At 65.0% G+C, this 53,029-nt stretch carries 50 protein-coding genes, 3 tRNA genes and 1 pseudogene; 32 read left to right on the forward strand and 22 right to left on the reverse strand.

The genetic code is table 11. The features are described 5' to 3' along the window. Nucleotides 1-197: pseudogene (locus AC6LJW_RS21145) on the reverse strand (acid phosphatase); the annotation flags it as partial. Nucleotides 198-414: 217 nt separating this feature from the next. Between AC6LJW_RS21145 and AC6LJW_RS21150 the strand changes: the two are divergent. Beyond that, a tRNA-Arg gene (locus tag AC6LJW_RS21150) sits at nucleotides 415-491 on the forward strand. 177 nt (nucleotides 492-668) lie between these two features. Beyond that, nucleotides 669-745: transfer RNA gene (locus AC6LJW_RS21155), tRNA-Arg, on the forward strand. A gap of 181 nt (nucleotides 746-926) precedes the next feature. On the opposite strand, the gene AC6LJW_RS21160 is transcribed toward AC6LJW_RS21155, so the two are convergent. Beyond that, a complete protein-coding gene (locus tag AC6LJW_RS21160) occupies nucleotides 927-1,148 on the reverse strand; it encodes a DUF3079 domain-containing protein (RefSeq protein ID WP_056563500.1) in 222 nt (73 codons plus the stop codon). Between the two features lie 164 nt (nucleotides 1,149-1,312). Here AC6LJW_RS21160 and AC6LJW_RS21165 point away from each other — a divergent pair. Next, nucleotides 1,313-1,389: transfer RNA gene (locus AC6LJW_RS21165), tRNA-Arg, on the forward strand. Between the two features lie 169 nt (nucleotides 1,390-1,558). Here AC6LJW_RS21165 and AC6LJW_RS21170 read toward each other — a convergent pair. Next, nucleotides 1,559-2,155 carry a short chain dehydrogenase gene (locus tag AC6LJW_RS21170; RefSeq protein WP_427986917.1) on the reverse strand — a complete coding sequence of 199 codons (597 nt, stop codon included), beginning with the start codon at nucleotides 2,153-2,155 and terminating at the stop codon, nucleotides 1,559-1,561. Between the two features lie 130 nt (nucleotides 2,156-2,285). Here AC6LJW_RS21170 and AC6LJW_RS21175 point away from each other — a divergent pair, with 130 nt between their 5' ends. Further along, nucleotides 2,286-3,170: a LysR family transcriptional regulator gene (locus AC6LJW_RS21175; protein WP_498088197.1), complete on the forward strand. Its 885-nt coding sequence runs from the start codon at nucleotides 2,286-2,288 to the stop codon at nucleotides 3,168-3,170. A 23-nt stretch (nucleotides 3,171-3,193) separates the two neighbouring features. Here the strand turns inward: AC6LJW_RS21175 and AC6LJW_RS21180 are convergent, their stop codons facing one another. From AC6LJW_RS21180 to AC6LJW_RS21190, 3 genes are all read right to left on the reverse strand, one after another. After that, a complete protein-coding gene (locus AC6LJW_RS21180; RefSeq protein WP_175124227.1) occupies nucleotides 3,194-3,442 on the reverse strand; it encodes a hypothetical protein in 249 nt (82 codons plus the stop codon). Between the two features lie 95 nt (nucleotides 3,443-3,537). Further along, nucleotides 3,538-4,140 (reverse strand): helix-turn-helix domain-containing protein, encoded by a 603-nt coding sequence (locus AC6LJW_RS21185; protein WP_056563487.1) that lies wholly within the window; start codon nucleotides 4,138-4,140, stop codon nucleotides 3,538-3,540. A 98-nt stretch (nucleotides 4,141-4,238) separates the two neighbouring features. Next, complete coding sequence (locus AC6LJW_RS21190) at nucleotides 4,239-5,027, reverse strand: SIR2 family NAD-dependent protein deacylase (RefSeq protein ID WP_498088198.1); 789 nt, start codon at nucleotides 5,025-5,027, stop codon at nucleotides 4,239-4,241. Nucleotides 5,028-5,194: 167 nt separating this feature from the next. Here AC6LJW_RS21190 and AC6LJW_RS21195 point away from each other — a divergent pair, with 167 nt between their 5' ends. Continuing rightward, nucleotides 5,195-5,809, forward strand: a complete 615-nt coding sequence (locus AC6LJW_RS21195; RefSeq protein WP_427988233.1) for a cysteine dioxygenase family protein — start codon at nucleotides 5,195-5,197, stop codon at nucleotides 5,807-5,809. A gap of 81 nt (nucleotides 5,810-5,890) precedes the next feature. Beyond that, nucleotides 5,891-6,655 (forward strand): IclR family transcriptional regulator, encoded by a 765-nt coding sequence (locus AC6LJW_RS21200; protein WP_082578861.1) that lies wholly within the window; start codon nucleotides 5,891-5,893, stop codon nucleotides 6,653-6,655. Here the strand turns inward: AC6LJW_RS21200 and AC6LJW_RS21205 are convergent. Beyond that, nucleotides 6,564-8,213 (reverse strand): FAD/NAD(P)-binding protein, encoded by a 1,650-nt coding sequence (locus AC6LJW_RS21205; protein WP_498088199.1) that lies wholly within the window; start codon nucleotides 8,211-8,213, stop codon nucleotides 6,564-6,566. The genes AC6LJW_RS21200 and AC6LJW_RS21205 overlap by 92 nt on opposite strands. Beyond that, the gene (locus AC6LJW_RS21210) at nucleotides 8,210-9,178 is read right to left on the reverse strand and encodes a Bug family tripartite tricarboxylate transporter substrate binding protein (protein WP_498088200.1); all 969 of its coding nucleotides are present in this window, start codon (nucleotides 9,176-9,178) and stop codon (nucleotides 8,210-8,212) included. Before AC6LJW_RS21210 ends, AC6LJW_RS21205 begins: the two co-directional genes overlap by 4 nt. A 311-nt stretch (nucleotides 9,179-9,489) precedes the next feature. Between AC6LJW_RS21210 and AC6LJW_RS21215 the strand changes: the two genes are divergently transcribed. From AC6LJW_RS21215 to AC6LJW_RS21235, 5 genes are read left to right on the forward strand one after another with little or no spacing between them, the layout of a single operon-like run. Continuing rightward, a complete protein-coding gene (locus AC6LJW_RS21215) occupies nucleotides 9,490-10,659 on the forward strand; it encodes a CaiB/BaiF CoA transferase family protein (RefSeq protein WP_056563471.1) in 1,170 nt (389 codons plus the stop codon). Then, nucleotides 10,656-11,375 carry an enoyl-CoA hydratase/isomerase family protein gene (locus AC6LJW_RS21220; protein ID WP_056563468.1) on the forward strand — a complete coding sequence of 240 codons (720 nt, stop codon included), beginning with the start codon at nucleotides 10,656-10,658 and terminating at the stop codon, nucleotides 11,373-11,375. The genes AC6LJW_RS21215 and AC6LJW_RS21220 overlap by 4 nt, the downstream gene beginning before the upstream one ends. Nucleotides 11,376-11,404: 29 nt before the next feature. Further along, nucleotides 11,405-12,238, forward strand: coding sequence for a CoA transferase subunit A (locus tag AC6LJW_RS21225; RefSeq protein ID WP_056563465.1), 834 nt, complete (start codon nucleotides 11,405-11,407; stop codon nucleotides 12,236-12,238). Continuing rightward, nucleotides 12,231-12,965, forward strand: a complete 735-nt coding sequence (locus tag AC6LJW_RS21230; RefSeq protein ID WP_498088201.1) for a CoA-transferase subunit beta — start codon at nucleotides 12,231-12,233, stop codon at nucleotides 12,963-12,965. The genes AC6LJW_RS21225 and AC6LJW_RS21230 overlap by 8 nt, the downstream gene beginning before the upstream one ends. Before the next feature lie 43 nt (nucleotides 12,966-13,008). After that, the gene (locus tag AC6LJW_RS21235) at nucleotides 13,009-14,508 is read left to right on the forward strand and encodes a class I adenylate-forming enzyme family protein (RefSeq protein ID WP_498088202.1); all 1,500 of its coding nucleotides are present in this window, start codon (nucleotides 13,009-13,011) and stop codon (nucleotides 14,506-14,508) included. Here AC6LJW_RS21235 and AC6LJW_RS21240 read toward each other — a convergent pair. Next, nucleotides 14,483-15,466, reverse strand: coding sequence for a Bug family tripartite tricarboxylate transporter substrate binding protein (locus AC6LJW_RS21240; protein WP_056563456.1), 984 nt, complete (start codon nucleotides 15,464-15,466; stop codon nucleotides 14,483-14,485). The genes AC6LJW_RS21235 and AC6LJW_RS21240 overlap by 26 nt on opposite strands. 70 nt (nucleotides 15,467-15,536) lie before the next feature. After that, entirely contained in the window at nucleotides 15,537-16,406 is an 870-nt protein-coding gene (locus tag AC6LJW_RS21245) for a fumarylacetoacetate hydrolase family protein (RefSeq protein WP_056563454.1), read from the reverse strand. 196 nt (nucleotides 16,407-16,602) lie between these two features. Between AC6LJW_RS21245 and AC6LJW_RS21250 the strand changes: the two genes are divergently transcribed. Then, on the forward strand, nucleotides 16,603-17,271 hold the full coding sequence (locus AC6LJW_RS21250; protein WP_056563451.1) for a FadR/GntR family transcriptional regulator: 669 nt from the start codon (nucleotides 16,603-16,605) through the stop codon (nucleotides 17,269-17,271). Nucleotides 17,272-17,855: 584 nt separating this feature from the next. Here AC6LJW_RS21250 and AC6LJW_RS21255 read toward each other — a convergent pair. Beyond that, entirely contained in the window at nucleotides 17,856-18,743 is an 888-nt protein-coding gene (locus tag AC6LJW_RS21255; protein WP_082578860.1) for a LysR family transcriptional regulator, read from the reverse strand. Nucleotides 18,744-18,945: 202 nt separating this feature from the next. Here AC6LJW_RS21255 and AC6LJW_RS21260 point away from each other — a divergent pair, with 202 nt between their 5' ends. From AC6LJW_RS21260 to AC6LJW_RS21270, 3 genes are read left to right on the forward strand one after another with little or no spacing between them, the layout of a single operon-like run. Continuing rightward, nucleotides 18,946-19,425 carry a carboxymuconolactone decarboxylase family protein gene (locus tag AC6LJW_RS21260; protein WP_056563450.1) on the forward strand — a complete coding sequence of 160 codons (480 nt, stop codon included), beginning with the start codon at nucleotides 18,946-18,948 and terminating at the stop codon, nucleotides 19,423-19,425. Between the two features lie 9 nt (nucleotides 19,426-19,434). Further along, nucleotides 19,435-20,190 (forward strand): SDR family oxidoreductase, encoded by a 756-nt coding sequence (locus AC6LJW_RS21265; protein WP_056563447.1) that lies wholly within the window; start codon nucleotides 19,435-19,437, stop codon nucleotides 20,188-20,190. Nucleotides 20,191-20,210: 20 nt separating this feature from the next. Beyond that, nucleotides 20,211-20,705 carry an Ohr family peroxiredoxin gene (locus AC6LJW_RS21270; protein ID WP_498088203.1) on the forward strand — a complete coding sequence of 165 codons (495 nt, stop codon included), beginning with the start codon at nucleotides 20,211-20,213 and terminating at the stop codon, nucleotides 20,703-20,705. A gap of 32 nt (nucleotides 20,706-20,737) precedes the next feature. Here the strand turns inward: AC6LJW_RS21270 and AC6LJW_RS21275 are convergent, their stop codons facing one another. The 3 genes from AC6LJW_RS21275 to AC6LJW_RS21285 form a co-directional block, all read right to left on the reverse strand. After that, nucleotides 20,738-21,739 carry a LysR family transcriptional regulator gene (locus tag AC6LJW_RS21275; RefSeq protein WP_498088204.1) on the reverse strand — a complete coding sequence of 334 codons (1,002 nt, stop codon included), beginning with the start codon at nucleotides 21,737-21,739 and terminating at the stop codon, nucleotides 20,738-20,740. A 141-nt stretch (nucleotides 21,740-21,880) separates the two neighbouring features. Then, the gene (locus AC6LJW_RS21280; RefSeq protein WP_056563439.1) at nucleotides 21,881-22,315 is read right to left on the reverse strand and encodes a cupin domain-containing protein; all 435 of its coding nucleotides are present in this window, start codon (nucleotides 22,313-22,315) and stop codon (nucleotides 21,881-21,883) included. 1,129 nt (nucleotides 22,316-23,444) lie between these two features. After that, on the reverse strand, nucleotides 23,445-25,217 hold the full coding sequence (locus AC6LJW_RS21285; protein ID WP_498088205.1) for a M61 family metallopeptidase: 1,773 nt from the start codon (nucleotides 25,215-25,217) through the stop codon (nucleotides 23,445-23,447). A 28-nt stretch (nucleotides 25,218-25,245) separates the two neighbouring features. Here AC6LJW_RS21285 and AC6LJW_RS21290 point away from each other — a divergent pair, with 28 nt between their 5' ends. The 17 genes from AC6LJW_RS21290 to AC6LJW_RS21370 all read left to right on the forward strand — a co-directional run bounded on the left by AC6LJW_RS21290 (nucleotide 25,246) and on the right by AC6LJW_RS21370 (nucleotide 44,420). Further along, complete coding sequence (locus AC6LJW_RS21290; RefSeq protein WP_498088206.1) at nucleotides 25,246-26,022, forward strand: enoyl-CoA hydratase; 777 nt, start codon at nucleotides 25,246-25,248, stop codon at nucleotides 26,020-26,022. A 251-nt stretch (nucleotides 26,023-26,273) separates the two neighbouring features. After that, complete coding sequence (locus AC6LJW_RS21295; protein ID WP_498088207.1) at nucleotides 26,274-27,827, forward strand: DUF1254 domain-containing protein; 1,554 nt, start codon at nucleotides 26,274-26,276, stop codon at nucleotides 27,825-27,827. 423 nt (nucleotides 27,828-28,250) lie between these two features. Then, nucleotides 28,251-28,664 (forward strand): ATP synthase subunit I, encoded by a 414-nt coding sequence (locus AC6LJW_RS21300; RefSeq protein ID WP_056566917.1) that lies wholly within the window; start codon nucleotides 28,251-28,253, stop codon nucleotides 28,662-28,664. Between the two features lie 82 nt (nucleotides 28,665-28,746). Further along, nucleotides 28,747-29,628, forward strand: coding sequence for a F0F1 ATP synthase subunit A (atpB, locus tag AC6LJW_RS21305; protein ID WP_056564907.1), 882 nt, complete (start codon nucleotides 28,747-28,749; stop codon nucleotides 29,626-29,628). 118 nt (nucleotides 29,629-29,746) lie between these two features. Next, entirely contained in the window at nucleotides 29,747-29,989 is a 243-nt protein-coding gene (gene atpE, locus AC6LJW_RS21310; protein ID WP_003815363.1) for a F0F1 ATP synthase subunit C, read from the forward strand. Between the two features lie 144 nt (nucleotides 29,990-30,133). Next, nucleotides 30,134-30,604: a F0F1 ATP synthase subunit B gene (locus AC6LJW_RS21315; RefSeq protein WP_008167494.1), complete on the forward strand. Its 471-nt coding sequence runs from the start codon at nucleotides 30,134-30,136 to the stop codon at nucleotides 30,602-30,604. 12 nt (nucleotides 30,605-30,616) lie between these two features. Beyond that, nucleotides 30,617-31,156: a F0F1 ATP synthase subunit delta gene (locus AC6LJW_RS21320; RefSeq protein WP_056564904.1), complete on the forward strand. Its 540-nt coding sequence runs from the start codon at nucleotides 30,617-30,619 to the stop codon at nucleotides 31,154-31,156. Nucleotides 31,157-31,184: 28 nt separating this feature from the next. After that, nucleotides 31,185-32,726 carry a F0F1 ATP synthase subunit alpha gene (gene atpA / locus AC6LJW_RS21325; RefSeq protein ID WP_056564901.1) on the forward strand — a complete coding sequence of 514 codons (1,542 nt, stop codon included), beginning with the start codon at nucleotides 31,185-31,187 and terminating at the stop codon, nucleotides 32,724-32,726. Between the two features lie 98 nt (nucleotides 32,727-32,824). Next, on the forward strand, nucleotides 32,825-33,730 hold the full coding sequence (atpG, locus tag AC6LJW_RS21330; RefSeq protein WP_056564898.1) for a F0F1 ATP synthase subunit gamma: 906 nt from the start codon (nucleotides 32,825-32,827) through the stop codon (nucleotides 33,728-33,730). Nucleotides 33,731-33,773: 43 nt separating this feature from the next. Further along, nucleotides 33,774-35,174 carry a F0F1 ATP synthase subunit beta gene (gene atpD, locus AC6LJW_RS21335; protein WP_056564896.1) on the forward strand — a complete coding sequence of 467 codons (1,401 nt, stop codon included), beginning with the start codon at nucleotides 33,774-33,776 and terminating at the stop codon, nucleotides 35,172-35,174. A gap of 9 nt (nucleotides 35,175-35,183) precedes the next feature. Next, entirely contained in the window at nucleotides 35,184-35,609 is a 426-nt protein-coding gene (locus AC6LJW_RS21340; RefSeq protein ID WP_056327609.1) for a F0F1 ATP synthase subunit epsilon, read from the forward strand. Nucleotides 35,610-35,924: 315 nt separating this feature from the next. Further along, nucleotides 35,925-36,782, forward strand: a complete 858-nt coding sequence (locus tag AC6LJW_RS21345) for a helix-turn-helix domain-containing protein (protein WP_498088208.1) — start codon at nucleotides 35,925-35,927, stop codon at nucleotides 36,780-36,782. Nucleotides 36,783-36,907: 125 nt separating this feature from the next. After that, nucleotides 36,908-37,981 carry a uroporphyrinogen decarboxylase gene (hemE, locus tag AC6LJW_RS21350; RefSeq protein ID WP_056564891.1) on the forward strand — a complete coding sequence of 358 codons (1,074 nt, stop codon included), beginning with the start codon at nucleotides 36,908-36,910 and terminating at the stop codon, nucleotides 37,979-37,981. 351 nt (nucleotides 37,982-38,332) lie between these two features. Then, on the forward strand, nucleotides 38,333-40,423 hold the full coding sequence (locus tag AC6LJW_RS21355) for a primosomal protein N' (RefSeq protein ID WP_056564889.1): 2,091 nt from the start codon (nucleotides 38,333-38,335) through the stop codon (nucleotides 40,421-40,423). 242 nt (nucleotides 40,424-40,665) lie between these two features. Beyond that, a complete protein-coding gene (locus AC6LJW_RS21360) occupies nucleotides 40,666-42,729 on the forward strand; it encodes a UvrD-helicase domain-containing protein (RefSeq protein ID WP_056564886.1) in 2,064 nt (687 codons plus the stop codon). A gap of 93 nt (nucleotides 42,730-42,822) precedes the next feature. After that, nucleotides 42,823-43,677, forward strand: coding sequence for a class II glutamine amidotransferase (locus AC6LJW_RS21365; protein ID WP_056564883.1), 855 nt, complete (start codon nucleotides 42,823-42,825; stop codon nucleotides 43,675-43,677). A gap of 125 nt (nucleotides 43,678-43,802) precedes the next feature. Then, nucleotides 43,803-44,420: a hypothetical protein gene (locus AC6LJW_RS21370; RefSeq protein WP_056564881.1), complete on the forward strand. Its 618-nt coding sequence runs from the start codon at nucleotides 43,803-43,805 to the stop codon at nucleotides 44,418-44,420. A 75-nt stretch (nucleotides 44,421-44,495) separates the two neighbouring features. On the opposite strand, the gene dapD is transcribed toward AC6LJW_RS21370, so the two are convergent. The 8 genes from dapD to AC6LJW_RS21410 form a co-directional block, all read right to left on the reverse strand. Next, on the reverse strand, nucleotides 44,496-45,509 hold the full coding sequence (dapD, locus tag AC6LJW_RS21375; protein ID WP_498088209.1) for a 2,3,4,5-tetrahydropyridine-2,6-dicarboxylate N-succinyltransferase: 1,014 nt from the start codon (nucleotides 45,507-45,509) through the stop codon (nucleotides 44,496-44,498). A 476-nt stretch (nucleotides 45,510-45,985) separates the two neighbouring features. Then, nucleotides 45,986-47,116: a M20 family metallopeptidase gene (locus tag AC6LJW_RS21380; RefSeq protein ID WP_056566913.1), complete on the reverse strand. Its 1,131-nt coding sequence runs from the start codon at nucleotides 47,114-47,116 to the stop codon at nucleotides 45,986-45,988. 33 nt (nucleotides 47,117-47,149) lie between these two features. Further along, a complete protein-coding gene (locus AC6LJW_RS21385) occupies nucleotides 47,150-48,055 on the reverse strand; it encodes an alpha/beta hydrolase (protein ID WP_498088210.1) in 906 nt (301 codons plus the stop codon). Beyond that, nucleotides 48,055-49,065 (reverse strand): ABC transporter ATP-binding protein, encoded by a 1,011-nt coding sequence (locus AC6LJW_RS21390; protein WP_056564873.1) that lies wholly within the window; start codon nucleotides 49,063-49,065, stop codon nucleotides 48,055-48,057. Before AC6LJW_RS21390 ends, AC6LJW_RS21385 begins: the two co-directional genes overlap by 1 nt. Before the next feature lie 3 nt (nucleotides 49,066-49,068). Further along, entirely contained in the window at nucleotides 49,069-50,046 is a 978-nt protein-coding gene (locus tag AC6LJW_RS21395; RefSeq protein ID WP_056564870.1) for an ABC transporter ATP-binding protein, read from the reverse strand. Then, nucleotides 50,043-50,963, reverse strand: coding sequence for an ABC transporter permease (locus tag AC6LJW_RS21400; protein ID WP_056564867.1), 921 nt, complete (start codon nucleotides 50,961-50,963; stop codon nucleotides 50,043-50,045). Before AC6LJW_RS21400 ends, AC6LJW_RS21395 begins: the two co-directional genes overlap by 4 nt. 6 nt (nucleotides 50,964-50,969) lie before the next feature. Continuing rightward, nucleotides 50,970-51,947, reverse strand: a complete 978-nt coding sequence (locus AC6LJW_RS21405) for an ABC transporter permease (RefSeq protein ID WP_056564864.1) — start codon at nucleotides 51,945-51,947, stop codon at nucleotides 50,970-50,972. A 61-nt stretch (nucleotides 51,948-52,008) separates the two neighbouring features. Continuing rightward, nucleotides 52,009-53,029 (reverse strand): M14 family metallopeptidase (locus tag AC6LJW_RS21410; RefSeq protein ID WP_498088211.1); only part of this gene is annotated, 1,021 nt, incomplete at its 5' end.

Raw genomic sequence — 53,029 nt, forward strand, 5'->3', positions numbered from 1 at the left:
GGCGCGGGGGCGGGCGCGGGCGCTGCGGGGCTGTCATCGTCGTCGTCATTGGAGCAGCCGGACAGCGCGCCCATGGCGGCCGCGCTGGCGCCCAATGCGGCGATGCCGGTCAGAAAGCCCCGGCGGGTGGCGCGTACGGGCGTTGCGCTGGAGTCGTCCTGCGAAGGTTCTCCAGTGCTTTTGTCTTTGTCGGACATGAAAGGTCTCTTAAGCTTGCGGATGACGTGGCGCACTGTCATTGCGTCACGAAAATCGCCGGATGACAGCCGGCATCGTTAACGGCCGCTAGGCTAAAGAGACAAGGTTCTATCGGTGTGACCATCCGCTGTCGGGAAGCTGTACGCAGCCATCTGCGCGCCGCCCAACTTGCGCATCTTGCGAAACAACGCTATTATTCAAGGCTTGCTTTTTCAAGCGCCCGTAGCTCAGCTGGATAGAGTACCTGGCTACGAACCAGGGGGTCGTAGGTTCGAATCCTGCCGGGCGCACCAAGTTTTTTGTTGTAGTTCGCGCAATGCGCGGATCGGCAGAAAAGAAGACGAAAAAAGCAGCCGTAGTGAAGTGAAAGTTGCAATAAGAACAGTGCGGTAAGACGTTCTCTGCAAAAAGTTCTGCTCCACTACAAACATGGCACGATTATTCTGATATAATTTTGCCTCTTTGCCGGAGCGCCCGTAGCTCAGCTGGATAGAGTACCTGGCTACGAACCAGGGGGTCGTAGGTTCGAATCCTGCCGGGCGCACCAAACATCACGGTCTAAACACCGCGATGCAAAAAGCGGCAAAGAAAATGGAAAGGCCTTTGATCTTGAATCAAAGGCCTTTTTGTTTTGTGCGGCACTTGTTTTGTGCATCGCTGGTTTTGTGCATCACCTGCTTTGTGCATCACCTGTTTTGCGCGTCACTGGTTTTGCACTGCACTGCACATTAATGTGCGGCCTCTTCTTTCTCTTTCGATTCTGGCTTGTCGTCCGCGTCATCGAAGCCCCAATCTCCGAATAGATACCAATCGTCGCCGAGCGATTCCGCCGGGTGCATGGTGCGGCCCGAGCCGTTGCCACAGGCCATGGAATCGGTGGAGCAGTATCGGTCGCAGCCCCAGCAAATGCGTTCGGGGTGTTTGGGATGCAGGGGAAACTTCTTGGCCATGCTGTCTGCCTGATGTGTTCTTGTGGAACTGAGCGTACTGCGCACGGGCCATGCGTTTCATTGACATCTCGCAAACCCACGGGCGCCACTTGCCGAGACCCGATTTAAACGGGGTCGATTTGCATGGCACGATTCTTTCGTGTTATAAACACGCCTCTTTCGGGGCGCCCGTAGCTCAGCTGGATAGAGTACCTGGCTACGAACCAGGGGGTCGTAGGTTCGAATCCTGCCGGGCGCACCAACTTATTCGAGATCATGCTGCACAGCATGATTTCTGCCAGAAAAACGCAGCAATGCGTACGCAAAAGCGGCTTGATGAATTCATCAAGCCGCTTTTTTTTTGTCCGCTTGTCTTGTCAGCGTTTTTCAGTGCCCGCCGCCGGTTGGCGGGTGCTCATTGCGGCACGGCATCACCACACCCGATACACCCGCCCGGTCTGCGCGCCTTCGACGCTGCGGCTGTAGGCCAGCGCGACACGGCTGGCGGGGGCGGCTTCGAAGCCCTGGAAGTACGGACCATAGTTGTTCAGCGACTCTTGCAAAACGGTGGGGCTGACCGCGTTGATGCGGATGCCTTGCAGTTCCACGGCCGCGCCGCGCACGAAACCGTCGATGGCGCTGTTGACGGCGGCCGCGTTCGCGCCAAAGCGGATGGGCTCATCGCTCAGGATGCCGCTGGTCAGCGTGATCGAGCCACCCGCGTTGACGTAGTGCTGGCCGATGAGGGCCAAGTCGACCTGGCCCAGCAGCTTGTCATGCAACCCAACCTTGAACTGGTCAGCCGTCATGTCGGCGATCGGGCCAAAGTGCAGGCTGCCGGTGGCGGAGACGATGGCATCGACCTTGCCCACGCGTTCGAACAGGCTGCGGATGCTGTCGCTACGGGTGACGTCGACCTGGTATTGGCCGCGAGTCTTGCCCACCGCGATGATGTCGTGCCGCTGGCCGAGTTCGCGGGCGATCGCGCTTCCGAGGGTGCCGCTTGCGCCGATGAGGATGATCTTCATGGGTTCTCCGTGGATTGTTGAAATGGGCGCGCCGGCAAGGGCGCCAACGCATGGACGCATTCTGCGCCCCGCATTCCGTCCGAAAAATCCTAGAATTGTTGGATCAGTCAACACTCGGAGTGCGTAATCCATGGATCGCCTGCTCAGCATGGAAGTTTTTGTGGCCGTGGTCGAGCTGGGCAGCCTGTCTGCCGCCGCGGTGCAACGGGATATGTCGCCGGCCATGGCCGCCAAGCACGTCAAGGGCCTGGAGGAGCGGCTGGGATTGCGGCTGATGAACCGCACGACGCGGCGCCAGAGCCTGACCGAGGCGGGGCAGGCGTACTTCGCGCGCTGCAAGACGATCCTGGCCGACATCCGCGACGCCGAGCAGGGTGCCGAGGCGCTGCGTTCGGCGCCGCGCGGCCATCTGCGCATCACCTCGTCGGTGTCGTTCGGTTCATTCGCGCTGGCGCCGGCTATCGCGGACTACCTGTCGATCTATCCGGACGTCAGTGTGGAGCTGTCGTTGAGCGACTTGGTCGAAGACGTGGTGGCGTCGCGTTTCGATGTGGCGCTGCGTATCGGCGAACCCGCAGACTCCGGCCTGGTGGCGCGCCGCATCGGGCTCTATCAGATGATCGTCTGCGCGGCACCGGCATATCTGGAGCGCTACGGCACGCCGGCCGTGCCAGGTGATCTGGCGCGGCATCAGTGCCTGGACTTCTCGCATTGGAGCCGGCGCACCGGCTGGAGGCTGGGCACGGACGAAGGCGGAGAGATGGGGTATCCGGCGGGGCGGTTCGTGTCGAACAACGGGCAGGCGCTCAGGCAGGCCGCACTGGCGGGCTTTGGCATCGTGCTGCAGCCCGAACTGCTGCTGGCCGACGATGTGCGCGCCGGCCGCCTGGTGCCCATCCTGCAGCCTTACTGGCCGGTGGCCCGGCCCATCACGCTCTTGTATGCGAAGGACCGCCAGGCCCCGCCCAAACTCACGACATTCGTGGATTTTGTGGTGACGCGCTTTGGGCGGTAGCGGGGGGGCGGCAACGGCGGCTGTCAGGCGCGTCGTCGGTCCACCGCGGTCAAGGACGTGCCGCTCTTGAGAAGTTGATAGGTCTGGCCGCCCAGCCACGCGACTTTTTCACCGGAACTGGTGCGGCAGACGCAGTGTGTCTTCGGGTCGAAGCGCGGCGTGCCCAGCGCGGAATACGCGCCGGGATCGGAAACGAAACGTTCGATGCGATACAACGTGCCATCCGGCGATGTGGCGAGCACGTCGGTCAATCGTCTTGCGGTGCCGAGCATATTCAATACCTCCATGCGCGGGCCGTCAGGTGTCGGCGCCAAAGTCGTTTGAACAATTCATGGCGCGGGCGCGGGGCAATGCCTCGCGCGCAGCGCTAATGAAACTGTCCGCCTAACAATGAATCATCGAGTTGTTCCGGCGAAACGCCCAGGGCCTCGGACACGCGGTCAAGAATCACCTGCCGGGGCCGCGGGCGCGGCCGTTCCAATTCAATATAGATGGAGTGGTCTACGCCAAGGCGGGCAGCCATGTCAGCAGTGCTGATATTCAGATGCTCGCGCCAGGCGCGGATCAGGCTCCAATCGTTGCCGGTTTTTAGATTGACTACAGCGGGCGGCAGGCGAGCTTGGGCCCCTGCAAACTTTTTGCGTGAGGGGCTCGGCGCGGATGCCGGCTTTTCATCGCTCGGGGCGGAGACGCTGTGACGCGACTCGCCTCGAGGTGTCGTGTGTGCCGTGACGGCGAAAAAGACGGCGCCGCCATTCAACTGGCGGTATTCGTCGTTGCCCACCCAGCACAGCGTTTCGCCGTTGTCGAGCTTGCATTCGCAATCCAGATGGGTGTTGCTGGGCATGCCTTCGAGCAGGGCGATGGTTTCCGTGGTCGTGGCGTGCCGCACCACACGGTGCAAGACACCGTCTGGCGAACGTACGAAGACGTCAGGAAGTCTCCAGGAAAACGGAATGATCATCTCCAAAAGCGAAGCCCATTACACCACTGTCTACCGCGGTTGTAATGGTGAATTTGGGGGTTTCCCCGCAAGTGTCGCGCGCGTGTCATAGCTGTGTGTTTCGGTTACCACGGATCCTCACCAAACCTCGCGGCGGCTAGCAATTCGGGCATCACTTCGGCTGCGGCGCCGCGCAGATTGTGATGGGCCAGCGCATCCAGCGGCGTGGCGGCCGGGTTGACCTGCACGACCGTGGCGCCGCCTGCGATGGCCAACTGTGGCAGTTCGGCGGCGGGGTACACCAGCGACGAGGTGCCGATGCTGAACAGCAGGTCGCATTGCCGCACGGCGTCCGTCGCGTCGCGCCAGGCTTGCGCCGGCAGGCTTTCGCCAAACCACACGACGCCCGGCCGCACCGGAGCGCCGCATGCCGTGCACGGAGGCGGCGTGATGCGCCGGCCGGCATCCGGTTCTTGTGGCGTTTCGGCGGCAAAGGCATGCGGCGCGCCGCAGCGCGAGCAGCGCGGCGCATGCAGGCTGCCGTGCAGATGCGTGACGGCGCGGCTGCCTGCGCGCTCGTGCAGATCGTCCACGTTCTGCGTGATGACGGTCAGCGCCGGGACATGGAGCGCGAGTGTGGCGATGGCGTGGTGCGCGGCATTGGGTGCGGCGCGCAGGACTTGCGCGCGCCGCCATTCGTACCACCCCCAGACGACGTCGGGATGCTCCCGGAAGGCTTCGGGCGTGGCCAGCGCCTGCGCGTCAAAGCGCGACCAGAGCCCGGTCAAGGCATCGCGGAACGTGGCGATGCCGCTTTCGGCGGACACCCCTGCGCCCGTGAAGACAACCACGCGGCGCGCGTCGCGCAGCGCCTGCGCCAGCGCGGGCGGAATATCGTGATGCGTGTTTTTCATTTCCAACCTTGCAGACAGTCCGATACGCTGCACGCGCCGGCAAGGACCTGTCAAGCGCGGTTGCGCGGGGTTGGTCCGTGCGGGAATCGGCAGGCGCGTGCGTTGCCGTCCTGAATCGTGGATACTCTTTTTTCATTCTGGGATTTGATCCCGCCTGGAGACCTGCAATGCCTGAATCGAACAACAGCGTGGAACGGCTGCGCCGTTTTATCGCCACCGCGACGCGGCTGGCCACGCCGCAGGCGCTGGACCAGACGCCCGAACTTGAGGCGGCGTTCGCGGACCTGGTGCGCCACGACGATTGGCTGCCCGAAGCCTGTACCGCGCCGCATCCGCAGTTCTATCAACAGTTCCTGCTGCATTGCGACCCGCTGGAGCGGTTCTCGCTGGTGAGCTTTGTGTGGGGACCCGGCCAGTCCACGCCCGTGCACGATCACGAGGTCTGGGGCTATGTGGGCATGCTGCGCGGCTCGGAGATCAATCAGCGGTTCGTGCGCGGCGCTGACGGGCGCTTGGCGTCCGCAGGCGAGGCCACGACCCTTCGGCCTGGCGATGTGGAACGCCTGTCGCCGGCCGAGGGCGATATCCATCAGGTGTCCAACGCCTATCCCGACCGGGTCTCGATCAGCGTGCATCTGTATGGCGGCAATATCGGCGCGGTGTCGCGCCATGTTTACGACCCGGACACCGGCATGGCCAAGCCGTTCGTGTCGGGCTATTCGTCGGCCAGCCTGCCCAATCTGTGGGATCGGTCGGCCGCCGTCCGCGCCACGCTGGGCTAGCAAGGGCGCTGCGGCAAATCCGCTGTTCCGGCGCCGCGTCTCGTGCTATGTTCCCGTCCTAAATATTAGGAAAAACTACGAATGGACAAGACGCTGCTCAAAGGGCTGATGGTGCTGGAAGCGGTGACCGATGTGGACAATCCGCCTCGCACCATCGATGCGCTGGCGGCGCGCGTGGGCCTGACCCGCAGCAATACGCATCGCACCTTGCAGACGCTGATCCACGCCGGCTATGTCATCAAGGACGACGACGGCGGCGGTTACCGTGGCGCCGTGCGCCTGTTCGAATTGGCGGCGCGGCAGTTGGCGCAACTGGACGTGCGCAAGCTGGCCGCGCCCTACATGCGCACGCTCGCAGATCAGACCGGCGAGACCGTGCACCTGTCGGTGCTGGACGGCTTTGATGTCGTCTACGTGGACAAGATCGACAGCCCGCAGCCCATTCGCGCGTATTCCATGGTGGGCGGCCGCGCGCCTGCCTACGCAGTGGCAACCGGCAAGGCGCTCCTGGCCTACCAGGCCGAAGGCTACGTCGAACGTTACGCCGAGCAGATGGTGCGGCACACGCCGTCCACCATTGTGTCCATGCCACTCTTGAAAGACGAACTGCGCAAGATCGCGCGGGCCGGCTACGCGGTCAACCGCGGCGAATGGCGGGAAGGGGTGGGCGGGCTGGCCGTGACCGTGTTCAACAGCCTGGACCAGCCCGTCGCGGCGGTGGGTATCTCGGGACCGCTGGACCGCCTGAGCGCCGCTAGGATGAAGCAGCTTGCGCCGGATGTGGCGGCCTGTGCGCAGTCCATCTCTCAGGGGATGGGATATCGCCGGGGATTTCTGGATCAATAGCGGTTGGGGCGCGCAGCGTGGCCGCGATCCGCTCGGCCTGATCGCGCGCGAGCCGGGCGTTAACGTCCATGGAGGTGGTCCAGAAGTACGTGCCGCCCGCCAGACTGCCCAGCACCGAGACGCCCGCCTCGATCTGGCTGCCGGCGTTTTTCAAGCAGCCGGTGTCGTAGTCCAGCGCCAGTCCGCCATGCGGATCGGCCTGCGCGTGACCGTCGCGCAGCAGCTGGGACACGAGCGGATCGTCCGTGCGCTGCGCATCTACCGAGAAGCTCGTGGCATTGATCAGATGCTGACTCAGATGTTCGGCTTGGCCGCCCGCCGTGCGCAACCGCGTGCGGAACAGACCCGTGGCCGAATCGTGACCGCAGCCGGCAAAGCCGGCGGCAACGCGAAGCTGGTTCGCGCCGAACAAGGCCTGCAGTTTCAGGGCGTTGCGCATCGGGAAGGTTGCACGGCGCGCCATCCAGATTGATCGCCATTGCGACTGGAAGCGGCGCCGTTCGGTGTCCGGCAGCAGATGCCAGATCTGGTCCACCGCCGCGTTGGTGGCGGCGGCCACCGCCTGCCATGGACGCGGCGCCGCGGACGACCGGCGGATTTCATCGTCCAGTGCGGCTCTCGCGTCGCCTTCCATGCCAAGCACGTCGTTGTCGTCCAGCGAACCTTGCTGCGCCCGCACCTCGTCCTGCAGCGCCTGCCAGATGGTGTCCAGCGTCAGCGCGCCGCCGTGCCGGGCCGCCAGCCGAAGGGCGCCGTCGCGGCTCAGGTGATGCAGCGTGCTGGGCGCGCGGTTGTGCGGGCTGCGCACCGACGGCAGCCGTCCGTTACGCGAGACGCACAGGATGGGCCCGCGGTGCCCGGCCTGCTGCAGCGCGGCCACGGCGTCCACGGCGCTCAAGCTGGTGCCGACGATGCACACGGAGGCATCGGGCGCGATGGCGTGCGTCAGCGACGACACCGGATACGGGCTATTGAAGTAACCCGCCACGCCCTCCAGCGCGGGGAACGCCTGCGAAGGCAGGTTGCCGTTGCACAGCACGACGTGGCGCGCGGCGAGCGGAGCGCCGTGAGCGGGTTGGACGCGCACGCGGCCGTCGGGCTGCGGGGTCACGCGGTGTACGCGGCTAGGCACGTGTGCAAGCGTCACGCCCAGCGATTCGGCAAGCAGGCGGCAGCGCGCGTAGACCGCGCGCAGGTAGGCGCCGAACAGCGGGCGCGGCAGGAAGTCGGCGGGGTCGATCGTGGTGACGCCGTAGCCTTGGAGCCAGTTGGCATCCTGTTCGCGCAGCCAGTCGACAAAGTCCAGCCGATGGTCGGCGCGTGCGGACATGTTGCCCGCCGGAATGTTGAGGAGGTTGCTGCGCAGGTCGTCCTGGTAGGCGTCGCCAGGACCGGGGGCGGCCTGCGGTTCGAAGAGATGGATCGTTGGTGGGCGCAAGCCCGGCCCAGCCTGCAGCGCCAGCAGGAACTGATAGAGGAAGCTGACGCCGACCGAGCCGCCGCCCGCGATGACCAGGTCGGTTGCGGCCGGCGGGGCCGATGCGGGGCCGCGCGTCATTTCGCCGCCGACAGGCGCACCACGTCGGCCCAGCGCGCAACTTCCTGCTTGAGCATCCGACTGGTGTCGGCAGGCGAGGTGGCAATGGCGTCGGCGCCGAGTTTCAGGGCGGCCTGCTGCACGGATTCCATTGCCGCCGCCTTTTGCATGCCGTCCGACAGCTTGTCCAAGACCGTGGGCGGTGTGCCCGCCGGCGCGAGCAGCGCATACGTGGTGGCGACCGAATAATCCTTCACCCCCTGTTCCGCCAGCGTCGGCAGGTCGGGCAGCGCGGTGGCGCGCTTGGCCGTCGTGACGCCCAGCAGGCGGATCTTGCCGCTGGCGACCTGCGGCAGCAGCGCGGGCAGCGTTTCGATGACCATGTCGATCTGACCGCCCAGAAGATCCGTGATGGCCGGCCCGCTGCCGCGATACGGCACGTGCATGAGCCGCGTGCCGGTGACTGCCTGGAAGAGTTCGCCCGCCATGTGCTGCGAGGTGCCGGGGCCGGCCGATCCGAAGGTGATGGATCCCGGTTTGCTCTTGGCCAGCGCGATCAGCTCCTGCACGTTCCTGGCCGGGATCTTGCTGCTGTTCACCGCGACCGACATCGGCATGCTGGTGGCCATGGACACGCCGACGAACGCCGTGCCGAAGTCGTAGCCCGGCTTGTCGGGCATGGCGGCATGGATGGCATGGCTGCCCACCGCGCCCATCAGCAGGGTGTAGCCGTCGCCCGGGGATTTGGCGACGAATTCGGCGCCGATCTCGCCGCCCGCGCCAGCCTTGTTTTCAACCACCACGCTCTGGCCCAGGAAATCTCCCAGATGCTGAGCATAGATGCGGGCGGCGGCATCGGTTGCGCCGCCCGGCGGAAACGGCACCACCATGCGTACGGGTTTGGTCGGCCAGTTGTCGGCCGATGCGGGGTTGGCCGACAGCGCCAGCACCGTGCTGGCCAGGGCAATACGCCACGACAGTCTCATGCAAGTCTCCTCGGTGGATGGGCCAGCATGCGACGGGGCGGTTCGCGATTGCGGGGCGCCGGGGCCGCTGCAGTCCTCTTTGTTGAATCCTAAATATTAGGATTGATGTTTCAATAAATGGTTTACGTAGAATTCCACACGGTGCTATGCTGGTCAACAATTAACCGCAGCACCTAGGGATTGCACTAAGACTGGCCCTGAGGGTAAGCGGTTTTCGCTGAGGCGGGTCTGGATGATGCCATCGTTGATGGCCGCGTCTTATACTGTTTTTCGCATCCCAAATATTGAATTTTCATAACGAGAGGTCAGACATGACACCCAGTTCGTCGCTTGCCGGCATTACGGTGCTGGAGATTTGCAACGTTGCGGCGGGACCCTTTTGCGGCATGTTGTTGGCGGACATGGGCGCGGACGTGATCAAGGTGGAGAACCCGGAGGGCGGCGATACGCTGCGCAGCTGGCCGCCCATCTCGGACGGCTACAGCGAGAACTTCGCCTCGCTCAACCGCAACAAGCGGTCGGTGACGTTGAACCTGAAGGATCCTGGCGATCTGGTCCTGGCGCGGGAACTCGCGCTACGCGCCGACGTGCTCATCGAAAACAACCGGCCGGGCGTCATGGAGCGGCTGGGCCTGGGCTACACGCAGTTGCGCGAGGCCAATCCCCGGCTGGTTTATTGCTCGATTTCCGCCTACGGCCAATCCGGGCCGCGCGCGCAGGAGGGCGGCTTTGACCTGACCATTCAGGCAATGAGCGGCATCATGAGCGTCACGGGCGAACCCGGCGGCGAGCCGGTCAAATGCGGCGTGCCGCTGGCGGACTTTTCCGCGGGGCTGTACGGCGCGTTCGCCATCGCGTCGGCACTGCGTGCGGCCCAGGCTAGCGGGCAGGGCACGCACATCGACGTGCCGATGCTGGGCGCCACGTTGGGCATCGCCGCCTTGCAGACGTCCGAGTTCTTCGGCAGCGGCAAGGATCCGGTCAAGCTCGGGTCGGCCCATCCGCGCAATGCGCCGTACCAGGCCTTTCGCTGCAAGAACGGCTATTTCGGCATGGCCGCGGGCAACCAGGCGCTGTGGAAGGCCGTGTGCGCGACGGTCGGGCGCGAAGACCTGCTGGCCGATCCCCGCTTTACCGACACCAGCGCCCGCGCCCGCAATCAGACGGCGCTGCGCGACATCCTGGAGGAGATCTTCGCCGAGCATGAGGCGCAGGACTGGCTGGCGCGCTTTCGCGCAGCCGGCGTACCGTGCGCGCCGATCAACACGTATTCCGAGGTGCTGGCGGACCCGCAGGTCGAGCACATGGGCTGGGTGCAGGCGCTGGAGCTGCCCAATGGCGTGCAGACCCGCACGTTTGGTCTGCCGGTGCGGTTCGATGGCGAGACCACGGCGTTGCGCCGCCGCCCGCCCGCGCTGGGCGAGCATAACGACGAGGTGCTGGGACCGCTGCGCGACGCCGGCAAGGGAGGCAAGCAATGAGCGTATTACGCATCGACCGGCAAGGGCCGCGACACGTGCTGACGCTGGCGCGTCCCGAAAAGATGAATGCGTTGTCGGCCGACCTGGTCGATGCGCTGATCGCCGCGCTGGACGAGGCCGAAGGCGAACGTGCCCAGGTCATCGTGCTGCAAGGCGAGGGAAAGAACTTCAGCGCGGGCTTTGACTTTGGCGATTGGCAGACGCAGAGCGAAGGCGATCTGCTGTTGCGCTTCGTGCGGATCGAGACCCTGCTGCAGCGGCTGGCGGCATCGCCGTGTCTGACGGTGGCGCTGGCGCACGGGCGCAATTTCGGCGCGGGCGTGGATGTGTTCGGCGCCTGCAAGTGGCGCATCAGCGCGCCGGACGCAACGTTCCGTATGCCCGGTCTGAAGTTTGGGCTGGTGCTGGGCACGCGGCGCTTTGCGTCGCTGGTGGGCGCCGAGCGCGCGCGCACGATTCTTGAACAGGCGGCCACGTTCACTGCCGAAGACGCATTGCGCGATGGCTTCGCCAGCCGCCTGGCAACACAGCAGGAGTGGCCGCAGATCGTCGAAGCGGCGCTGGAAACCGCCGGCGCGCTAACCGATGCCAGCCGCGCGCAGTTGTACGCGGCCCTGTCGCAGGAGACGCCGGACACGGACCTGGCGCGGCTGGTGCGTTCGGCCGCGGCGCCGGGTTTGAAGGACCGCGTGGCGGCATATCTGCAGGCGCGCTAGGCGCGTCCCATCGAGCAGGGAGGAAGACAATGGCTTCAGGATTCAACCAAAAGAACAAGCAGTGCAGCTTGCAGGAACTGGCGGCGCTGGTGCCCAACGGGGCGTCGATTGCGCTGGGCGGCAGCTTTCTGCATCGCGGACCGTTCGCGTTCGTGCGCGAACTGATCCGCCAGGAAAAGCGCGATCTCGAACTGATCAAGCAGTCGCCGGGGTACGACGTGGACATCCTGTGCCGCGCGGGCGTGCTGCGCCGCGTGCGCGCGGGCATCGTCGCGATGGAAGGCAATTTCGGGCTGGCGCCCTGGTATCGGCGCGCTGTCGAGCGCCACGAGATCGAACTTGAGGAACACGCCTGCGCCAGCCTGACGGCGGGGCTGCGCGCGGCGGCCTTTGGCGTGCCGTTCCAGCCTTGCGGCGGCCTGCATGGCAGCGGCCTGCCCGAATTGAATGGGTGGAAATGCCTGGATGATCCGTACGGCAGCGGCGAAAAAACCTGGGTGGTGCCGGCGATCAAGCCGGACTTCGCCGTGATCCAGGCGTCCGAAGTGGATGCGCTGGGCAACGTGCGCGTGCACGGCACGGCGCACTGGGACCGCATCATGTCGCGCGCCGCGGGCAGTGTGCTGGTCGTGGCCGAAAAGCAGGTGGACAGCGCCGTGTTTGAGGCGCAGCCCGAATCCACGCTGGTGCCGTATTTCATGGTGCAGGCCTTTGCGGTCGTGCCGCAGGGCGCGTGGCCGGGGTCGTGCTGGCCCGATTACGCCATCGACTACCCGGCGGTGGAAACCTACATGGACAAGAACAGCGATCTGCGCGCGCACATGGCGGCGGCGCCCGAAGCGCGGGAGGGAAATCATGGCTGAGCAATGGTCGGGCTTTTCGTACATCGTCACCAATCTGGCGCGCTTTATCCGTCCTGCAGAAATCACGTTCAGCGGCGTGAACTCCACCATGCCCATGCTGGCGTGCCTGCTTGCCAAGCGCGCCTATGACTGGGACTTCGTGTACATCAACGTGGCGGGCGGCGTGAACCCGCGGCCATCGCACATTCCGTTGTCCAGTTCGGATCCGGTGCTGGCCGAGCACACCGCGTCGATCTTTTCCAACGAAGACTTCTACGACCTGTGCACGCGTGGCCGCATGGACCTGACCTTCCTGGGCGCCGCGCAGATCGACGGCGCGGGCTGCGCCAACAACTCGTGCATCGGCGACTGGCATGAACCCAAGGTCCGGTTGCCCGGCGGGGGCGGCGGGGCGGTGATGCTGCCGACGGCTCGGCGCGCCTGCACCTGGCGCACCGAGCATTCGCGCCGCACCTTCGTGCCCAAGCTGGACTTTATGACGTCGTGGGGCGGCTTTCATGGCGTGGTGACGCCGATTGCGGTGTTCGTCAAACGCGACGGCCGGCTGGCCCTGCAATCCTGGCATCCGGAATCCAGCCTGTCGGAAGTGCGCGAACGCACGGGTTTCGAATTCGACGCCATCGGCGCGGGTCCGACCGAACCGCCGACCGAGCAGGAAGCCCGCGCCTTGCGCGAGCTGGACGCCGGTGGGCAGTTCGAACGCGACGCCGCCGTCGCACTGCGCTGACCGCGCGCCACTCATCAACGAGCCCGTTACAGGGGGAGTAGTCATGACGATTGCCGATGCCACGGTCGTGGCGGCGTTTGCGCGCTTGTGGGACCAGCCGGAATGGGCGGCTCGCACAGCGTTGGTGACCGCCGAGGAAACGGTCAGCTACGCGGATCTGCGCCGCCGCGTGGGACAGGCAGCGGGCGGCCTGCGGGCCGCGGGCGTCGCGCCGGGCGATTTCGTTGGCGTGGCGATGGAGCGCTCTTTGGCGCAGGTGCTGGCCATTTTGGGCGTCATGGCGGCGGGCGCTTGCCCGTGCCCGCTGGAGCCACGGCTGTCGGTCGAGGAAACCGCGCGGCGCGTGGCGGCGGTGGGCTTGACGTGGATGCTGGCGGACGACGACAACGCCGCCACGGCCAGCGCCTGCGGCCTGCCCGAGGCGCGCGTGCTCGATGCCGCGCAGGTGGCGTCGGCCACCCCCGACTGGGCGGGCGCGGACATTGCGCCGCAAGCGCCGGGATTGTTGCTCTTCACGTCGGGCAGCACGGGCAATCCGAAAGGCGTGCTGCTTTCCCATCAAGGCCTGGTGAACAACGCGCGCGGCGTGCTGGCGCATACGGGCCTCACGCCGTCGGATTGCCTGCTGCACGTCATGCCGCTGCATCACACCAACGCACTGAACAACCAGATTTTCACGCCGCTGTTGGCCGGCGCCAGTGTGGCGCTGGCCGGCCGGTTCCGCGCGCAGGATATGCCCGGCCTGCTGGACGCGTTCAGGCCCACGATCATCACCGGCGTGCCGACGATGTATGCGCGCATGCTGGAACTGACGTTCGATCCGGACAGCCTGGCCGGGCTGCGTTTCGCGCGTTGCGGCTCGGCGCCCATCACCGAGGCCTTGCATCGCAGGATCGAAGCCTTTCTGGGATGTCCGCTGGTAGTGTCCTACGGGTTGTCGGAGGCCACGTGCACGTCCACGATGAATCCGCCGGACGCGCGGCGCGTGGGGTCGGTGGGCACGGTGCTGCAAGGACAGGACGTAAGCCTGCGCCTGCCCGATGGCGGCCTCGCGCCGGCCGGCGCCGAAGGCGAGATCTGCATTGCGGGCGACAGCCTGATGCTGGGCTATCTGGGCGTGGATAGCGCGGACGCGGGGGCGCTCAAGCTGCTGCGCACCGGCGATCTGGGCCGCTTCGACGCGCAGGGTTTTTTGACCATCACCGGGCGCATCAAGGACGTGATCATCCGGGGCGGCGAGAACATTTCGCCCGCGCTCATCGAAGGCGTGGTGACGGGGATGCCTGGCGTTGCCGTCTGCTGCGTGGTGGGGGCGCCGGACGATGATCTGGGCGAGACACCCGTGATCTTCGTCCAGCGCAACGGTGAATCCGCGCCCGACGCGGCCGCCATACAGGCCGAAGTGCTGGCGCGGCTGGGCCGGATCTATGTGCCGCGCGACGTGTGCTGGGTCGACCGGCTGCCCGAGAACGCGGTGGGCAAGGTCGACCGCAAGGCGTTGGCGCGGCAGGCGGCGGCTACTCCACTTTGCCGATCCGCTTGACCGCAACTTCCAGCGACGCGGAGTCTTTTTTCCAGTAGTCGTCGAATGCCGGCGCGTCCAGGTATTGCACCGGGCTGCCGGTGCCGGCAATGCGCGCCTGCACCGCCGGATCGCCCGCGATCTGCTTGACGGCCTGGCGCAGCTTGTCGATGACGGCGGGCGGGGTGCCTGCCAGCGCGAACACGCCGGACCATTGCACGAAACTGGCGTCGTAGCCCTTGGACGTCAGCGACGGCACCTCGGGCAGGCTGTCCAGCTTGCCCTCGCCCCAATGCGCCAGCGGCCGCACGCGTCCGGCCTGGATCAGCTGCATGACGCTGGACGGGCCGGTTGCCAGCGCGTCGACCTGGCCGCCAACCAGGGCCTGCACCGCCGGACCGGCGCCCGTGAACGGCACGTGCATCATCTTGATGCCCGCGGCGTTCTGCAGCATTTCCATCGGCACGTGCATCGTGCCGTAGATGCCGGAACTGCCGTAGCTCAGCTTGCCGCCCTGTTTTTTTGCGGCGTCGATGAATTCGTCCAGCGTCTTGTACGGCGCGTCCGCGCGCACGACCAGCACGGTGGGATCGGCAGTGATACGGGCGATCGGCACGAACTGGTCAAGCTGATAGGCCGGCTTGCGTTCGAGCAGGCGGTCGGCGGCGGGCAGGATGGAGATCGACGACAGGCTCAGCAGCAGCGTGTAGCCGTCGGGTTTGGCGCGGCCCGCCTGGCCGATGCCGATGGCGCCGCCCGCGCCGCCCTTGTTTTCGATGACGATGGGCTGGCCCAGCTTGTCGCCCAGGGCCTGCGCCAGGGGCCGGGCGATGGTATCGGCGACGCCGCCGGGCGGGAAGGGCACCACCATCGTGACGGGACGCTCCGGGTACCCGGCGGCCATCGCGGACGTGGCGCCCAGGCATAGCAAGGCGGCAGCAGCCGCCCGTCTGGCTACATGCTTGCAGCGCAGGTTCATGTCTCACTCCTTAGGTCTTTTGTGCTGCGCGGCGCCGGTTGCTTGTGACCGGCGCTCGTTTACGCGGGCGTCAGACGAATCGGTTTTCGATCCTTCCAATGCCGTCGATTTCGATCCGGACGACGTCTCCGTGCTTGAGGAACTGCGGCGGATTCAGGCCCTGGCCCACGCCGGCGGGCGTACCCGTGGCGATGACGTCGCCGGGATACAGGGTGATGCCGCGGGAGCAAGTCTCGATCAGCGTGGGGATGTCGAAGATCAGGTCTTCGGTATTGCCGTCCTGGCGCAGATCGCCGTTGACCCAGCAGCGCACGCGCGTCTGACGGCCGTCCAGCTCGTCGGCAGTGACCAGCCACGGACCCATGGGGCAAAAGGTGTCGAACGACTTGCCCAGGTCCCACTGCTGGTGGCGCATCTGCACGTCGCGCGCGGTGACGTCATTGACGACGGTGTAGGCGATCACGTGGCTCATGGCCTCGGCGCGCGAAATATTGCGGCCGCCTTTGCCGATGACCACGGCCAGTTCGGCCTCGTAGTCGATCTTGTCGGAGATGCCCGTGGGCAGCGTCACGTCGGACCAGGGGCCGACCACGGTCTGCGGCACCTTGGTGAAGACGATGGGCCAGGATTCCGGATTGGCGTCGTTGTCCTTGAACACGGAGTCGCGCAGTTCCTTGGCATGGGCGTGGTAGTTGCGGCCCACGCAGAACAGGTTGCGCGGCTGCGCGGGCAGGGGCGCTTCGTGCTCGACCTGATCCCAGCGATAGGCCGGACCCGTTTGCGCGGGCAGGGCGCGGCCCTCGGCCAGCCATTGCACCGCCGTCAGCGCGCCGGCTGCCGCAAGTGCCGGGGGGAAGTCCAGTGCGGTGACTGTGCTGCCGTCGTCCGACACCACACCCACGCGCCGCTCGCCATTGACTCGGAATACCGCGATTTTCATGCTTGCTCCTACGGCGGCCGGGGCCGCCTGTGATGACATACCAAAAAATACCAATTGGGTTGTTTATAGGCCCAATTGCTGGTGTTGGGCAGAATAAACCAAAATTCTCCGGACGCGAATCCGTTTTCTAGCAGTGATATAAGATTTTATTGGACTGATTTGGTATCATCCGCAGCGTATTCATCCGGGAACACCCATGGACAAAGCCTCCGCCATGCGGGCAGTCATCATCGAAAATCTCCAGTCGGGCGCTTGGCCTGCGGGTCATCGCCTGCCGACCGAACGCGCCTTGAGCGAGCAATTCGGCATCAGCCGGTCAACCGTGCGCCGCACGCTGACGCAGTTGAAGGAAGAAGGCCTGATCTCGCAGCGCGTGGGCAGCGGCACCTATGCCAACCCGCCCACCGCGCTGGCGCAGACCGAGGCGGTGCTGCGCGGCGAGGTGCTGTCCACCAGTCCGGCCGAACTGATGGCTGCGCGGCTCGTGCTGGAACCGGCCATTGCGGCGCTGGTCGTGCAGCACGGCACGCCGGCCGACTTCGCCGCCATGCAGAATGCGTGCGATGAAGCGGAGGCTGCGGCCAGCTTCGAGGCATTCGAGGTGTGGGACGCGAAACTGCACGAGCTGATGGCTACGGCCACGCACAACCTCTTCATCGAAAAGGTGTTTGCGTTGATGACCGCAGCGCGCTCGCAGGCGACGTGGGGCGCGCTCAAGCGCAAGAGCCTGACGCCCGAGCGGCGTGCGGCGTATCAGATCGAACACCGCGAGATCGTCGAGGCGCTGCATGATCGCGACGCGGACCGCGCGATGGCGGCCGTGCGGCGGCATCTGGTGCATGTCAGGGAGAATCTGCTGGGGTGATAGGGGCGCGGGTCTGACGGGTCGCTTGCGATTGCGGTGTCAGACACCGGGGCACGTTGCGATGGAGGTGTCTGACACCCTTGATGCGGTGGAGCAGGATGAAGGTGGTCTCACCAGGGTGTCAGACACCGGGGCACGTTGCTATGGAGGTGTCTGACACCCTTGACGCGGCGGGGCAGGATGAAGGTGGTCTCATCAGGGTGTCAGACACCGGGGCATGTTGCTATGGAGGTGTCAGACACCCTTGACGCGGCGGGGCAGGATGAAGGTGGTCTCATCAGGGTGTCAGACACCGGGGCACGTTGCTATGGAGTTGTCTGACACCCTTGATGCGGCGGGGCAGGATGAAGGTGGTCTCACCAGGGTGTCAGACACCGGGGCACGTTGCTATGGAGGTGTCTGACACCCTTGATGCGGTGGAGCAGGATGAAGGTGGTCTCACCAGGGTGTCAGACACCGGGGCATGTTGCTATGGAGGTGTCTGACACCCTTGATGCGGTGGAGCAGGATGAAGGTGGTCTCACCAGGGTGTCAGACACCGGGGCAAGAGAACTTCGGGTGTCGGTGTGCGCGCTAGACCGGGCCTAATTCACCCTCAAATGCCGTTGCAGCGTGTCCAAAAACACCTTGGCCCGCGCTGGCGTCACGCGGTTGTCGGTTAGTGCGTAGATGGTGGCCGGCGGCAGTTTCCAGTCGGGCAGGATCTGCTCCAGCGCCAGTTCCCGCAGCGTTTGCGACAGCGCCTGATGGCTGGGCATCCAGGCGATGCCCAGCCCGGCAGTGGCCAGCTGCACGCCCAGCGCCGCACTGTTGGTGCCGATGTGGGTCGGCCCGCGGACGTTGAGCAGGCTGTCTCCTTCGCCCAGCGTCCAGTCCGGCAGGCCGCCCGTGATGATGCGCTCGTGCAGGCCCAGGTCTTCCGGGCAGGCCGGCCGCCCGAAGCGGTCCAGATAGCTGCGTGCCGCGACAAGAATCCATTGCACCTGGGCCACGTGTTTCTGGATCAGCGCGGAATCCTCGAGCTCGCCCGTGCGTAGCATCAGGTCGAAGGGCTGGCCGTTGCGGGCGGTGCCGGCCGAGCCGAGTTCCACCTCGAACGAGATCTGCGGATAGGTCTCGCGCAGTTCCTTCAATACCGCCGGCAGGATCATGGTCAGTCCCGGCATCACCGACACGCGCAGCGTGCCAGCCAGATGGTTCAGGCTGGAATGGATGCTTTCGTGCGCGGACAGGGCGGCTTCGACGTGCACCGCGCATTGGTCGAAGTACTGCTGGCCGATCGCCGTCAGGCCGATGCTGCGGGTGGTGCGGTTCAGCAGCTTGTACCCCAATGTCTGCTCCAGCTGTGTCAGGCGCCGAGACAGCGTGGCCACGGGGATGCTGAGTTCGGCGGCGGTGGCGGACAGCTTCCCGCGTTTGGCGACTTCCACGAAGTAGTGAATGTCCTGCATCGAAATATCGTTTCTGTTCATGATGGGTTCCGGGCGCGAGCCTTGATTGCCAGCGTATTTTCGGCGTGATGGGGCGTGGCGATTGTTGTCATTGCGGCAACATCGTGGTCCCTGCGCCGGGGCTACTGCCGCGCGGCGCGCCGGCCTACGATTTGGGCGTCGAACAAACCAGCGCAACACCCGATACCCCCATCGGGAAGCGCCCAACCACCCAGGAGTCACCATGAGCCAACGTCTCAACGCCTTTGCCCAGTCGCCCGAACTGTTCAAGAAATTTGTCGAATTCAGCATGCTGGCCAAGGCTGGCGCGATCGAGGAGTCCATCCTGACCCTGGTCGACATCCGGGCCTCGCAGATCAACGGCTGCGCCTTCTGCCTGGACATGCACATCAAGCAGGCCAAGATTGCCGGCGAACGCGAACTGCGCCTGCACCACGTCGCCATCTGGCGCGAATCGAACCAGTTTTCGGCGCGCGAACGTGCGTGCCTGGCCTGGACCGAAGCGCTGACGACGCTGGGCGTGCACGGCGTGCCGACCGAGGTGTATGAGCGCGTGCGCGGTGAACTGTCCGAAAAGGAAATCTCGGACCTCAGCTTTGCCATCATGGCCATCAATGGCTGGAACCGCCTGAACGTGGGCTTCCAGACCGTGCCCGGCTCGGCGGACAAGGCGTACGGGCTGGACAAGGCCCAATTCAACTAAGGAACGATCATGAAAATCCTCGTCATCGGCGGCACGGGCCTGATCGGCTCCAAGCTCGTCAAGCTGCTCACCGAACGTGGCCATGAGGCCATCGCCGCGTCCCCCGCCACCGGCGTGAACACCATTACGGGCGAAGGCCTGGATGCGGCCTTGGCCGGCGTTGACGTGGTGGTCGACGTTGCCAACTCGCCGTCCTTCGAAGACAAGGCTGTGCTGGAGTTCTTCCAGACCTCGGGCCGCAACCTGCTGGCCGCCGAAAAGCGAGCCGGCGTCCGCCATCACGTCGCGTTGTCGGTCGTCGGCACCCGCCGCCTGGCCGAAAGCGGTTACTTCCGCGGCAAGATCGCGCAGGAAGACCTGATCGAAGCCGCCGGCCTGCCGTACACCATCGTCCACAGCACGCAGTTCTTCGAATTCCTGGGCGGCATCGTGCAGTCTGGCACGCAGGGCGATGAAGTGCGCCTGTCGTCCGCCTACGTGCAGCCCATCGCGTCCGATGACGTGGCGCTGGCCATGGCCGACGCGACGCTGGGCGCGCCGGTGAACGGCATCGTGGAAATCGCCGGTCCCGAGAAGGTCAGGCTGTCGGAACTGGCCCAGCGCTACATGGGTAAAATCGGGGACACTCGCACCGTGCAGGCGGACGCCGGCGTGCGCTACTTTGGCGCGCTGCTCGACGACGACACACTGGTGCCGGGATCCGGCCCCCGCCTGGGCAAGATCGACTTCGAAACCTGGTTCAGCCGTTCGGGCGCAAAAAAGTAGCGGCGGGCACAAGGACCCACATGAGCAAACTGCGGCCTCCTTCCCAAAACCTCCTGGACAAGTACCGGGGCGGCGACTTCCGTCCCCTGTACACCACCAGCGTGACGGTGCGCGGCGGGGAGGCCGCGCACGGCCGCGCCTCGGGCATTGCCATCTCGGACGATGGCGAACTGATCGTGGAACTGCGCCTGCCGGTGGAGCTGGGTGGCACGGGCGGGGGCACCAATCCCGAACAGCTGTTTGCCGCCGGCTACGCCGCGTGTTTTCACGGTGCGCTGAGCATGCTGGCCGAGCGGTCCGGGCTTTCCATTCCCGAGGCGTCGGTCACGGCCACCATTTCGTTCGGGCGAGATCCGGTCGATGGCCTGTTCGCGTTGACCGCGGACGTCAACATCCACCTGCCCGGCCTGGACAAGGCCCTTGCCGAGGAACTGGTGCGCAACACCGAGCGCCTCTGTCCGTATTCCAAGATGGCGCAGGGCGGCATTGAAAGCGTGGTGGCGCTGACGCAGTAGCGCGTCGTTCATCGCGCATCACTGCCATCCCTTCAAGCCTGCTTCACCAGCAGGCTGTCCAATATCTGCAAGTCCATCGCGCGGATGTTTTCGGTCATGTAGTCGATGAACGCGCGCATGCGCGCCGGCAGGTGCTGGCGGCTCAAGAAACACAGGTAATGGCCGCGGTCATCGGGCGCGTATTGCGGCAGGCAGGCGACCAGCGTGCCGGCGCGCAGGTGATCGCAGACCTGATAGGCGGCCATCTGCGCGATGCCGTGGCCATCCAGCACCGATTGCAGCACCAGGTCGGCATCGTTGAACGTCAGCATGGCGGGCGGCGCCACCTTGCGCAGCTGGCCGGCCACCTTGAACTCCCACTCGAACACGCGGCCCGACGCCAGCTTGAAATTCACGCAGGCGTGGTCGGCGATGTCGTCGACGCTGGCGGGCAGGCCGTGCGCGGTGGCGTAGGCGGGCGAGGCGCACAGCATCATCTGCATCGGGATGATCTTCTTGGCGATCACCTGGCTGTCTTCCATGCGGCCATTGCGGAAAGACACATCGACCCGGTCCGTGGTGAAGTCGGTGGGGCCGTCGTCCAGCAGCAGCTCGACCGAGATGCCGGGGTTGGTTTCGCGGAATCCCTTGAGCAGCGGGGCGACGACCTTGCGGCCAAAGCCCACCGTGGAGCACACCCGCAGTTGGCCCGACGGCGGGCCTTCACGCAGTTCGCGCATGTCGTCCAGGGCCTGGATGATGCGCTCGACGCCGGGGTGGCATTGTTCGTAAAAACGCTGGCCTTCGGGCGTGAGCGACGTGCTGCGTGTGGTGCGCACGAACAGGCGGGTGCCAAGCTGGTCTTCGAGCTTCTGGACGCTGCGGCTGACGGCCGAGCGGCCGATGCCGAGCCGGTCGCCCGCCTTGGCGAAGTTGCCCTCGGCGGCAACGGCAATGAAAGCCATGACACCGGCATAGCTGGTGGCAAAGCTGTCGGCCAGGGAGTCCGGCCCGTTCGAAGAGGTATCCGAGGGGGTTGGGTAGGGTGTCGACATGGTGGCGGCGCCGCAAGTGGGTTGATCCTACAGCTAAGACGGCGGGCGCCGCAATCTTGTGACATCAAGCGCAAAAGAAAAAAGCCTTCCCTGGGGGGAAGGCCTGCTGGCGTTCTGAGGGGCGGCGTCCGCCCGGCGTCCCTATTTGACCGGCGTCAGGGCGGGGGTGCCTTGCTTCTTGATGAGGACGACCACGAACTTGGCCGGCTCGGTCTGGCTGGCGTTGCGTCCCACGGTGTGGATGTCGTCGGGGCCTTCGTAGAAAGTTTCACCGGGCTTGAGCGTGACTTCCTTGCCGCCCTTGACCTGCATGACGATCGTGCCTTCGAGGACGTAAACAAAGCCGTAGGCGTCGTGGCGGTGGACGGGGTCGGCGCCGCCGGGCGGGTAGTCGACGACGAGCATCAGGGCTTCCTTGCCGGGGATGTCGGGCAGGGCCTTTGTCATTACTTCGGTGACGACGGGGTCGGTGGGCTTGGGCGTGGCCTGGGCGTGATGGGAGGCGGCTTGGATGGGCTGGCTGAGTAACGTCGCTGTGGCGATGAAGGGTAAGAGGAATTTCGTTAGCTTTGACATGGTTTGTCCTTGGAGGGTGACGGGTTCATCGTAGATTTGGTGGGGGCGGGGCGGTAGGTCCGTGTAAGGGATCACGGTGTTGCCTGGGATGCACCAACGTTCTTGGGTCGCACGACGTTGCGGTCACAGTAGTCGCAGTAGGTCGCCCGACGCCGTGCTGCTAGGGTCTTTGGTTTGGGGCGCTGTAAGACCTGTGGTCGGGGTAGAAAATCTGCGGGGCCGCCGGGTTGCTGCCGCCCGGACGGCGGCAACCCGGCATCGGGCCGGAGGGGCGTCGTGGCGGTGATCGCTTGCGCGCTGGTGACGGTGGTTTGCTAATGGCCCGCCGTCACGGGGGGAGGGGCGATGATGGGCGGCGCGGCGACGTTCAGCCACAACTTGGCGACCCGTACGCGCCGCCCATCGGGCACGGGAGTTCAAATGACGATTAACGTCGGTTGGGTCTGAACTTCCGAAGAGCGTCTGCCGCTGTCGGTGTCTGACACCCTAGGGAGACGCACTTGGTATGAAGCAAATCTCACCAGGGTGTCAGACACCTCATTCAGTCTTACGAATTCGAGGGGTGTCAGACACCTCATTCGGCATCCGGTACTGGAGTTCAAATGACGGTTATTGCGGTCTCTGCTGAATCTGCCGAGAGCATCTGCCGCTGCCGGTGTCTGACACCCTCGGGAGACACACTTGGCATGAAGCGAATCTCACCAGGGTGTCAGACACCTGGAGCAGAAGCAGCCACACGCGAAGCGTCATCGCCACGCCGTAAGACGCCGCGTAAGTCCCTGAAGGCCGCCCGCGCAACCGAACGGGGACGGGCATCGCAAGACGCTTCTAGCTCGAAGAGCCCCCCGCAAAAACGCCAAGCACACCGACATCCCCGCCGCCCGAAAAATTTCAACTGCTCGAGTCCGGTGCGGTGGCAGCCCGGGGTGCGCGGGGCGTCGATAAGCCCGAGGGAATCTGAAGGGAGCCGAAGGCGGACGAAGATGACGACGGGGGGGGCGGAGTGAAGGCTCCGGACCGCGATCGTGGCCCCGCGCGCCCCGGGCTGCCGCCGAGCCGGACGCCTCAAGAACCGAACCCGCCGCCGTGCCGGACCTCTTAAGAACTCAACCCCGCCAAACCAAACCCCTCAAACCAACACACACTCCAAAGCCTCAGGCCCACTCAACCTCACCCGAAACTCCCGGAGTTCATCCCGCCGAAACACATGCACATTCACCCGCTCCCCAGCCCGGTACTGCGCCAACAACAACTCCAACCCCGCCGGCGCATCCACCCGCAACCCATCGATTGCCACCAACACATCGCCAGCCGACAACCCGCCCTTATGCCCAGCCCCGCCTTCAAGGACAGTCGCCAACATCAGCGACTCACCTTGCTTGCGCGTCCGCACGTCCAATGACGGAATATTGGCCGACGCCTTCCATTGCAGCTTCACGCCTTGCGATTCAAGCAGCGCAGCCAACGGTACATCCGCAGTCCCGTAAGCATGCCGAGCAATGAACCGGCGCGTATCGACGCCCGTCGCTTCCTCGATCAGCGCCGGCAGCCCGTCTTCAAGCAACCCTTGCGGCTTGCCCCGATAGAAATCCCGCCCATAGCGTTCCCACAAAAGACGCATCACATCGTCCAGCGAATGCGCGCCAGACGATTCCTCGCGGATCAGCAGATCCAGTCCCAGCGCCACCAGCGCGCCCTTCGTGTAATAGCTCACCAGCGCGTTCGGCGAATTCTCGTCCTGCTTGTAATACCGCGTCCACGCATCGAAAGAGCTTTCAGCCACTGACTGCTTATGCCGCCCCGGCGTGCGCGCCACGCTCGTGATCGTCTTGCCCAGCAGACGCAGATAATCCGCGCGCGTGATCGCGCCCGAGCGCAGCAGCAGCAGATCGTCGTAATAGGACGTGAATCCCTCAAACACCCACAACAACCGCGTCAGATCCGGTTGCGAAAGATCGTACGGCGCGAAAACGTCCGGCTTGATCCGCTTCACGTTCCACGTATGGAAATACTCGTGACTCACCAGCCCAAGGAATCCCCGGTAGCCGTCGCCCTGGCCTTGCTGTCCCAGCACCGGCAGGTCCTTGCGGGCCGTCATCAGCGCCGTGCTTGCGCGATGCTCCAGACCGCCGTAGCCGTCGCCCGTCACCATCGTCATGAACACATAGCGGTCCGCACTGTCCAGGAACGGCGCCCGCTTCGCGCGCGGTTCGAAAAACGCAATCTGCGTCTCGCAGATCTTCTTCACGTCTTCCGTGATCCGCGCAAGATCCAGATTCGGCGCAACCCCCGTGAACACCAGTTCGTGCTCCGCGCCGTGCGCCACAAACCGCGACACCTGCGGCGTGCCCATCTCTACCGGGTGGTCGATCAGCGCGTCATAGTCCGGCGCCAGGTACAGCCCGAACCCGTGCCGCCGCGCCGCGCCCTTGTGACCCGCCGCTTCCGGCAAGCTCGTGTACACCTTCCAGCCGTCGATGCCCCGCGGCGGCGCCAGGTCCACCAGGCAGGGTTCATGGTCCTGGCCCTGCACGCGCAGGAACACGCTCGTGCCATTGAAGAACCCGTGCGTCTCGTCCAGATGCGCGCCGCGCACCGACAGATCCCACGCATACACCGTGTACTCGACCCGCAGCGGCCCCTCGCAAGGCGCGGCCTGCCAAGTGTGGTTGTCTGTTTTGTCGACATTCACCCGCCGCGTTCCCGAATATGCGGCCAGCGACTCGATCTGCCGCGAGAAGTCGCGGATCAGATAGCTGCCCGGAATCCAGGCCGGCAGCGACAGGCGCTGGCCTGCGGGCGAGGGCGAAGCGATCGTAAGGGTTATCCGGTAGCGGTGGCCGGCGGGATCGTGCGGCGCAAGGCGGTAAAGTATGGGCGGTACGTCATCAATTTTTTTCATGGCTCATATCTTATTACCGGAGACATTCATGAGCGAGTCGTTTGTACTGGTCGAAACCCGGGGCCGAGTCGGCCTGCTGACGCTGAATCGTCCCAAGGCGCTCAACGCGCTGAACGATCAGCTCATGGATGAACTCGGCGCCGCGCTGCTCGCGTTCGAGGCCGATCCCGATATCGGCTGCGTCGTCATCACCGGCAGCGAAAAGGCCTTCGCCGCGGGCGCTGACATTGGCGCCATGAAGGACTGGTCCTACATGGACGTGTACGGCAGCGAATACATCACCCGCAACTGGGAAACGCTCAAGCGCATCCGCAAGCCCGTCATCGCCGCCGTCGGCGGCTACGCGCTGGGCGGCGGCTGCGAACTCGCCATGATGTGCGACATCATCATCGCCGCCGACACCGCCAAATTCGGCCAGCCGGAAATCAAGCTCGGCGTCATCCCCGGCGCCGGAGGCACGCAGCGTCTGCCGCGCGCCGTCGGCAAGGCCAAGGCCATGGATCTCGCGCTGACCGCCCGCATGATGGGCGCCGACGAAGCCGAACGCGCCGGCCTCGTCTCGCGCGTCGTCGCCGCCGACAAGCTGCTCGAAGAAGCCATCGACGCCGCCACCGTCATCGCTTCCATGTCGCTGCCGTCGGTCATGATGGCCAAGGAATGCGTCAACCGGGCATTCGAAGGTTCGCTCAACGAAGGCCTGCTGTTTGAACGCCGCGTCTTCCATTCGCTCTTTGCCACCGAAGACCAGAAGGAAGGCATGGTCGCCTTCACCGAAAAGCGCAAACCTGACTTCAAACACCGTTAAGCCTTGTTACGTACGGGCCTGCATTGACCGCAGGCCCTGCATTGCCCGGCGCGCCCTATGAAGGCGCGCTTTTTCATGCGCATCAGCAGCCAATTTGCAGGTTTCGCCTTGAAACGTCTGCCTAGCACCTTGTTGCAGAGTTCGGCCCTATCCTGATTGAGCGTCATCCCGAGGTGCCGCGCCAGAGCGGCTTGCACTGGCAAGTCCCGCGCGGCGGCTCGATTGCAAACAAAATCAAGAAGGAGCCTTGCATGCGTATACCTACCGCTACCCGCCGGCTGTCCACGGCTGCGCTCGCCGGCGCGCTCAGCGTCTGCTTTATCAACGTCGCCCAGGCTCAATCGCCGCAGTCCACGCTGCGGCTGGTCTCCGAGACGCCGTATCCGGCCGCCCAGGCCGCCGCGCCGCAGATGAACGAAGCGGAGTTGCGCGATACCGCCATCGACGCTTATGTCTACGCCTATCCCATGGTGCTCATGGAATTGGCGCGCCGTCAGGCCACGGCCGTGCAAAGCCCGCTGGACGGCAAGGCGCCGATGAACCAGTTCGGACACAAGGCCGCCTTCCCCGACCCGCGCGCGACCGATGCTCCGTGGCCCAGCGCCGACGCCCTGTATTCCAGCCTGTGGTTCGACGTCTCGCGCGCCCCGCTCATCATCAACCTGCCTGACACCGGCGGCCGCTACACCGTGCTGTCCGCGCTGGATATGTGGAGCGACGTCTTCGCCTCGCGCGGCACGCGCACCAACGGGCAGGGCGCCCAGTCCTTCGCGATTGTCGGGCCGCACTGGAACGGCACCGTGCCCGCCGGCGTCGATGTGATCCGCAGTCCGACCTCGACGGGCTGGCTGATCGGCTGGACGCAGGCCGGCGGTCCGCAGGACTACGCCGCCGTCAACCAGATCCAGGCCGGCATGACCGCGCGGCCTTTGCTCGTGCCCGTCACGCCGTCCACCACGCCGCGTGGCCGCAACGCCGGCACGCCCTTCCCGCAAACCGGCGCGGGCGTTGGCACCGCGCCGATCGGCAGCACCCTGCCCATGCCGGCACCAGCGACGACCGTGCCCGATGGCTCCCCCGCCGAGCAGGTCGCGGGGATGGATGCAGCCTCGTTCTTTGCCGTGTTCTTCGACGCGCTGCGCAACAACCCGCCGCACGCCAACGACACGCCCATGCTTGACCGCATGCGCCGCATCGGCCTGGATGACCGTCAGCCGTTCTCGTATGGCCGCCTGAGCCCGGCCGTGCAGCAGGCCCTCACGGATGCGCAACCGCTGGCTGGCCGCCGCATCGCCGACAACGTCTCGCGCCTGGCCACCCCGATCAATGGCTGGAACACCGTGCTGACCGGCATCGGCACCTACGGCACCGACTACACGCGCCGCGCCGCCATCGCGTATGCCGGCCTGGGCGCGCCGACGCCGGAAGATGTGCTGTACCCGGTGACGGTCTCGGATTCCAAGGGGCGTCCGCTGGACGCCAGTGAAGACTACGTGCTGCACTTCGACAAGGGCCAACTGCCCCCCGCCACGCTCTGGTCGCTGCACGTCTACAACAGCAAGTACGGCTTTGCCGAAAACCCGGCCAACCGTTACGTGATCCGCAGCACTGACGGTCTGAAGTACAACGCCGACGGCTCGCTCGATATCTATGTCCAGCGCCGTGACCCGGGCGAGTCCAAGCGCGCTAACTGGGTCAGCACGCCGGCCGCCGATGGCTCGTTCGTACTCAGCATGCGTTTGTATGCGCCGCAGAACATTGCCCTGGACGGGCAGTGGGCGCCGCCGCCGGTCAAGGAAGACTAAGCTTCGGCAGGCACATCAAGCGTAAATAAGGCGCACATGCGGCGCACATAAGGCGCGCGGTCTCCAACAAGGGGCCGCGCGCCTTTTCATGGCGGGTGCATACCGGAGGAGGCGCCCCGGCGACCCCTCGCTCGTCCCCCATTTTGCCGTCCCAAGCGGACGGTGTTGCCACCTTACAAACCGCCGAAAGTTCATTTGCTAGGGTGCAAAAAACCAAGCTATACTCTGCGGGTTTGACGCTTGCGGGATAAGAAACATGCGCCTAAAAAAGCGCGTCGGTTCCCTCAGGGCCAGGTTAAGCGGGGAAGTTTGATGCAGCAGAACTCCATGCAGCAACAGCAGGGCCAGCGGGACCAGCAACAGCAGGGTCAGCAACGGCAGGGTCTGAGGCCCAGTCTGGATCAGGATTCGATCGATCTGGACGTGGTGGAAGTTCTGGTACTCAGTGACGCGGATCGCGCGGCGCTGAATGCTCAAGCGAGCCGTGGGCTCTTGTTGGCATTGGCGGCGCAAGGCGCCATGGGGCTCGCAGCAGCAGTAATAGCGGGGGTTGTCGGAGGGGCGGCGGCAGGTTGGTCGGCGCTGGCGGGGGCAGGAGCGTATTTCATACCCAATGCGTTGTTCGCATTGCGCCTGGCTGTCAGCGTTCGGGCCGGTAAAGCCAGTCCCTTTACCTTTCTCTCTGGTGAGTTGATCAAGTTGTTCGCAACGGCGTTGCTGTTGTGGCTGATTTCGCGTGTGACGCAGGACTGGCTTGTTTGGCCTGCCGCGTTGCTCGGTCTGATACTCACACTGAAAGGCTATCTCCTGCTTCTGATGTTCCGCAGGCTGTCTTAGCGCCGAGTAAGTTGCGGCAAACGAAATCGTGGAATCGTCCGGTTCGCAAGGACCGGGCATACAGCAAATAGGATAGGTTCAAATGGCTGCTGCCAGCGACGTGTCGCCTCAATCCGCGTATATTCAGCATCACTTGGTGCATCTGAACAATACCGGTGAGAAACAGAGCGCTATTGCTCAGTTCGACATCATCAATTACGACTCGTTGTTCTGGTCCGGCCTGATGGGCCTGATCGTCATTTTCTTCCTGTGGCGCGCCGCGCGCCGCGCCACCAGCGGTGTTCCTTCCCGCTTCCAGGCCTTCGTGGAAATGATCGTCGACATGGTCGACGACCAGGCCAAGGGCATCGTCCACAACGCCAAGAGCCGTCTTTTCATCGCCCCGCTGGCCCTGACCGTGTTCCTCTGGATCATCCTGATGAACGCGCTGGACTTGCTGCCCGTCGACCTGCTGCCCTCCATCTGGCGCCTGACCGGCCTGGGTGCTGAGCACGGCGATCCTCTCTATTACCACCGCATTCTGCCGACCGCCGACCTGAACGTGCCGATGGGCATGTCGCTGGGCGTGCTGCTCCTGATGTTCTACTACGGCATCAAGATCAAGCAGCCGGGCGGTTTCGTCAAAGAACTGTTCACCGCGCCGTTCCATGCGCATGGCCTGGGCGCCATCGTGCTGGCCCCGTTCAACCTGCTGCTGAACCTGATCGAATACGCCGCCAAGTCCGTGTCGCTGGGCATGCGGTTGTTCGGCAACATGTTCGCCGGCGAACTGATTTTCATGCTGATCGCCCTCCTGGGCGGCGCCTGGACCGGCTTTAATGGCGCCAGCATCGGCTTGGGCATCGGCCACATTCTGGCCGGCTCGATCTGGGCAATCTTCCACATCCTGATCGTTCTGCTCCAGGCCTTCATCTTCATGATGCTGACGCTGGTGTATCTCGGCCAGGCTCACGAAGGCCACTGATCCCCCGAATTTCCGGTGTCGGCCACCCGGCCGGCATCGGATAGCAAGATTATCTTGCATTGAGCTGTACCTCTTATTTTTCAATTTTTGACTTCAGATTTCTAACCAAGGAGTTGTCATGACCAACGTCGCTTTCGTTGCCCTCGCTTGCGGTCTTATCATCGGTCTGGGCGCTATCGGCGCTTGCATCGGCATCGCACTGATGGGCGGCAAGTATCTGGAAGCTTCGGCTCGTCAGCCTGAACTGATGAACGCTCTGCAAACGAAGATGTTCCTGCTGGCTGGCCTGATCGACGCGGCATTCCTGATCGGCGTGGGTATCGCCATGCTGTTCGCCTTCGCCAACCCGTTCGTCGGCTAAGGCACCGCCCGCCGGCAAATAGGTGGGTCATGACGCTGGCGGCGATGAGAGCAACGGCTCCATCGCCGATCAGCAAAGTATCGAGTGCTCCGCGACGCCCCTTCCCGGGTGCGGTCGGAGCCGCAAGGTGTTAAAGGAACGACCGTGAATCTGAACGCGACGATCATTTTCCAGATGCTCGTGTTCTTCGTTCTGGGCTGGTTCACGATGAAATTCGTGTGGCCTCCCCTGACGAAGGCGATGGACGAGCGCCGCCAAAAAATCGCCGACGGCCTGGCCGCCGCCGAGAAGGGCAAAGCCGACTTGGCTCAAGCCCAGGCGCGCGTCAGTCTGATCGAGGCTTCTGCCAAGTCCGAAAACCACGCACGCATCATCGAGGCCGAGAAGCAAGCTGCCTCCCTGATCGAGCAGGCCCGCCGCGAAGCGGAAGCCGAACGCGCCCGCATTGTGGCGCAAGCAGCTCAGGATGCCGCGCAGGAAGTCCAGCGCGCCCGCGAAGCGTTGCGCGACGACGTCGCCGCGCTGGCCGTCAAGGGTGCTGAACAGATCCTCAAGCGCGAGGTTGACGCCCGCGCACACGCCGAGCTGCTGAACCAGCTCCGCGCGCAGCTCTAATCCGGGACCGTCATGGCTGAACTTTCCACTGTTGCCCGGCCCTACGCTGAAGCGCTCTTCAGCGCAGCGCGCGACGACAAGGCCGGTCTGCCGGCGTGGGCCGACCTGATCAGCGTAATGGCTCAGGTCGCCTCCAACCCCGACGTGCGCGAGGCCATGGCCGATCCGCGTCTGGGCGATAAGCAGCGCGTCGAACTGTTTACCGGCCTGATCAAGGCCGATTTTCCGCAAGCCGCCCGTAATTTCATCGAGCTGCTGGTCGAAAACGACCGGCTGCTGCTGCTGCCCGAGATCGCCACGCAATTCGTCGCGCTGCGGAATCGTCACGAAGGCACGGCGCAGGCGGAAATCACCAGCGCGTTCGAGCTGAGCGATGCCCAGGTCAAGGATCTGGTCGCCGCGCTCGAACAAAAATTTGGCCTCAAGCTCAAGCCCAGCGTTACCGTCGACCCGTCGTTGATCGGCGGCGTGCGCGTGGCCGTCGGCGACCAGGTGCTCGATACTTCCGTACAAGCCCAATTGGTCCGCATGCGCGATCAGCTCGCCGCTTAAGGCTACTAACAGGATTCCAGGAGTCAATATGCAACTCAATCCCTCCGAGATCAGCGAACTGCTCAAGAGCCGCATCGAGGGCCTGGGCGCTTCGGCTGATGTCCGTACTCAGGGCACCGTCGTGTCCGTGACCGACGGTATTACCCGCATCCACGGCTTGTCCGACGTGATGCAGGGCGAAATGCTCGAATTCCCCAACAACGTTTTCGGTCTGGCGCTCAACCTCGAGCGTGATTCCGTCGGCGCCGTTATTCTGGGCGACTACACCGGCGTTTCCGAAGGCGACCAGGTCAAGACGACCGGCCGCATTCTGGAAGTTCCGGTTGGTCCGGAACTGAAAGGTCGCGTGGTCAACACGCTGGGCGAGCCGATCGACGGCAAGGGCCCGGTCAACGCCAAGGCCACCGACATCATCGAAAAAGTGGCGCCTGGCGTTATCGCCCGCCGCTCGGTGTCGCAGCCGCTGCAAACCGGCATCAAGGCTATCGACTCGATGGTTCCCATCGGCCGTGGCCAGCGCGAACTGATCATTGGCGACCGCCAGACCGGCAAGACCGCCGTGGCCGTCGACACGATCATCAGCCAGAAGGGCAAGGGCGTCACCTGCGTGTACGTCGCTATCGGCCAGAAGGCTTCGACGATCAACAACGTGGTCCGCAAGCTCGAAGAGCACGGCGCGATGGAATACACCATCGTCGTGGCCGCCTCGGCTTCCGACTCCGCCGCCATGCAGTACCTGGCTGCCTACGCCGGCTGCACGATGGGCGAATACTTCCGCGATCGTGGCGAAGACGCCCTGATCGTTTATGACGATCTGACCAAGCAAGCCTGGGCCTACCGCCAGGTCTCGCTGCTGCTGCGCCGTCCGCCGGGCCGCGAAGCCTACCCGGGCGACGTGTTCTACCTGCACTCGCGCCTGCTGGAACGTGCTGCTCGCGTCAACGAAGAGTACGTCGAGAAGTTCACCGAAGGCGCCGTCAAGGGCAAGACCGGCTCGCTGACCGCGCTGCCGATCATCGAAACCCAGGCAGGCGACGTGTCGGCCTTCGTTCCGACCAACGTGATCTCGATCACCGACGGCCAGATCTTCCTGGAAACCGACCTGTTCAACGCCGGTGTCCGCCCCGCAATCAACGCCGGTATCTCGGTGTCGCGCGTCGGTGGCGCTGCCCAGACCAAGGTCGTCAAGAAGCTGTCCGGCGGTATCCGTACCGACTTGGCGCAGTACCGTGAACTGGCCGCCTTCGCGCAGTTCGCCTCCGACCTGGACGACGCTACCCGTCGCCAGCTCGAGCGCGGCAAGCGCGTCGTTGAACTGCTCAAGCAGCCGCAATACCAGCCGCTGCAAGTGTGGGAACTGGCCGTCACGCTGTACACGGTCAACAACGGCTACCTGGATGACGTGGACGTGGCCCAAGTGCTGTCGTTCGAGAAGTCGCTGAAGGATCAGCTCAAGAGCAAGCACGCTGCTCTGATCCAGCGCATCGAAGACACCAAGGAACTGTCCAAGGACGACGAGGCCGAACTGGCCGCCGCCGTTCAGGAATTCAAGAAGCACGGTGCTTTTTAAGAAAGTGATGGGTTAGGCGTCCCAGGCGCCTCACCCATCCTTCCCGGATGGTTGAGGCGCGAGCGGAACCCATCGGCCAGTCTTCACAGGAAAGCGCAATGCCCGGAATTAAGGAAATCCGAACCAAGATCAAGAGCGTGCAAAACACGCGCAAGATCACCAAGGCGATGGAAATGGTCGCCGCATCCAAGATGCGCAAGGCGCAGGAGCGGATGCGTGCAGGCCGTCCGTACGCCACCAAGGTGCGCGAGATTGCTGCGCACCTGATGCAGGCCAATCCCGAGTACAGCCACCCGTACCTGGTCGAACGCGAAATCAAGGCGGTCGGCGTGGTCATGGTGACGACCGACAAGGGTTTGTGCGGCGGCTTGAACACCAACATTACCCGCGTGATGTTGGGCAAGCTGAAAGAGTTCGAGAAAGCCGGCATCGCCGTGCAAGCGACCGCTTTCGGCAACAAGGGCGTGGGTGTGCTGACCCGTATCGGCGCCAAACTGGTTTCCCAGGAAGTGCAACTGGGCGACAAGCCGCAACTCGACCGCCTGCTGGGCGCGATCAAGGTGCAGCTGGACGCCTACCTGGAAGGCCGTATCGACGCGCTGTACGTGGCCTCGACCCGCTTCGTCAACACGATGAAGCAAGAGCCGCTGTTCCTGCGTCTGCTGCCGTTGGCCAGCGGTTTGGAAGATCCGTACCAGACGGGCGCCGATAGCCTGGCCAAGACCTCGGAAGTGAAGTCGGAATACAGCTGGGATTACATCTACGAACCCGACGCCCGTAGCGTGATCGACGACCTGCTGCAGCGTTACGTTGAAGGCCTGCTGTACCAAGCCGTGGCCGAGAACATGGCTTCGGAGCAGTCGGCCCGGATGGTCGCCATGAAGGCGGCGTCGGACAACGCCAAGAAGGTCATCGGCGATCTGCAACTGGTCTACAACAAGACCCGTCAGGCCGCGATCACCAAAGAAATTTCGGAAATCGTAGGGGGCGCTGCCGCCGTTTGAGGCAGGCAGCATCCCGTCAAAAGCTATCAAGCAAGGAATCGACATGAGCAACGGAACCATCGTTCAGTGCATTGGCGCCGTGGTGGATATTCAGTTCCCCCGCGATCAGATGCCCAAGATCTATGAAGCGCTTACTCTGGCCGACGAGGGTTCCTCGTTCGCCGAAAAGGGTCTGACGCTGGAAGTGCAGCAACAGCTGGGCGACGGCGTGGTGCGTACCATTGCGCTGGGCTCCAGCGACGGTCTGCGCCGCGGCATGAAGGTCGCCGGCACGGGCGCCCCGATCTCGGTGCCCGTCGGCACCGGCACGCTGGGCCGCATCATGGACGTGCTGGGTCGTCCCATCGACGAAGCCGGCCCGATCCAACACGAAGAAAAGCGTGGCATCCACCAGGCCGCTCCCCGTTTCGACGAACTGTCGCCGTCGGTGGAACTGCTGGAAACCGGCATCAAGGTTATTGACTTGGTGTGCCCGTTTGCCAAGGGCGGCAAGGTCGGCCTGTTCGGCGGCGCCGGCGTGGGCAAGACCGTGAACATGATGGAACTCATCAACAACATCGCCAAGCAGCACAGCGGTTTGTCGGTGTTTGCCGGCGTGGGTGAGCGTACCCGTGAAGGCAACGACTTCTACCACGAAATGGAAGAGTCGAACGTTCTGGACAAGGTCGCCATGGTGTTCGGTCAGATGAACGAACCCCCCGGCAACCGTCTGCGCGTGGCGCTGACCGGCCTGACGATGGCCGAGAAGTTCCGTGACGAAGGCCGCGACATCCTGTTCTTCGTGGACAACATCTACCGCTACACCCTGGCCGGTACGGAAGTGTCCGCACTGCTGGGCCGTATGCCGTCCGCCGTGGGTTATCAGCCCACGCTGGCCGAAGAAATGGGCAAGCTGCAAGAGCGCATCACGTCGACCAAGACCGGCTCGATCACCTCGATCCAGGCCGTGTACGTCCCTGCGGATGACTTGACCGACCCGTCGCCTGCCACGACCTTCCAGCATTTGGACTCGACCGTCGTGCTGTCGCGTGACATCGCCGCCCTGGGTATCTACCCGGCCGTCGACCCGCTGGATTCGTCCAGCCGTCAGCTCGACCCGCAAGTCGTCGGCGAAGAGCACTACGCCGTTGCCCGTGGCGTGCAGCAGACGCTGCAGCGCTACAAGGAACTGCGCGACATCATCGCGATTCTGGGCATGGACGAACTGTCGCCGGAAGACAAGCAGGCCGTGGCCCGCGCGCGTAAGATCCAGCGCTTCCTGTCGCAGCCGTTCCACGTCGCCGAAGTGTTCACCGGTTCGCCCGGCAAGTACGTTCCGCTGGCCGAAACCATCCGTGGTTTCAAGATGATCGTCAACGGCGAGTGCGACAGCCTGCCGGAACAGGCGTTCTACATGGTCGGTTCGATCGACGAGGCCTTCGAGAAGGCCAAGAAACTGCAATAAGGAACCGATATGGCTACCCTGCATGTGGATGTGGTCAGCGCAGAGGAAGCGATCTTCACCGGCGAGGCGAAGTTCGTGGTTCTGCCTGGCGAGTCGGGTGAACTGGGCATTCTGCCCGGCCACACCCCGCTGATCTCGCGCATACGCCCCGGAACGGTCAAGATCGTTCGTGCCGACCAAGGCGAGGAAAACATCTTCGTCGCCGGGGGTATCCTGGAAGTTCAGCCGGGCAGCGTGACGGTCCTGGCCGACACGGCAATCCGTGCCGCCGACCTCGACGAAGCCCGCGCCCTGGAAGCGCGCCAGAAGGCCGAACTGGCCCTGGCCAACGCCAAGGACAAGGCTGACATCGCTGTCGTCGAAGCCGAGCTCGCCATGCTGGCTGCGCAAGCCATCGCGGCGCGCAAGCTGCGCCAAGGCGGCCGCTCGCACTAAGCGGCAATGCGGTTGCCGGGCTTGTCCCGGCGTAGAAAAAAGCGGCCTTCGGGCCGCTTTTTTCATTCCCATTTATTGCAAGGTGTCTGACACCCAATGAGACGCTGTCGATTGCAAGGTGTCTGACACCCGCTGAGACGCTGTCGCAAGCTGACGATCATCTCCTTGGGGTGTCAGACACCTTGCTTACCGCCAACCATGCGCCGCACCCACGGCGCGTCGCCCTGTAGCGGCCTGCCGCAATGCGTTCACTACGAATAGTCGGCAGGGGGCTGCAACAGTAGCCTTCAGTTTTGCGATGCAAACGAGGAAGGCATGCGAGACGTGCTGGATTGCGGGGTGCTGCTGGCGCCCGGCCATGAAACGACGATGGGCGCCTGGATCGCCAGCCATCAGGCCAGGCTGATGCGCGTGCGGCTGCATCCGGTGTCCCTGGCGCCGCAGGCCCTTGACGCCGCGCCGCCGGATTCCCTGGCTCGGCAGGCGTTGTCCCTACGAAGATATGACGCCTGCATTCTGCCCGTGGCGCTGCACTCGCTTGCGTGGTCCCGCATGGCGTTGCAGCTTGCGCGTAACGCGCTGTCCACGCCCATTTTGCTGCTCATCCACGACGTAAAGGCGCCGGCCATTCTGGATCTGCTCAGCCTGGGCGCGGCGGACTTCATCTCGCAGCCGGTATGCGTGGAAAGCCTGCGCGTGCGGCTGATCCGCCTGGCTCGCCGCGGCGCTCTACCGGGTGCTCTACCGGGCGCTCTAACGAGTGCTGGCGCGGCGGGCAGCGTCCATGAGCACCCGTTCAACTATCTGGGTGAGCACCCGGACGCGCACTGCGCCGAGCACGCGGCACATTCACCCCACGCATCTCGCGCGGGTTCCGCGCGTCCCAAAGTCCCCGCCGACATCGTCGAACACGCCTTGAGCAGCTTGCGGCACCAATACCGGCGGGGTGCGCAAGAAACGTTCCGGGCGGCAAAGGCGCAGGTGGTGAATGGCTTCGAGCGCGAATACATTCGTCACGCGCTGTCGCGCCACGGCGGCAATGTGGCGCAGGCGGCACGCGCATGCGCCAAGCATCGCCGCGCGTTCTGGGCGCTGATGCGCAAACACGGAATCGAAGCCGCGCCGTACCGCCAGGCGGCGCAGGCTGCCGCGCGGATGCACGAAATGGGCTAAGGCGTAACAGCCCGAACGTCCGCAGCTTCTACCCATTGCGCCCGCTCAACCCCGCCGGTGCGGGCGTGGCCCGCCTTGTCAGCCAGGGGAAGTAAACTCACGGCTTCCGATCATCGAGGTTAGCCGTGTCTGCTCCCCGTTTGAAGAACGATGTGTTCTTGCGCGCCCTGATGCGCGAACCCGTGCCCTATACCCCCATCTGGCTCATGCGCCAGGCGGGTCGCTATCTGCCCGAGTACCGCGAGACGCGTGCGCGTGCGGGCTCGTTCATGGGGTTGGCGCAGAATCCGGACTACGCCTCGGAAGTCACGCTGCAGCCTCTGGAGCGCTACGACCTGGACGCGGCCATCCTGTTTTCGGACATCCTGACTGTTCCGCACGCGATGGGCCTTGGCCTGGACTTCGCCGAGGGCGAGGGCCCGCGTTTTGCGCATCCCATCCGCACCGAGGAAGACGTCGCGCGCCTGGCGGTGCCCGACATGGACAAGCTGCGGTACGTGTTCGACGCCGTCAGCACGATCCGGCGCGATCTTGACGGCAAGGTGCCGCTGATCGGCTTTGCCGGCAGCCCGTGGACCATCGCCTGTTACATGGTCGAAGGCAAGGGCAGCGACGACTACCGTCTCATCAAGACCCTGCTGTATTCGCGTCCCGATCTGCTGCACCGCATTCTCGAAATCAATGCCGAAGCCACGCTGCAATACCTGAACGGCCAGATCGCCGCCGGCGCCCAGGCTGTGATGCTGTTCGACAGCTGGGGCGGGGTGCTGGCCGACGGCCTGTTCCAGCAGTTCTCGCTGGCTTACACGAAGAAGGTCGTTGCCGGCCTGACCCGCGAGCACGAAGGCCGGCGCGTGCCGGTCATCGTGTTCACCAAGGGCGGCGGCCAGTGGATTGAAGACATCGCGGCCTGTGGCAGCGACGCGGTGGGCCTGGACTGGACCGTGGACCTGGCGGCGGCTCGCCGCCGCACGGGAGACTCGGTCGCGTTTCAGGGCAACCTGGATCCGATGGCGCTGTTTGGCGGTGCAAGCGCCATTCGCACGGAAGCGCGGCGGGTGCTGGATGCGTTTGGGCCGGTGGGCAAGGGCGGCCATGTGTTCAATCTGGGACATGGCATTTCCCGCTTCACTCCGCCAGAAGCTGTAGCTGAATTGGTCGATGAAGTCCACCAGTACAGCCGCGCCCTCCACGCGTAAGTAAGTGAACGCTTCGGCCCCAAGGGCCGAAGCAGATGGACCCCGCGGACGACTTGTGCACATTAAATCCGGGGTCGGGGAAAACCCTCCCCAAGCTGGCTTACAATCTCGAAACCGGCTACAAGTGCTTGTTTTATATCGGAAAATATCGCTTATCAACAGGGATGCAATAGTTTGTGCATTCTTGCCATATTCCATTTTCTGATGTTGCTCTCGCCTTTTCCCCAAAGTTATCCACAGGCGCCGGTGGATCAGTGGCGCCAAGGCAAGCGAAAATCCGCCAATGCTGCCCGGCGCTGTCCTCATCCTTTCGGCTAGTCCTATTTCAGTAGATGAATGTCCCCAGACTCCATGCCTGACGCGCAAGCGAATCCCGACACCGCAGCGGTGTGCTGGGTGCGCGTCGCGCTGGACGTGCCGCTGCCCGGCCCGTTCGATTACCGCAGCGACGCGCCGATTGCGGCCGGCTTGCGGGTGATCGTTCCGTTCGGCCGGCGCAAGATGATCGGCGTGGTCGTCGACAACCCTGCCGAGCCCTCTTTCGAGCCCAAGCAGATCCGGCCGATCGAGGCGGTGCTGGACGATCTGCCGCCATTTGACGAGGCCTGGTTGCGCATGGCGCGCTTTGCCGCCGACTACTATCAGCGGCCCCTGGGCGAGGTAATGCTGCCCACGCTGCCGCCGCCGCTGCGCAAGCCCACGTCCTACCAGGGCAAGCGGTCCGGGGAAGGACCCGTGGCGCGCATGGATGCGCGCAAGCGCAAGACCGCGCGGGCGCCGGCCACGCCCGACCAGCCGCCGGCGCTGAACGAAGCCCAGGAGGCGGCGGTGCAGGCTATCGCGGCGCTCGGCGGCTTCAAGCCGGTGCTGTTGCATGGCGTGACGGGCAGCGGCAAGACCGAGGTCTATCTGCGCGCCGCCGAAAAGGTCCTGGCGGCAGGGCGGCAGGTGCTGCTGCTGGTGCCGGAAATCAATCTGACGCCGCAGCTCGAAGCCGCGTTGCGGGCGCGCCTGGAAGCGCTGGTCGGACCGGAGGGGCTGGCGGTGATGCACAGCGGCCTGTCCGACGGCGAGCGGCTGCAGGCGTGGACCCGCGCCCAGCGCGGCCAAGCGCGCATGCTGTTGGGCACGCGCATGTCGATCTTCGCGCCGCTGACGGAACTGGGCCTGATCGTGGTCGACGAAGAGCACGATACGTCCTACAAACAGCAGGACGGATTGCGCTATTCGGCGCGCGATCTGGCGGTGTGGCGCGCGCACGACCTGAACATTCCGGTGGTGCTGGGTTCGGCCACGCCGTCGCTGGAAACCTGGCAGCACGCCGAGCGCGGGCGTTACCTGCGCCTGACGTTGCCCGGCCGCGCGCGGTCCAACGAGCTACCCAAGATCCGCCTGGTGGATACGCGCCGCCTGCAGATGAAGCAAGGGCTGTCGCCCCAGCTCCTTGAAGCCATCGGCCAGCGGCTCGAGCGCAAGGAGCAGGTGCTGATCTTCCTGAACCGGCGCGGTTATTCGCCGGTGCTGCATTGCCAGTCCTGCGCGTGGGTCAGCAACTGCCCGCGCTGCACGGCCTTTACCGTGCTGCATCGCACGGACTTTCGCGGCCATCGCCTGCAGTGCCATCACTGCGGCTATCAGGCCCCCGTGCCGCGCGCGTGCCCCGAATGCGGCGACCAGGACCTGGCGCCCATGGGCCGCGGCACACAGCGCGTCGAGGAACACCTGGCCGAACTCTTTCCCGAGGCGCGGATCCTGCGCATCGACGCCGACAGCACGCGCAAGAAGGGCAGCGCCGAAGCGCTGTTCGCGTCCGTGCACGCGGGCGAGGTCGACATCCTGGTCGGAACGCAGATGGTGGCCAAGGGCCACGACTTTGCGCGGCTGGGCCTGGTCGGCGTGCTGAACGCGGACTCCATGCTGTTCGCCCACGATTTCCGGGCGCCCGAGCGCCTGTTCGCGCAACTGATGCAGGTGGCCGGCCGCGCGGGCCGTCATCAGGGCAACGGTGAAGTGCTGATCCAGACCGGTTACCCGGAGCAGCCCGTGTACCAGGCCTTGCTGCGCCACGACTACGCGGGGTTTGCGCGCCACGCGCTGCACGAGCGCGAAAGCACGGGCTTGCCCCCTTACGTCTACCAGGCGCTGCTGACCGCCGAGGCGCGCGAGCTGAAGGTGGCCCAGGCGTTTCTGGAGCAGGCCCGCGTACTGCCCGAAGGCGAATGGGCGGCCGATTTTCCTGGCATGGACGCGATCATGCTGTACGACCCCGTGCCGCTGCGCGTGGTGCGCGTGGCCAACATCGAGCGCGCCCAACTGCTGGCCGAAAGCAGCAGCCGGCCGGCCTTGCAGGCGTTTCTTGCGTCGTGGTCGCACCACCTGCCCTACCTGGCCAACGAGGCGCGCGTGCGCTGGCAACTGGAAGTCGATCCGCTGGAAATCTGACGGACGATTGCCCCGTGCGACGATGCGCGGATCTGTCCCTTCGGCAACCCGCCGGTGCGTCATCGACCCGATTGTTCTATGATCGTCTTCCTCTATCGCACCGGCGCGGCAGACCCGCTGCGGCGACTGCGCCCGTCCCCTTTTTCTCGCGTTTTTCCGGCCCATTGACGGGCAGCGGCAGGCCCTTTGCTTGCCGGCTGCGCTGGCATGGCCGCCGCGACGCATGACGATCTGACTCTCCAATGTCCGCAACCGAACCGATTGGCCACGGCATGAATCCCGCGCAGCGGGAGGCGACGCTCTACCTGGACGGCCCGTGCCTCGTCCTGGCGGGCGCCGGCAGCGGCAAGACGCGCGTCATCACGCAGAAGATCGCCTACCTGCTGCGCGAATGCGGCTACATGGGCCGCAACGTCGTCGCCCTGACCTTCACCAACAAGGCCGCCCGCGAAATGGACGAGCGCGTGAAGACGCTGGTCGACCGCAAGCTGTCCAAGGGCCTGATCATCAGCACCTTCCACTCGCTGGGCGTGAAGATGCTGCGCGAAGAGGCGCGCAACGCGGGCCTGAAGCCCACGTTCTCCATCCTGGACGCCGACGACGCCATGGGGATCATCCAGGAACTGCTGGCGACCACTGACAAGGCGCGCCTGCGCCACGTGCAGGGCATTATCTCGTTGTGGAAAAACGCGCTGCTGGAGCCGGACGACGCCGCGCGCGAGGCCATCACGCCGGGCGATGTCGAAGCCGCCAACGTCTATCGCAGCTACGCCGCCACGCTGGCCGCCTACCAGGCAGTGGACTTCGACGACCTCATCCGCATTCCCGCGCAACTCTTGGCCAGCAACGAAGAAGTGCGCACCCGTTGGCAGAATCGCGTGCGCTACCTGCTGGTGGACGAATACCAGGACACCAACGTGTGCCAGTACCGGCTGGTGCAACTGCTGACTGGCCCGCGCGCCATGTTCACTGCGGTGGGCGACGACGACCAGGCCATCTACGCCTGGCGCGGCGCCACCATCGAGAACCTGGCCAAGCTGACCACCGACTACCCCAACATCAAGCTCATCAAGCTCGAGCAGAACTACCGCTCGGTGCAGCGCATTCTGGCGGCCGCCAACCAGGTCATCGAAAAGAATCCCAAGCTCTTCGAAAAGAAGCTGTGGTCCGAGCTGGGGGTGGGCGAACCCATCGTGGTGTCGGCCATGGACGGCGAGGAGCAGGAGGCCGAGTCCATCGCCATGAAGGTGTCCGCCGCGCGCTTCGAGCGCCAGGCGCAGTGGAAGGATTTCGCCATCCTGTACCGCAGCAATCATCAGTCGCGCATCCTGGAGCAGGCGCTGCGCAACCTGAAGATCCCGTACACGATCTCCGGCGGGCAAAGCTTCTTCGACAAGGCCGAGGTGCGCGACATCCTGGCCTACCTGCGCGTGCTGGCCAACGACGATGACGACCCCGCCTTCATCCGCGCGGCCACCACGCCCAAGCGCGGCATCGGCCAGGCCACGTTGCAGGCGCTGGGCCAGTATGCCGCCAGCCGCGAACTGTCGCTCCTGGCTGCCGTGGCCGAAACCGGCCTCGAAAGCGTCCTGGCGCCGCGCCAGCTTGAACAGCTGCGCACCTTCGCGGAATTCATCCGCCGCATGCAGTGGCGCGCCGGACGCGGCGCAGCCTCCGGCAAGGACGCGGCGCCCGCGGAACCGGCAGGCGCGATCCTCGACGACCTCCTCGAAGCCATCCAGTACGAGCGGCACCTGTTCGAACTCTTCGAAGAACGGCCCGCGCAGACACGGTGGCAGAATGTCCTGGAGCTGACCGGCTGGCTCAAGCGCAAGGCCGAGGAAGACAATATGACGCTCTTCGACCTGGTGCAGCACGTGGCGCTCGTCACCATGCTGGAGCGCGGCGAGGAAGAAGCGCCCGATGCCGTCAAGATGTCCACGCTGCACGCCTCCAAGGGCCTCGAGTACCCGCACGTGTATCTGGCGGGCGTCGAAGAAGGCCTGCTGCCTCACCTGGGCAAGGACGACGAAGTGGGCGATCCGGCGCGCGCCGCCGAGAACCTGGCGACCCGCATCCAGGAAGAGCGGCGCCTGATGTACGTCGGCATCACCCGCGCGCAGCGCAGCCTGAACCTGAGCTGGTGCAAGCGCCGCCGCCGCGCGCGCGAAGACCTGGTGCGCGAGCCGTCGCGCTTCATCGAGGAAATGGGCCTGGGCGATGTGCGTATCCAAGAGGACGACGCGACCGCCGCCATGAGCCCCAAGGAGCGCATGGCCATGCTGAAGGCGCTGCTGAACAAGTAGGGGCCGAGTCGGGGCAAACGGCGCCCCGGCGCGGGCTTGAAGAAATGCGCGGGTCGCTCCTACACTGGCCTGTCCGGATCGAAGGAGCGCATCATGTGCCGTTGGCTGGCTTACACCGGTAGTCCCCTGCAGATGGAGAGCGTGCTGTTCAAGGCCAAGCACTCTCTGATCGAACAAAGCCTGCATTCCCGCCTGGGCGCCACCACCACGAACGGCGACGGTTTCGGGTTGGGCTGGTATAGCCGCGGCGTCGAAGGCCGGCCCAGCGAACCGCCGTTCCGCTATCGCAGCGTGCATCCGGCGTGGAACGACCGCAATCTGCGCGAGGCGGCCCGCGCCATCCACGCGCCGCTGTTCGTCGCGCACATCCGCGCCGCCACCGACACGCCCGCGCAAGAGACCAACTGCCACCCTTTTCGCCATGGGCAATGGCTGTTCGTGCACAACGGCCTTATCCGCGACTACCCGCTGCTGCGGCGTGATCTGATGCTGATGATCGCGCCCGCGTATTTCGGATCGTTGGAAGGCTCCACGGATTCCGAGGTGATGTTTCTTCTGGCGCTTACGTTCGGCCTGGACGAGGATCCGATCCCCGCACTTGCCCGCATGGTCGGCGCCGTCGAGGAAACCGGCCGGCGCCATGGCGTGGCGCATCCCATCAACATGACGGTGTGCGCGCTGGACGGCGAGCGGCTGATCGCGGTGCGCTATTCCAGCGAAGGCGACTCGCGCACGCTGTTTCACAACACCTGCGTGCGTCACCTGCGCGAACTCTACCCGGACAACGCGCAGATCGCCGCCATGGACGACGACGCCTTTCTGCTGCTGTCCGAGCCGCTGTCGGACATGGCCGGTGTCTGGGAAGAAGTGCCCGAGTCCACGGCGATCATCGCGGGACGCGGCGACGTGCAGCACCTGCGTTTCGCGCCGATTCCGCCGGGCGAGTGATTTTCGTTCAAAGTGCCGGAATTGGGGTCATCAAGCACGTATTTCTCATATGGGGGAGAATACGGCTCGCAAGACATTGCGACGTCCTGGGCCGCGAGAGCACCCCAATTCAATCAGGAAGTTGCATGACAGATAGAGAAACCCCGCAGGCCCTAGACGCATTCGCGGTGTTTACCCGCACGGGGAGCGCCCCGGATTGCTTTGAATTGCACGAAAACGGCGTTGTCAGCCAGGAAGGCGGCGCCCGTATCTACACCGCCTTTGCGGACATCCAGGACCTTTGCCTGTACACCGGCCAGCCGGACACGGCAGCAGGATCCGCCGACCGTCTGGCATACCGCAGCCCTGCGCAAGGCGCCTGGACGGTTGCCGCTGGCGTCGACGAATTTCCCGCCTTCATGGACGCCTTCCGCTCGCACTACGTGGCGCGCCGGCTGCCGGTTCTGGAGACGCTGACGGAGCAGGGCGAGCGCGTCACGTTCCGCTATGTCACCGGCGGCACCTTCCCGGACTTCGAAACGCGCGAAGTGTCCTTGTCGGCGCAAGGCCTGCACCTCGACGGCGTCACGTGGCCCTACGAGTCGCTGCAGCCCATCGATCTCAATGACTGGACCGACACGGTCACCCTGCAGGACGACAGCGGCAAGACGGTTTTCTCATGCCGCGTCGCGCGCATCCTGAGTTCCGATCTTTTCGTCAACCTGGTGTACAACCAGTTGGGGCAAACGGCGGAATACGCCTGACGCCCAGGCGCCGGCTCGGGGGACCGAGCGCACGGCGCATCACTGATATGGCCGCTCGCAGCGGCCATATTCCATTCAGTGGCCCGCATGCAGCGCGGGATTCAGCGCGCCCCACGCTGCGGTGCGCACCAGCGCTTCCACCGCGCCGGTCTGCGAATTGCGGCGGAACAGCAGCCCGTGCTGGCCCGCCAGCGACACGGCCTTGACCACCGCGCCCTCCGGCGTCAGTACGCGCGTGCCGGCGGTGACGTAGCAGCCGGCCTCGACCACGCAGTCGTCGCCCAGCGAGATGCCGATGCCCGAATTGGCGCCAAGCAGGCAACGCTTGCCGATGGACACCACCTGCTTGCCGCCGCCCGACATGGTCCCCATGATCGACGCGCCGCCGCCGATATCGGTGCCGTCGTCCACGATCACGCCCGCGCTGATGCGGCCTTCGACCATGGACGCGCCGAGCGTGCCAGCGTTGAAATTGCAGAACCCTTCATGCAGCACGGTGGTGCCCGGCGACAGATGCGCGCCGAGCCGCACGCGCGCCGTGTCCGCGATGCGCACGCCACTGGCCACGACGTAATCGGTCATGCGCGGAATCTTGTCCACGCCGCGAATCTCCAGCACTTGCCCGGTGGCGCGCAGATGCCAACGCAGCGCGTCGACCTGATCCACCGCACACGGCCCCACCGACGTCCACGCGACGTTGGCGAGCACGCCAAACAACCCATCCAGATTGGCGCCATGCGGCCGGATGAGCCGGTGACTGAGCAGATGCAGACGCAGATAGGCGTCATGGGCATCGACGGGCGGTTCGTCGAGCGATGAAATGGCGGTGCGCACGGCAACGATATCGACCTTGCGGCGCGTGTCCCGGACAAGGGCCGTGGCAACGTGCTCGCCCAGCGCGGCGCGGGCTTCCTCCGGCGTCAGATGACGCGTCCCGGTGGGCGGGGCGTTGTCGGCGATCGAGGGACGCGGATACCAGGTGTCAAGGATGGTGCCGTCGGCGGCTAAGGTGGCTAGGCCGTAGGCGATGGCGCTGGTGGGGGCGGCGTGCATGGGAGGGAGGGTGATGGCGATTTTGGTGGGCGACATTCTAGGCGAATGGGCTTGGATGTTGGTGGTATTCGGGTGGCGGCGTCTTTTGTCTGCGTCTGGGGCTTTAACTAGGTGTCAGACACCCGCCGCTGCCGGTGTCTGACACCCTTGGGAGACGCACATGGTATGAGGCGAATCTCACCAGGGTGTCAGACACCTGGGGACTTGCCGACCCGTACGCGCCGCCCATCGGGCACTGGAGTTCGATGGACGGTTAATGCCGTCTGTGCCTGAGCCTGGCGAGAGCGTCTGCCGCTGCCGGTGTCTGACACCCTTGGGAGACGCACATGGTATGAAGCGAATCTCACCAGGGTGTCAGACACCTGGGGCAGAAGCAGCCACACGCGAAGCGTCATCCCCACGACGCAAGACACCGCGTAAGTCCCCGAAGGCCGCCCGCCCCAGGTCCACGCGGCGCCGGGCGTCCAAAGAACTGAACCCTTCGCACAACCCGCCCAAGAAAAACAAAAAACTTAAGCCAAATCCCGCAGCAGCAATTCCCAAAACTTCAACCGCTGCTCCAACGTAGACACCAGCACATACTCATTCAACGTATGCGCTCCATCCCCATCAGCTCCCAACCCATCGAGCGTCGGAATACCCATGGCCGACGTGAAGTTGGCATCGCTGCCGCCACCCGTCATCGGCGCATCCTCAAGCAGAAAGCCCGCGCGGTCCGCAAAGCCCTGCACCAAGGCCAGCAACGCAGCCGCCTCCTCAGTCTTCACCATCGGCGGACGGTTCAGTTCCACGTCGATGTCCAGTTCAACGTCCGGACCCACCGCGCACAGTTCACGCATCCGGCGCAGCACGTCTTCCGCGGCTCCCATGTCCGGCACGCGGAAATCCACCACGCAGCGGCACAGCGCCGGGACCGTGTTGGTGACCGTGCCGCCCGCGATCGTGCCCACGCTGACCGTGATGCCGCGGTCGTAGTCGGTCATGGCTTCCAGTGCCAGCACCTGATGCGCCATTTCACGAATAGCGCTGCGGCCCTTCTCGTGTTGCATGCCCGCGTGGGCCGGGCGGCCCTTGACGTTCAGGTTCAGCATGCCCGTGCCCTTGCGCGCCGTGACGCACTTGCCGCCGTTGGGGCGGGCCGGTTCGCAGACCAGGGCGTACTTCGCGTTCGCAGCAAAGCGTTCGATGTGCGCCCGCGACGCGTGGCTGCCCGTTTCTTCGTCCGGGACCACCAAGAAGTCCACCGGCAGTTGCGTCGCACCCGGACGCGCCACGCCCGCCAGGGCCGTCAGCGCCAGATAGATGCCCGCCTTCATGTCATAGCTGCCCGGTCCGTAGAGACGGTCGCCGTCGATACGCACCGGGTTCTCCAGCAGCGTGCCGACCGGATGCACCGTATCCATGTGCGCCAGGATCAGGATGCCGGGACGCGTATCGCCCGGCGCGCGGTTGGTCGCGTACAGCAGCGGCCCCGTCGTGGGGCCCAGCGACGACAGCTCCACCGTCAGGCCGGCGGCGGCCGCGTAGTCGGCGATGATGCGCGCCATCGCGGCGATGCCTTCCGGGAAGTTCGACGGCGACTCGCATTTCAGCCAGCCTTGGATGCCGGCGACGATCTGTTCAGTGCTTTGGGTGTTGGACATGGCGGTATCGGATTTCAGCAATGGAAAAGGGATTCAGGCGACTTGCTGGCCGGCCAGACGGGCCAGTTCGGCATCGTCGGGCATCTTGCCGTCGAACCACAGGCTGGCGCAGACGGCCGACATCGCGCGGCCGTCGTGGCCGATGCCGGGCACCACCTGCAGCTTCCAGCCAAACGGCACGCCGCGGCGCTCGGCTTCCTTGCGGCCGAACTCGAAGTAGTTCTGCGCGCGGGCAAAGCGGTGCGGGCCCTGGCGCATGGCGGCGGGTTCGGACGGCAGGTTGGGATCGTTGGTCTCGATGTCCTTGTCGCCCGCCAGGATCGTCATCGGGTAGGCCAGCAGCTTCACCAGATGATCCTCGGTCAGCCCCACGCCGTCCATGCCCTCGGGATAGGGATGATCGAACGTCGGCAGCGTGTACCAGCCGGGATTGCCCGCCGTCACTGCCTTGAAGGGCGCATGCGGCTGGCTGCTCATCAGGCGGTGTACGAATTGGCCGCCCGCGCTGTGGCCGAACAGGTAGACGTTCTGCCCGTCGGTGATTTCGCCGGCGATCATGTCCTTGATGACGTTACCCACCAGCGCGTACGTCCAGCCATCGATGTGGCGCGGGTTGCCCCCGGCCGAAAACACGCGGCCGTTGTTGTAGCTCTCAACGCCCGGCCAGATCTCGTTCGAGAAGGTCAGCGCCACGATCAGCAGCTTGTGCTTGTCCGCGGCCTCGACCCAGAAGTCCCGGTATTCGTCGCCGTTGCGCAGCACGCCGTGCTGCACGATGACCACCGGGCGGTCCGGCGTGTAGCCGTAGGGGCGGTAGGTCTGCAGCTTGAACGGACGGTCGTGGTTGCGGTCCTCGTCCACGTACAGGATGGCGTTGCGGCCGGCGTGGCCCATTTCGATGGCGATGCGGTCCACGTTGGACATATCGGAAGGTTTCATCAGGCGCTCGCTTCGTTCAGGTGGCAGGCCGACCAGTGGCCCGCCGAGATTTCTTTCAGGGCCGGCGCCACTTCGCGGCAGCGCGGCATCGCGTGGGGACAACGGGGATTGAACGTGCAGCCGGAAGGCGGATTCAGCGGCGAAGGAATCTCGCCCTTGATCGGCGTGAACTTGCGGCCGCGGCGCGCCACGTCCGGCACTTCAGCCATCAAGGCCTGCGTGTATGGGTGGTTGGCGCGGGCAAAGATTTCGGCAGACGTCGAGATCTCAACGATCTTACCCAGATACATGATCGCGACGCGGTCCGAGATGTGCTTGACCACGCCCAGGTCATGGCTGATGAACAGGTACGTGAAGCCGTGCTGCTCGCGCAGGTCCATGAACAGGTTGATCACCTGCGCCTGAATCGACACGTCCAGCGCGGCGACAGGTTCGTCACAGACCAGGAACTTGGGCGCCACCATCAGCGCGCGGGCGATGCCGATGCGCTGGCGCTGGCCGCCCGAGATCTGGTGCGGGAAGCGGTCGCGGTATTCCGTGTCCAGACCCACTTCCGTAAGCGCCTGGTCGATGCGGCCGGGAATATCGGCCGGCGGCGCCAGCTTGTGGACCTTGAGCGACTCGCCCAGGATCTGCCGCAGCCGCTGACGCGGGTTCAGCGACGCCTGCGGATCCTGGAAGATCATCTGCACACCCAGCGTGTACGCCAGCTTGCCGGCGCCGCGCAGGCGGTTCGCGTCCTGTCCTTGGTACAGCAGCTCGCCTTCGGTCTGGCGGTGCAGGCCGGCCACGACGCGTCCCAGCGTGGACTTGCCGCAACCGGACTCGCCCACCAGGCCCACGACTTCGCCGCGCTTGATGGACAGGTCCACGCCGTTCACTGCGTACACGGTGCGGCGGTCGATGGGGCGGCCGGTCAGGGCGAGGATGCGTTGGGCCAGGTCAGGCCGTTGCTCGAAGCGTTTGTGGACGTTCTTGAGCTCGATGACGGGGGTATCGGCTTGGCTCATGGCTTACTGTGCCTCGCGGGCGATCGGCACGTAACAGCGATAGCTGCGCGAACCTTCGGTGGTGACGGAGGGGGCTTGCTCGGTGCAGCGCGTGACCGCGTTGGTGCAGCGCGGCCGGAACGCACAGCCCGACGGGCGGCCGGCAAGGCTGGGCGCCATGCCGTTGATCTGGTGCAGGCGCGCGCCCGGCTGTGTCGCGCCAGGCATGGAGTCCAGCAGGCCCCGGGTATAGGGGTGGCGCGGCGCATCCAGCACCTGTTCGACGGGGCCGCTTTCCACGATGCGGCCGGCATACATCACGGCCACGCGGTCCGCCAGCTCGGCCACCACGCCCAGATCATGGGTGATCCAGATCAGCGCCGTGTTGTGCTCGCGGCAGATCTGCTGCATGCGGTACAGGATCTGGCCCTGGATGGTGACGTCCAGCGCGGTCGTGGGCTCGTCGCAGATGATCAGGTCGGGCTTGTTCAGCATCGCAATGGCGATCGCCACGCGCTGGCGCATGCCGCCCGAGAATTCGTGCGGATAGCTCTTCAAGCGCGTCTCCGGCGACGGAATGCCGACCATGGCAAGCGCCTCGCGGCAGCGTTCCTCGGCCTGGGCGCGTGGCACGTCCTCGTGCGTCAGGATGGCTTCCATCATCTGCTCGCCGATGCGCAGCACCGGGTTCAGCGTCATCAGCGGATCCTGGAAGATCATGGCGATGCGATTGCCGCGAAGCTGGCGCATCTGTTCTTCGGACAGCTTGCGCAGGTCCGTACCCTTGAACTTCACCTCGCCGTCGACGACTTCGCCCGGCGGGTCGATGAGACCCAGCAGCGAAAAGCCCGTAACGGACTTGCCCGAACCGGACTCGCCCACCAGACCCACGATCTCGCCACGGCGCACGGTCAGATCGACGCCGTCGACCGCCAGCCACGCGCCGGCCTCGGTATGGAATGCAGTGCGCAGGCCGCGCACATCAAGAAGAATGTCGCTCATGCTCGGCGCGGGTCCAGGGCTTCGCGCAGGCGATCGCCCACGATGTTGATGGAGAGGATGAGAACCAGGAGCGCAATGCCCGGGAACAGGCTGATCCAGTAGTCGCCCGACAGCAGGTATTGGAAGCCGTTGGAGATCAACAGGCCCAGCGACGGTTCGGTGATTGGCACGCCCACGCCCAGGAACGACAGCGTCGCTTCCAGCGCGATCGCGGTGGCGATCTGGATGGTGGCGAACACCATCACCGGACCCAGGCAGTTGGGCAGGAGGTGAAACAGCATGATGCGCCAGGCCGGAAAGCCCAGGTTGGCGGCGGCCTCGACGTATTCCTTGCGGCGTTCCTGCAGGGCGCGGCTGCGCATGATGCGCGCGTAGTGCCCCCATTGCACAAGGACAAGCGCCAGGATCACCTTGTCGACCCCTCGGCCCAGCACCACCAGCAGCACCAGCGCCACCAGAATGGTCGGAAAGCCCAGGATGAAGTCGACGATGCGCATCAGCACGGTGTCGACCCAGCCGCCGATGTAGGCGGCCACCAGGCCGATCGCGCCGCCGATGGCGGTTGCCAGCACGACGGCGGACAGGCCCACCATCAGGCTGATGCGCAGGCCATACAGGATGGCGCTGAGCATGTCGCGGCCCTGATCGTCGGTGCCCAGCCACGCGATGCTGCCGTCCATCAACGCCTGGCGTGGTGCGAGGCGTCCGTCCATGAGCGACAGGTTGGCCAGATCGTACGGATTCTGCGGCGCAAAGAAAGGCGCGAAGACCACCAGGATGATCAGGACGGACAGCGCGATGACGGAGCCGCGCACCGTGGGGCGCGCATGCAGTTTTTTCAGAATGGCGGCGCGCCGGGGCGTCTCGGCCAGAGGCTGGACGGTGCGGGTGCGGCCGGGATTGGGAGAGTTAGCCATGGCGGTTCAATGAGCGGGGGCCACGAGCTGCACGCGCGGGTCGAGCGCGGCGTACAGGATGTCGACAACCAGGTTGATGATGACGAAGATCAGCGTGACCAGCATCACGTAGGCAACGACGACGGGGCGGTCGAGCTGGTACACGCTGTCGATCAGCAGCTTGCCCATGCCGGGCCATGCGAACACGGTCTCGGTGATGGTCGAGTAGGCGATCAGCGTGCCGAACTCCATGCCGATCACCGTGACCACCGGGATCAGGATGTTGCGCAGGATATGGCGGCGCACGATGCGGCCGGGCTTGACACCCTTGGCGCGCGCGAACTTCACGTAGTCCTGGCTGCGGGCTTCCACCACGCCGGAGGCCGTCAGGCGCAGCACCAGGGCGATGTTCGCCAGCGCCAGGTTGATGGCGGGCATGATCAGGTGCGACCAGCCGTCGGCGGTCAGGATGGACAGGCGCACGCCCAGCACGGTCACCGTGTCGCCGCGGCCGGTGGCCGGCAGCCAGCCTAGCCAGACGGCGAACAGCAGGATCAGCATCATGCCCTGCCAGAAGTTCGGCAGCGAAAAGCCCAGCACGGACGAGGCCATGATGCCGCGGCCCACGTACTCATCGCGGTACAGGCCCGCGACCAGGCCCAGCGGAATGCCGATCACACAGGTCAGCATGATCGCGACGATCACGAGCTCGAACGTGGCCGGAATGCGCTGCACGATCAGTTCGATCGCCGGGATGCCGTGCACGAACGAGGTGCCCAGGTCGCCGTGCAGCGCGCGCCACAGGAACCCGGTGTACTGCTGCCACACGGGCAGGTCCAGGCCCAGGCGGGCGATCATCGCCTCGCGCGCGGCCTGGCTGGCTTCAGGGCTGACCAGCAGTTCGATCGGGTCGCCCACGGCATACACCGCGAAAAAGACCACGACCGACACGGCCAGCAGCACGAACAGACTCTGTATCAGTCTGCGTAGGATGAACAAGGCCACGAGATGATTTCCTTGGTGGGCTCAGGGTTGGGGAAAAGCCGGGGGGTTGGCAGGCCGTTCGTCAGGCAATCGGCTGTGCCAGGCGCACGACGGTGACGCCGGGCCGCAGGTTGGCGGTGGACGGCATGATGAGCACGCAGTTGTCGTACGGGGTGGTGACGGGTTCGCCTTCCGACCAGCCGATGATGGTGCCTGCCTGGGGCAGTATCTCCAGGCCCTTCCAGGCCTCGGCAAAACGGAAGTCGGCGCTCTTGGCGGCGACGGCGTGTGTGACGCGCAGCGCACGCTGCAGGGGCGCGCCGGGCGCGAACCAGGCGGCGGGGATGTCGCTGCGGTCCACCGTGCCGGCCTGCACCAGAAAGCGCGCCATCTGATCGGCGGCCACGCCGCGCGCCTCGGGGGCGCCGTGGAAACCGCATTCAATCAGCAGGGACCGCGTGCCGTTGTCGCCGGCTTCGCCAAAGCGGCCGAAATCGCGCATGCGAACGCCGGCGGCATGGCCGGCGTCGGCAATGATGGTGGCGGGATTGCCCAGGGACAGCGCCAGATCGATGTTGCGCTGTTCCAGGCCGGTCAGCTGCAGCGGCACGTCGGAATTGCTCATCGAGTGGAAGTCCAGCAGCCAGTCGGCCTCTTCCACCCACGGGCGGAGTTCGGCGGCGCGGCGGCGCTCTTGCGTGATCGGCGCGGACAGCTTGTCCTCGCTCCAGACGCGGTTCATGTCTTCGTCCACGAAGCGCGCGGGGGCGTAATTGCGGGAATCGAAGCGGTCGAAGGCCGCCAGGTTACAGAACGCCAGCGTCAGCGTGCCGCGGCGCGGGCGCAGGCCGGCGGCAAGCAGGTCCTTCAGCGCCCAGGCGCCGCACAGCTCGTTGCCGTGGATCAGCGCGCTCAGCATCACCCGCTTGCCGGGCGCACCGGAATCGAAATGCCAGACGCCGGGCGTATCGGTGTTGCCCAAGCGCTCGGCCGACAAGTCCGGACAGGCCAACAGGAAAGGACGGGGGGCAGGGGCGGACGTAGACGGGGGCAAAGACGTGGGCATGACGGTTCCGATGAAGCGAGACGATTGTAGGGGATGG

It is taken from the genome of Achromobacter sp. 1012554356 (genome assembly GCF_059760815.1).

What these genes read in the sequence shown, in the direction of transcription:
- AC6LJW_RS21160 (WP_056563500.1), bottom strand. Translation starts at nt 1,148, where the DNA reads ATGGCCAAGAAGTTTCCCCTGCATCCCAAACACCCCGAACGCATTTGC.
- AC6LJW_RS21170 (WP_427986917.1), bottom strand. Translation starts at nt 2,155, where the DNA reads ATGAAGATCATCCTCATCGGCGCAAGCGGCACCCTCGGAAGCGCGATC.
- AC6LJW_RS21175 (WP_498088197.1), top strand. Translation starts at nt 2,286, where the DNA reads ATGGATCGCCTGCTCAGCATGGAAGTTTTTGTGGCCGTGGTCGAGCTG.
- AC6LJW_RS21180 (WP_175124227.1), bottom strand. Translation starts at nt 3,442, where the DNA reads ATGCTCGGCACCGCAAGACGATTGACCGACGTGCTCGCCACATCGCCG.
- AC6LJW_RS21190 (WP_498088198.1), bottom strand. Translation starts at nt 5,027, where the DNA reads ATGAAAAACACGCATCACGATATTCCGCCCGCGCTGGCGCAGGCGCTG.
- AC6LJW_RS21195 (WP_427988233.1), top strand. Translation starts at nt 5,195, where the DNA reads ATGCCTGAATCGAACAACAGCGTGGAACGGCTGCGCCGTTTTATCGCC.
- AC6LJW_RS21200 (WP_082578861.1), top strand. Translation starts at nt 5,891, where the DNA reads ATGGACAAGACGCTGCTCAAAGGGCTGATGGTGCTGGAAGCGGTGACC.
- AC6LJW_RS21205 (WP_498088199.1), bottom strand. Translation starts at nt 8,213, where the DNA reads ATGACGCGCGGCCCCGCATCGGCCCCGCCGGCCGCAACCGACCTGGTC.
- AC6LJW_RS21210 (WP_498088200.1), bottom strand. Translation starts at nt 9,178, where the DNA reads ATGAGACTGTCGTGGCGTATTGCCCTGGCCAGCACGGTGCTGGCGCTG.
- AC6LJW_RS21215 (WP_056563471.1), top strand. Translation starts at nt 9,490, where the DNA reads ATGACACCCAGTTCGTCGCTTGCCGGCATTACGGTGCTGGAGATTTGC.
- AC6LJW_RS21220 (WP_056563468.1), top strand. Translation starts at nt 10,656, where the DNA reads ATGAGCGTATTACGCATCGACCGGCAAGGGCCGCGACACGTGCTGACG.
- AC6LJW_RS21225 (WP_056563465.1), top strand. Translation starts at nt 11,405, where the DNA reads ATGGCTTCAGGATTCAACCAAAAGAACAAGCAGTGCAGCTTGCAGGAA.
- AC6LJW_RS21230 (WP_498088201.1), top strand. Translation starts at nt 12,231, where the DNA reads ATGGCTGAGCAATGGTCGGGCTTTTCGTACATCGTCACCAATCTGGCG.
- AC6LJW_RS21235 (WP_498088202.1), top strand. Translation starts at nt 13,009, where the DNA reads ATGACGATTGCCGATGCCACGGTCGTGGCGGCGTTTGCGCGCTTGTGG.
- AC6LJW_RS21240 (WP_056563456.1), bottom strand. Translation starts at nt 15,466, where the DNA reads ATGAACCTGCGCTGCAAGCATGTAGCCAGACGGGCGGCTGCTGCCGCC.
- AC6LJW_RS21245 (WP_056563454.1), bottom strand. Translation starts at nt 16,406, where the DNA reads ATGAAAATCGCGGTATTCCGAGTCAATGGCGAGCGGCGCGTGGGTGTG.
- AC6LJW_RS21250 (WP_056563451.1), top strand. Translation starts at nt 16,603, where the DNA reads ATGGACAAAGCCTCCGCCATGCGGGCAGTCATCATCGAAAATCTCCAG.
- AC6LJW_RS21255 (WP_082578860.1), bottom strand. Translation starts at nt 18,743, where the DNA reads ATGAACAGAAACGATATTTCGATGCAGGACATTCACTACTTCGTGGAA.
- AC6LJW_RS21260 (WP_056563450.1), top strand. Translation starts at nt 18,946, where the DNA reads ATGAGCCAACGTCTCAACGCCTTTGCCCAGTCGCCCGAACTGTTCAAG.
- AC6LJW_RS21265 (WP_056563447.1), top strand. Translation starts at nt 19,435, where the DNA reads ATGAAAATCCTCGTCATCGGCGGCACGGGCCTGATCGGCTCCAAGCTC.
- AC6LJW_RS21270 (WP_498088203.1), top strand. Translation starts at nt 20,211, where the DNA reads ATGAGCAAACTGCGGCCTCCTTCCCAAAACCTCCTGGACAAGTACCGG.
- AC6LJW_RS21275 (WP_498088204.1), bottom strand. Translation starts at nt 21,739, where the DNA reads ATGTCGACACCCTACCCAACCCCCTCGGATACCTCTTCGAACGGGCCG.
- AC6LJW_RS21280 (WP_056563439.1), bottom strand. Translation starts at nt 22,315, where the DNA reads ATGTCAAAGCTAACGAAATTCCTCTTACCCTTCATCGCCACAGCGACG.
- AC6LJW_RS21285 (WP_498088205.1), bottom strand. Translation starts at nt 25,217, where the DNA reads ATGAAAAAAATTGATGACGTACCGCCCATACTTTACCGCCTTGCGCCG.
- AC6LJW_RS21290 (WP_498088206.1), top strand. Translation starts at nt 25,246, where the DNA reads ATGAGCGAGTCGTTTGTACTGGTCGAAACCCGGGGCCGAGTCGGCCTG.
- AC6LJW_RS21295 (WP_498088207.1), top strand. Translation starts at nt 26,274, where the DNA reads ATGCGTATACCTACCGCTACCCGCCGGCTGTCCACGGCTGCGCTCGCC.
- atpB (WP_056564907.1), top strand. Translation starts at nt 28,747, where the DNA reads ATGGCTGCTGCCAGCGACGTGTCGCCTCAATCCGCGTATATTCAGCAT.
- atpE (WP_003815363.1), top strand. Translation starts at nt 29,747, where the DNA reads ATGACCAACGTCGCTTTCGTTGCCCTCGCTTGCGGTCTTATCATCGGT.
- AC6LJW_RS21320 (WP_056564904.1), top strand. Translation starts at nt 30,617, where the DNA reads ATGGCTGAACTTTCCACTGTTGCCCGGCCCTACGCTGAAGCGCTCTTC.
- atpA (WP_056564901.1), top strand. Translation starts at nt 31,185, where the DNA reads ATGCAACTCAATCCCTCCGAGATCAGCGAACTGCTCAAGAGCCGCATC.
- atpG (WP_056564898.1), top strand. Translation starts at nt 32,825, where the DNA reads ATGCCCGGAATTAAGGAAATCCGAACCAAGATCAAGAGCGTGCAAAAC.
- atpD (WP_056564896.1), top strand. Translation starts at nt 33,774, where the DNA reads ATGAGCAACGGAACCATCGTTCAGTGCATTGGCGCCGTGGTGGATATT.
- AC6LJW_RS21340 (WP_056327609.1), top strand. Translation starts at nt 35,184, where the DNA reads ATGGCTACCCTGCATGTGGATGTGGTCAGCGCAGAGGAAGCGATCTTC.
- AC6LJW_RS21345 (WP_498088208.1), top strand. Translation starts at nt 35,925, where the DNA reads ATGCGAGACGTGCTGGATTGCGGGGTGCTGCTGGCGCCCGGCCATGAA.
- AC6LJW_RS21355 (WP_056564889.1), top strand. Translation starts at nt 38,333, where the DNA reads ATGCCTGACGCGCAAGCGAATCCCGACACCGCAGCGGTGTGCTGGGTG.
- AC6LJW_RS21360 (WP_056564886.1), top strand. Translation starts at nt 40,666, where the DNA reads ATGTCCGCAACCGAACCGATTGGCCACGGCATGAATCCCGCGCAGCGG.
- AC6LJW_RS21365 (WP_056564883.1), top strand. Translation starts at nt 42,823, where the DNA reads ATGTGCCGTTGGCTGGCTTACACCGGTAGTCCCCTGCAGATGGAGAGC.
- AC6LJW_RS21370 (WP_056564881.1), top strand. Translation starts at nt 43,803, where the DNA reads ATGACAGATAGAGAAACCCCGCAGGCCCTAGACGCATTCGCGGTGTTT.
- dapD (WP_498088209.1), bottom strand. Translation starts at nt 45,509, where the DNA reads ATGTCGCCCACCAAAATCGCCATCACCCTCCCTCCCATGCACGCCGCC.
- AC6LJW_RS21380 (WP_056566913.1), bottom strand. Translation starts at nt 47,116, where the DNA reads ATGTCCAACACCCAAAGCACTGAACAGATCGTCGCCGGCATCCAAGGC.
- AC6LJW_RS21385 (WP_498088210.1), bottom strand. Translation starts at nt 48,055, where the DNA reads ATGAAACCTTCCGATATGTCCAACGTGGACCGCATCGCCATCGAAATG.
- AC6LJW_RS21390 (WP_056564873.1), bottom strand. Translation starts at nt 49,065, where the DNA reads ATGAGCCAAGCCGATACCCCCGTCATCGAGCTCAAGAACGTCCACAAA.
- AC6LJW_RS21395 (WP_056564870.1), bottom strand. Translation starts at nt 50,046, where the DNA reads ATGAGCGACATTCTTCTTGATGTGCGCGGCCTGCGCACTGCATTCCAT.
- AC6LJW_RS21400 (WP_056564867.1), bottom strand. Translation starts at nt 50,963, where the DNA reads ATGGCTAACTCTCCCAATCCCGGCCGCACCCGCACCGTCCAGCCTCTG.